Annotated in this window: 51 protein-coding genes, 2 tRNA genes and 1 pseudogene (2 of these 54 cut by a window edge); 33 read left to right on the forward strand and 21 right to left on the reverse strand. The window is 71.1% G+C overall.

Translation table 11 applies throughout. The features are described 5' to 3' along the window. The 6 genes from ACZ6QQ_RS00855 to ACZ6QQ_RS00880 all read left to right on the forward strand — a co-directional run. A protein-coding gene (locus ACZ6QQ_RS00855) for a protein kinase family protein (RefSeq protein ID WP_465873218.1) crosses the window boundary here: on the forward strand, window positions 1-1394 show its 3' portion. It extends 205 nt beyond the left edge of the window; only the last 1394 of its 1599 coding nucleotides appear in the window; the start codon falls outside the window, past its left edge; its stop codon occupies window positions 1392-1394. A 46-nt stretch (window positions 1395-1440) separates the two neighbouring features. Next, window positions 1441-2205, forward strand: coding sequence for an RNA polymerase sigma factor SigM (sigM, locus tag ACZ6QQ_RS00860; RefSeq protein WP_465873219.1), 765 nt, complete (start codon window positions 1441-1443; stop codon window positions 2203-2205). Beyond that, window positions 2202-3161 carry a hypothetical protein gene (locus ACZ6QQ_RS00865; RefSeq protein WP_465873220.1) on the forward strand — a complete coding sequence of 320 codons (960 nt, stop codon included), beginning with the start codon at window positions 2202-2204 and terminating at the stop codon, window positions 3159-3161. The genes sigM and ACZ6QQ_RS00865 overlap by 4 nt, the downstream gene beginning before the upstream one ends. Before the next feature lie 185 nt (window positions 3162-3346). Beyond that, a complete protein-coding gene (trxB, locus tag ACZ6QQ_RS00870) occupies window positions 3347-4300 on the forward strand; it encodes a thioredoxin-disulfide reductase (protein ID WP_465873221.1) in 954 nt (317 codons plus the stop codon). Between the two features lie 37 nt (window positions 4301-4337). Beyond that, window positions 4338-4661, forward strand: coding sequence for a thioredoxin (gene trxA / locus ACZ6QQ_RS00875; protein ID WP_363596012.1), 324 nt, complete (start codon window positions 4338-4340; stop codon window positions 4659-4661). A 306-nt stretch (window positions 4662-4967) separates the two neighbouring features. Further along, a complete protein-coding gene (locus tag ACZ6QQ_RS00880) occupies window positions 4968-6131 on the forward strand; it encodes an N-acetylmuramoyl-L-alanine amidase (RefSeq protein WP_465873223.1) in 1164 nt (387 codons plus the stop codon). Between the two features lie 23 nt (window positions 6132-6154). Here ACZ6QQ_RS00880 and ACZ6QQ_RS00885 read toward each other — a convergent pair whose 3' ends face one another. Continuing rightward, complete coding sequence (locus tag ACZ6QQ_RS00885; protein ID WP_465873224.1) at window positions 6155-6820, reverse strand: GNAT family N-acetyltransferase; 666 nt, start codon at window positions 6818-6820, stop codon at window positions 6155-6157. Window positions 6821-7143: 323 nt separating this feature from the next. Here ACZ6QQ_RS00885 and ACZ6QQ_RS00890 point away from each other — a divergent pair, with 323 nt between their 5' ends. Further along, window positions 7144-8463, forward strand: coding sequence for an aminotransferase-like domain-containing protein (locus tag ACZ6QQ_RS00890; protein WP_465873757.1), 1320 nt, complete (start codon window positions 7144-7146; stop codon window positions 8461-8463). A gap of 8 nt (window positions 8464-8471) precedes the next feature. Then, window positions 8472-9488: a D-alanine--D-alanine ligase family protein gene (locus ACZ6QQ_RS00895; RefSeq protein WP_465873226.1), complete on the forward strand. Its 1017-nt coding sequence runs from the start codon at window positions 8472-8474 to the stop codon at window positions 9486-9488. 373 nt (window positions 9489-9861) lie between these two features. Here the strand turns inward: ACZ6QQ_RS00895 and ACZ6QQ_RS00900 are convergent, their stop codons facing one another. The 9 genes from ACZ6QQ_RS00900 to rpmH form a co-directional block, all read right to left on the reverse strand. After that, the gene (locus ACZ6QQ_RS00900; protein ID WP_465873227.1) at window positions 9862-10680 is read right to left on the reverse strand and encodes a hypothetical protein; all 819 of its coding nucleotides are present in this window, start codon (window positions 10678-10680) and stop codon (window positions 9862-9864) included. Window positions 10681-12065: 1385 nt separating this feature from the next. Continuing rightward, window positions 12066-13109 (reverse strand): ParB/RepB/Spo0J family partition protein, encoded by a 1044-nt coding sequence (locus ACZ6QQ_RS00905; protein ID WP_465873228.1) that lies wholly within the window; start codon window positions 13107-13109, stop codon window positions 12066-12068. Window positions 13110-13136: 27 nt separating this feature from the next. Continuing rightward, window positions 13137-14255, reverse strand: coding sequence for a ParA family protein (locus ACZ6QQ_RS00910; protein ID WP_465873758.1), 1119 nt, complete (start codon window positions 14253-14255; stop codon window positions 13137-13139). Between the two features lie 1094 nt (window positions 14256-15349). Then, window positions 15350-16204 (reverse strand): 16S rRNA (guanine(527)-N(7))-methyltransferase RsmG, encoded by an 855-nt coding sequence (gene rsmG, locus ACZ6QQ_RS00915; RefSeq protein WP_465873759.1) that lies wholly within the window; start codon window positions 16202-16204, stop codon window positions 15350-15352. 7 nt (window positions 16205-16211) lie between these two features. Next, window positions 16212-16775 (reverse strand): Jag family protein, encoded by a 564-nt coding sequence (locus ACZ6QQ_RS00920; RefSeq protein WP_465873761.1) that lies wholly within the window; start codon window positions 16773-16775, stop codon window positions 16212-16214. Window positions 16776-17060: 285 nt separating this feature from the next. After that, the gene (gene yidC, locus ACZ6QQ_RS00925) at window positions 17061-18113 is read right to left on the reverse strand and encodes a membrane protein insertase YidC (protein WP_465873230.1); all 1053 of its coding nucleotides are present in this window, start codon (window positions 18111-18113) and stop codon (window positions 17061-17063) included. Beyond that, window positions 18110-18403, reverse strand: a complete 294-nt coding sequence (yidD, locus tag ACZ6QQ_RS00930) for a membrane protein insertion efficiency factor YidD (RefSeq protein WP_465873232.1) — start codon at window positions 18401-18403, stop codon at window positions 18110-18112. Before yidD ends, yidC begins: the two co-directional genes overlap by 4 nt. Then, the gene (rnpA, locus tag ACZ6QQ_RS00935) at window positions 18400-18816 is read right to left on the reverse strand and encodes a ribonuclease P protein component (protein ID WP_465873233.1); all 417 of its coding nucleotides are present in this window, start codon (window positions 18814-18816) and stop codon (window positions 18400-18402) included. Before rnpA ends, yidD begins: the two co-directional genes overlap by 4 nt. A 35-nt stretch (window positions 18817-18851) precedes the next feature. Beyond that, window positions 18852-18989, reverse strand: coding sequence for a 50S ribosomal protein L34 (gene rpmH, locus ACZ6QQ_RS00940; protein WP_091249168.1), 138 nt, complete (start codon window positions 18987-18989; stop codon window positions 18852-18854). A gap of 554 nt (window positions 18990-19543) precedes the next feature. Between rpmH and dnaA the strand changes: the two genes are divergently transcribed. The 5 genes from dnaA to ACZ6QQ_RS00965 all read left to right on the forward strand — a co-directional run bounded on the left by dnaA (window position 19544) and on the right by ACZ6QQ_RS00965 (window position 26374). Next, window positions 19544-21529: a chromosomal replication initiator protein DnaA gene (gene dnaA, locus ACZ6QQ_RS00945; protein ID WP_465873235.1), complete on the forward strand. Its 1986-nt coding sequence runs from the start codon at window positions 19544-19546 to the stop codon at window positions 21527-21529. Window positions 21530-22492: 963 nt separating this feature from the next. Then, a complete protein-coding gene (gene dnaN / locus ACZ6QQ_RS00950; protein WP_465873236.1) occupies window positions 22493-23626 on the forward strand; it encodes a DNA polymerase III subunit beta in 1134 nt (377 codons plus the stop codon). Between the two features lie 39 nt (window positions 23627-23665). Then, a complete protein-coding gene (gnd, locus tag ACZ6QQ_RS00955; RefSeq protein WP_465873237.1) occupies window positions 23666-24538 on the forward strand; it encodes a phosphogluconate dehydrogenase (NAD(+)-dependent, decarboxylating) in 873 nt (290 codons plus the stop codon). 5 nt (window positions 24539-24543) lie between these two features. Next, window positions 24544-25677, forward strand: a complete 1134-nt coding sequence (recF, locus tag ACZ6QQ_RS00960; RefSeq protein ID WP_465873239.1) for a DNA replication/repair protein RecF — start codon at window positions 24544-24546, stop codon at window positions 25675-25677. Further along, entirely contained in the window at window positions 25652-26374 is a 723-nt protein-coding gene (locus ACZ6QQ_RS00965) for a DciA family protein (protein WP_465873240.1), read from the forward strand. Before recF ends, ACZ6QQ_RS00965 begins: the two co-directional genes overlap by 26 nt. A gap of 142 nt (window positions 26375-26516) precedes the next feature. Here ACZ6QQ_RS00965 and ACZ6QQ_RS00970 read toward each other — a convergent pair. Further along, window positions 26517-27668 (reverse strand): annotated as a pseudogene (locus ACZ6QQ_RS00970) (MFS transporter); the annotation flags it as partial. 205 nt (window positions 27669-27873) lie between these two features. After that, window positions 27874-28428: a hypothetical protein gene (locus tag ACZ6QQ_RS00975; RefSeq protein ID WP_465873241.1), complete on the reverse strand. Its 555-nt coding sequence runs from the start codon at window positions 28426-28428 to the stop codon at window positions 27874-27876. Between the two features lie 496 nt (window positions 28429-28924). Between ACZ6QQ_RS00975 and gyrB the strand changes: the two genes are divergently transcribed. The 6 genes from gyrB (at window position 28925) to ACZ6QQ_RS01005 (ending at window position 35120) form a co-directional block, all read left to right on the forward strand. Continuing rightward, window positions 28925-30868 (forward strand): DNA topoisomerase (ATP-hydrolyzing) subunit B, encoded by a 1944-nt coding sequence (gene gyrB, locus ACZ6QQ_RS00980; protein WP_465873243.1) that lies wholly within the window; start codon window positions 28925-28927, stop codon window positions 30866-30868. Between the two features lie 183 nt (window positions 30869-31051). Next, window positions 31052-33574: a DNA gyrase subunit A gene (gene gyrA / locus ACZ6QQ_RS00985; protein WP_465873245.1), complete on the forward strand. Its 2523-nt coding sequence runs from the start codon at window positions 31052-31054 to the stop codon at window positions 33572-33574. A 3-nt stretch (window positions 33575-33577) separates the two neighbouring features. Then, the gene (locus ACZ6QQ_RS00990) at window positions 33578-34582 is read left to right on the forward strand and encodes a DUF3566 domain-containing protein (RefSeq protein ID WP_465873246.1); all 1005 of its coding nucleotides are present in this window, start codon (window positions 33578-33580) and stop codon (window positions 34580-34582) included. A gap of 174 nt (window positions 34583-34756) precedes the next feature. Beyond that, window positions 34757-34830: transfer RNA gene (locus ACZ6QQ_RS00995), tRNA-Ile, on the forward strand. Between the two features lie 38 nt (window positions 34831-34868). After that, on the forward strand, window positions 34869-34997 hold the full coding sequence (locus ACZ6QQ_RS01000) for a DLW-39 family protein (RefSeq protein ID WP_465873248.1): 129 nt from the start codon (window positions 34869-34871) through the stop codon (window positions 34995-34997). A gap of 47 nt (window positions 34998-35044) precedes the next feature. After that, a tRNA-Ala gene (locus ACZ6QQ_RS01005) sits at window positions 35045-35120 on the forward strand. A 156-nt stretch (window positions 35121-35276) separates the two neighbouring features. On the opposite strand, the gene ACZ6QQ_RS01010 is transcribed toward ACZ6QQ_RS01005, so the two are convergent. After that, the gene (locus tag ACZ6QQ_RS01010; RefSeq protein ID WP_465873249.1) at window positions 35277-35861 is read right to left on the reverse strand and encodes a peroxiredoxin-like family protein; all 585 of its coding nucleotides are present in this window, start codon (window positions 35859-35861) and stop codon (window positions 35277-35279) included. A 69-nt stretch (window positions 35862-35930) separates the two neighbouring features. Between ACZ6QQ_RS01010 and ACZ6QQ_RS01015 the strand changes: the two genes are divergently transcribed. The 7 genes from ACZ6QQ_RS01015 to ACZ6QQ_RS01045 all read left to right on the forward strand — a co-directional run bounded on the left by ACZ6QQ_RS01015 (window position 35931) and on the right by ACZ6QQ_RS01045 (window position 41969). Continuing rightward, window positions 35931-36551 carry a TetR/AcrR family transcriptional regulator gene (locus ACZ6QQ_RS01015; protein WP_465873250.1) on the forward strand — a complete coding sequence of 207 codons (621 nt, stop codon included), beginning with the start codon at window positions 35931-35933 and terminating at the stop codon, window positions 36549-36551. A gap of 206 nt (window positions 36552-36757) precedes the next feature. Beyond that, entirely contained in the window at window positions 36758-37774 is a 1017-nt protein-coding gene (locus tag ACZ6QQ_RS01020) for an ABC transporter ATP-binding protein (protein ID WP_465873252.1), read from the forward strand. Continuing rightward, a complete protein-coding gene (locus ACZ6QQ_RS01025) occupies window positions 37771-38565 on the forward strand; it encodes an ABC transporter permease (protein WP_465873253.1) in 795 nt (264 codons plus the stop codon). The genes ACZ6QQ_RS01020 and ACZ6QQ_RS01025 overlap by 4 nt, the downstream gene beginning before the upstream one ends. 46 nt (window positions 38566-38611) lie before the next feature. Next, window positions 38612-39820, forward strand: coding sequence for a sensor histidine kinase (locus ACZ6QQ_RS01030; RefSeq protein ID WP_465873254.1), 1209 nt, complete (start codon window positions 38612-38614; stop codon window positions 39818-39820). 24 nt (window positions 39821-39844) lie between these two features. Then, window positions 39845-40468: a response regulator gene (locus tag ACZ6QQ_RS01035; protein WP_465873256.1), complete on the forward strand. Its 624-nt coding sequence runs from the start codon at window positions 39845-39847 to the stop codon at window positions 40466-40468. Window positions 40469-40571: 103 nt separating this feature from the next. Then, window positions 40572-41660, forward strand: a complete 1089-nt coding sequence (locus ACZ6QQ_RS01040) for an S-(hydroxymethyl)mycothiol dehydrogenase (protein WP_465873257.1) — start codon at window positions 40572-40574, stop codon at window positions 41658-41660. A 15-nt stretch (window positions 41661-41675) separates the two neighbouring features. Then, window positions 41676-41969, forward strand: a complete 294-nt coding sequence (locus ACZ6QQ_RS01045) for an MBL fold metallo-hydrolase (protein WP_465873259.1) — start codon at window positions 41676-41678, stop codon at window positions 41967-41969. A 37-nt stretch (window positions 41970-42006) separates the two neighbouring features. Here ACZ6QQ_RS01045 and ACZ6QQ_RS01050 read toward each other — a convergent pair whose 3' ends face one another. Next, entirely contained in the window at window positions 42007-42651 is a 645-nt protein-coding gene (locus tag ACZ6QQ_RS01050) for a response regulator (protein ID WP_465873260.1), read from the reverse strand. Next, window positions 42603-43919 (reverse strand): sensor histidine kinase, encoded by a 1317-nt coding sequence (locus ACZ6QQ_RS01055; protein WP_465873262.1) that lies wholly within the window; start codon window positions 43917-43919, stop codon window positions 42603-42605. The genes ACZ6QQ_RS01050 and ACZ6QQ_RS01055 overlap by 49 nt, the downstream gene beginning before the upstream one ends. A 108-nt stretch (window positions 43920-44027) precedes the next feature. On the opposite strand from ACZ6QQ_RS01055, the gene ACZ6QQ_RS01060 reads away from it, so the two are divergent. Next, window positions 44028-45680, forward strand: a complete 1653-nt coding sequence (locus ACZ6QQ_RS01060; RefSeq protein WP_465873264.1) for a carboxylesterase/lipase family protein — start codon at window positions 44028-44030, stop codon at window positions 45678-45680. An 18-nt stretch (window positions 45681-45698) separates the two neighbouring features. Here the strand turns inward: ACZ6QQ_RS01060 and ACZ6QQ_RS01065 are convergent, their stop codons facing one another. After that, entirely contained in the window at window positions 45699-50177 is a 4479-nt protein-coding gene (locus ACZ6QQ_RS01065; RefSeq protein WP_465873265.1) for an HAD-IC family P-type ATPase, read from the reverse strand. A 224-nt stretch (window positions 50178-50401) separates the two neighbouring features. Here ACZ6QQ_RS01065 and ACZ6QQ_RS01070 point away from each other — a divergent pair, with 224 nt between their 5' ends. Then, the gene (locus ACZ6QQ_RS01070) at window positions 50402-50656 is read left to right on the forward strand and encodes a hypothetical protein (protein WP_465873266.1); all 255 of its coding nucleotides are present in this window, start codon (window positions 50402-50404) and stop codon (window positions 50654-50656) included. Window positions 50657-50767: 111 nt separating this feature from the next. Beyond that, window positions 50768-52216: an MFS transporter gene (locus tag ACZ6QQ_RS01075; protein ID WP_465873268.1), complete on the forward strand. Its 1449-nt coding sequence runs from the start codon at window positions 50768-50770 to the stop codon at window positions 52214-52216. 16 nt (window positions 52217-52232) lie between these two features. Here the strand turns inward: ACZ6QQ_RS01075 and ACZ6QQ_RS01080 are convergent, their stop codons facing one another. Both ACZ6QQ_RS01080 and ACZ6QQ_RS01085 read right to left on the reverse strand, forming a co-directional pair. Next, complete coding sequence (locus tag ACZ6QQ_RS01080; protein WP_465873269.1) at window positions 52233-52802, reverse strand: TetR/AcrR family transcriptional regulator; 570 nt, start codon at window positions 52800-52802, stop codon at window positions 52233-52235. Continuing rightward, window positions 52795-53601, reverse strand: a complete 807-nt coding sequence (locus ACZ6QQ_RS01085) for an alpha/beta fold hydrolase (protein ID WP_465873270.1) — start codon at window positions 53599-53601, stop codon at window positions 52795-52797. The genes ACZ6QQ_RS01080 and ACZ6QQ_RS01085 overlap by 8 nt, the downstream gene beginning before the upstream one ends. 101 nt (window positions 53602-53702) lie before the next feature. Here ACZ6QQ_RS01085 and ACZ6QQ_RS01090 point away from each other — a divergent pair, with 101 nt between their 5' ends. The 3 genes from ACZ6QQ_RS01090 to ACZ6QQ_RS01100 all read left to right on the forward strand — a co-directional run bounded on the left by ACZ6QQ_RS01090 (window position 53703) and on the right by ACZ6QQ_RS01100 (window position 55458). Further along, on the forward strand, window positions 53703-54485 hold the full coding sequence (locus ACZ6QQ_RS01090) for an SDR family oxidoreductase (RefSeq protein ID WP_465873272.1): 783 nt from the start codon (window positions 53703-53705) through the stop codon (window positions 54483-54485). A 37-nt stretch (window positions 54486-54522) separates the two neighbouring features. After that, window positions 54523-54720 (forward strand): hypothetical protein, encoded by a 198-nt coding sequence (locus tag ACZ6QQ_RS01095; protein WP_465873273.1) that lies wholly within the window; start codon window positions 54523-54525, stop codon window positions 54718-54720. Between the two features lie 186 nt (window positions 54721-54906). Continuing rightward, complete coding sequence (locus ACZ6QQ_RS01100; protein WP_465873762.1) at window positions 54907-55458, forward strand: YbaK/EbsC family protein; 552 nt, start codon at window positions 54907-54909, stop codon at window positions 55456-55458. Between the two features lie 80 nt (window positions 55459-55538). On the opposite strand, the gene ACZ6QQ_RS01105 is transcribed toward ACZ6QQ_RS01100, so the two are convergent. Genes ACZ6QQ_RS01105 through ACZ6QQ_RS01115 form a run of 3 tightly spaced genes read right to left on the reverse strand, consistent with a single transcriptional unit; the run spans window position 55539 to window position 57091 of the window. After that, complete coding sequence (locus tag ACZ6QQ_RS01105) at window positions 55539-56171, reverse strand: DsbA family oxidoreductase (protein WP_465873275.1); 633 nt, start codon at window positions 56169-56171, stop codon at window positions 55539-55541. Between the two features lie 21 nt (window positions 56172-56192). Continuing rightward, on the reverse strand, window positions 56193-56621 hold the full coding sequence (locus ACZ6QQ_RS01110; protein ID WP_465873763.1) for a SufE family protein: 429 nt from the start codon (window positions 56619-56621) through the stop codon (window positions 56193-56195). Between the two features lie 44 nt (window positions 56622-56665). Further along, complete coding sequence (locus ACZ6QQ_RS01115) at window positions 56666-57091, reverse strand: CBS domain-containing protein (protein WP_465873276.1); 426 nt, start codon at window positions 57089-57091, stop codon at window positions 56666-56668. A 145-nt stretch (window positions 57092-57236) separates the two neighbouring features. On the opposite strand from ACZ6QQ_RS01115, the gene ACZ6QQ_RS01120 reads away from it, so the two are divergent. Beyond that, on the forward strand, window positions 57237-57464 hold the 5' end (the start) of the coding sequence (locus ACZ6QQ_RS01120) for a dTDP-4-dehydrorhamnose 3,5-epimerase family protein (RefSeq protein WP_465873277.1). It continues 384 nt past the right edge of the window; only the first 228 of its 612 coding nucleotides appear in the window; its start codon is at window positions 57237-57239; the stop codon falls past the right edge of the window.

Genomic DNA, 57464 nt, shown 5'->3' on the forward strand with positions numbered 1-57464 from the left:
TCGACGTGGTGCTCCGCCGACCCGTGGCCGTGGTACTCCGTTACCCCGGCGGCGACTCGGCGATGGAGATGCTCCAGGCCGCGGTGACCGCGAGCCGGGTAATCCATCCCAACCTGGTCGGCGTCTACGACGCCATCGACGAAGACGAGCGGGCGTACGTCGTACGTGAGTGGGTGGACGGTCACTCGCTGCGGGAACTGGTCGCCGACGGCCCCCTCGAACCGGCCCGCGCCACCAGCATCGCGCACGCCGTCGCCGGTGCCATCGCCGCCGTGCACGCCACCGGGATGGTGCACGGCAACGTCCACCCCGGCACCGTCATGGTCGGCGACGACGGTCGGGTGGTGCTCGCCGACGCCCGCGCCGACGGCAACGACACGATCGAGACCGACGCCCGCGCGGTCGGCGGCGTGCTCTACTTCGCCCTCACCGGGGCCTGGCCGCACGTCGAGGCGAACCTCTCCGGCGGCCGGGGCCGTTCCGCGCTGCCGGACGGGGTCCGGGACGCCAACGGCGCCCTCGCCGCCCCCCGGCAGGTCCGGGCCGGCGTGCCGGCGTACCTCGACGACCTGACCATGGATCTGCTCGACCCGCAGCTCGCGGTCCCCTCGGTCGACGTGCTCGCCGCCGAACTCGGCCGGCTGAACGCCGCCGCCGAGGAGCAGTACCTCGACAACAGCGGCCCGCTGCGGTTCACCAGCCACGACGAGGAGAACGTCGGCGCACCGGCCGCCCCGGCCGGCACGCGCAAGATCGTCGCCGGGGTGGCCGGGCTGCTGGTGATCGCCCTGATCGGCCTCTACTTCGGCATCAACGCGCTCTCCGACAACGGCAGCTCCGGCACCGCCTCGCCGACCACCCCGCCCGGCGCCACCGCGCCGGTCGGTGGCGCCGACGCACCGACCACCCAGCCGAAGAAGATCCCGATCGACGGCAACAGCGTCCGGATCGTCAGCACCGGCACCGACCGGGGCCAGGAGCTGGACGGCGCGGCGGCGGTGGTGGACGGCGACGTCAACAAGGGCTGGGAGTCCGACTCCTACGACGGCCCGAAGTTCGCCAACCTGAAGTCCGGTATGGGCGTCCTGATCGACCTGAAGGAGCCCCGGGCCATCAAGGATGTGCAGGTGACCCTGGCCAACTCCGGCGCCACCGCCGAGTTGAAGACCGGCACCACCACCCTGCCGTCGAGCAAGGCCTCGGACACCCAGCTCGTCACGACGTACCAGATCATCGGCGAGCCGCTCGAACGAGCCGGAACGGTGATGACCTTCAGCGCGTTCGACGCCGAGAAGAAGTACCAGTACCTGCTCTTCTGGGTCACCGACATCATCAAGAACGACAAGGGTGACTACCGGCTCGGTATCCAGGAAATCACGGTCCGGGAACCGTGATCGGCCGGCCGGCGTGCTGCACCCGTCCACCGGACCGGGCCGGATCATGACCAGCCCCCCGGTGCCGGACGAGACGAGCGGCGCCCCGGCCGACCCCGCCGGGGCCCCGGACCGGCTGGCCGGACTCAGCGACGCGGAACTGCTCCGCGCGCACGTCGACGGCGACCGGGACGCCTTCACCCAGCTCTTCCACCGCCACCGGGACCGACTCTGGGCGGTGGCCCTGCGCACCCTCGCCGACCGGGAGGACGCGGCCGACGCCCTCCAGGACGCGCTGCTCTCCGCCCACCGTGCCGCCGCCCGATTCCGGGGCGACGCCGCGGTCACCACCTGGCTGCACCGCATCGTGGTCAACGCGTGCCTGGACCGGATCCGGCGCCGTCAGGCGCACCCCACGGTTCCGCTGCCCGACGGTTCGCGGACCGACGAGACCGGCCGGTGGTCCGGCGTAGAACCCGCCGCCCCGGCACCCGACCACGACACCGCCCTGGTCGTGCAGCAGGCGCTGACCAGGCTCCCGGCCGAGCAACGCGCGGCGATCATCCTGGTCGACGTGCAGGGCTACCCGATCGCCGAGGTCGCGATCATGCTCGGGGTCGCCGAGGGCACGGTCAAGAGCCGCTGCGCCCGGGGCCGGGCCCGGCTCGCCCTGATCCTCGGCCACCTACGTCCCCGTGGACCGGCCGTACCGGCACCGAACAGGGCCGGCAAGGACGTGCCGTCGGTCACCCGGGGGAACCCGGTGCCCGGCGGCGGCGTCCGATCGGGGTCGAGTCAATCCGGGCGCGACGGCATGCAGGAGGAACAGTGACCGCGGGCCAGTCCAGCGAGGTCGACCTCGACCTGCTGGCCGACTATCTCGAGGGGGTCCTTGCGGACACCCCGGAAGAGGCTGCGGTCGCCCGCCTGATCGAGGTGGACCCCGAGTGGGCGGCGGCGTACGCGGCGCTGGGCCGGGCGTTCGACTCGGTCCGGCAGGACCTGGCCGGCTGGGCGGCGGACACCGAACCGATGCCGGCCGAGATCAGCGACCGGCTCACCGCCGTACTCGCCGACGCGGGGCCACTCGGCCAGCCCACCATCCCGACCCAGTTCACCGAACAAGCCCGGCTCACCGCCGTACCCGGAACGGACAAGCCGGTGCCCGGCGGCCGGGACCGCGCCACCAGGGCGGCCCGGCGACGCTGGTCGCGCCTGGCCGGGGCGGTGGCGGTCGCCGCCGCCGTGGTCACCTTCGCCGGCTTCGGACTCAGCCGCCTCGGTGTTCAGGACGCCGTCACCTCGGGTGGTAGCGCCGACCGGCCGGCCGCCACCTCCGACCTGGCCGCGCCGGCCGCGCTGCCCCCCGCCCGCCTGATCGCCAGCGGTACGGACTACCTGCCCACCACCCTGTCCGGGGCGCTGGCGAGCCGCCTGCCGGGCAGCACCGAGGAGCGCAGCGGCACCGACTCGGCGAGCCCGCCCAGCGCCGGTCCACCGGGCACCCTCAGCGCCCCGCTTGAGTCCGACCGGGGCCCACTCGCCGCCGGCCTGGCCCGGCTGGCCGACCGGAACGCACTCGCCGCCTGCCTCGAAGCGATCGCCCTCGCCCACAGCCGCCGCCCGGTCACGTTCGACCTGGTCGACTACGCCGCCTTCGAGGGAGTTCCCGCACTCGTGATCAGCCTCACCGACGGCACCGGTGGCCGCTGGTTCTGGGTCAGCGGCGCCGACTGCGGACTGGCCGCCTCGGGTGCGGACACCCGCTACCAGGCCCAGGTAGGGTGAATCGACTCCGCACGACTGTTTGGCCGGCGGCGTGACGTGACCCACCGGATGCCCGGTCGGGGAATTTCCCCTTCGTAGGATGACGTTCTGCTCAACAGTTGCCGGTCGTCGAATCGTCGGCCGGCCACTGGTCGGCATCGATGGACCACACCGGTTGGCGACACACAGACTCTCGGGAGACGGCAGTGGACGAGGTCCGCAACCTCATCATCATCGGTTCTGGGCCGGCCGGTTACACGGCCGCCGTGTACGCCGCCCGGGCCAACCTCAAACCGTTGATCATCGAGGGTGTGCAGTCGGGTGGCGCCCTGATGACCACCACCGAGGTGGAGAACTTCCCCGGCTTCCCGGACGGCATCCTCGGCCCCGAACTGATGGACTCGATGCGCAAGCAGGCCGAGCGGTTCGGCGCCGAGTTCCTCACCGACGACGTCAGCCGGGTCGAGCTGACCGACACCGGCGAACCGGGCTCCGCCGCCGTCAGCACCGTGTACGTCGGCGAGACCGCGTACCGGGCCAAGGCGGTCATCCTCACCACCGGCTCCGCCTGGCGGCCGCTCGGCGTCCCCGGCGAACAGGAATACCTCGGCCACGGTGTCTCGTCCTGTGCCACCTGTGACGGCTTCTTCTTCCGGGGCCAGGAGATCGTGGTGGTCGGCGGTGGCGACTCCGCGATGGAGGAGGCCAGCTTCCTCACCAAGTTCGCGTCCAAGGTGACGATCGTGCACCGGCGGGACAGCTTCCGGGCAAGCAAGATCATGGCCGAGCGGGCGCTGGGCAACGAGAAAATCCAGGTGGAGTGGAACAGCGTCGTCGAGGAGGTCCTCGGCGCGGACGGCAAGGTCACCGGGGTACGGCTGCGTAACGTACACACCGGCGAGGCCAAGGTGCTCGACGTCGCCGGCGTCTTCGTGGCGATCGGCCACGACCCGCGCAGCCAGCTCTTCCAGGGCCAGGTGGACATGGACGAGAACGGCTACGTACGGGTGAACGCGCCCGGCACCACGACCAACGTACCGGGCGTCTTCGCGGCCGGGGACCTGGTCGACCACACCTACCGCCAGGCGATCACCGCCGCCGGCACCGGCTGCGCCGCGGCGCTGGACGCCGAGCGCTTCCTGGCCACGTTGGAAGCCTGAGACAACCGAAAGCGCACGCCCGGAGGAGGGTCTTTTCATGGGAACAACCAAGGCGGTCACCGACAAGAATTTCGTCAGTGACGTGCTCCAGTCGGAGAAGCCGGTGCTGGTCGACTTCTGGGCCGAGTGGTGCGGACCGTGCCGAAAGGTCTCCCCGCTGCTGGAGGAGATCGCCCGCGAGATGGGCGACAAGGTCACCATCGTGAAGCTCAACATCGACGAGAACCCGGAGACCGCCATGGCCTACCGGGTGATGTCGGTGCCGACCCTCACCATCTTCAAGGGCGGCCAGCCGGTGCAGTCGGTGGCCGGTGCCCGTCCCAAGAGCGACCTGGTCAAGCTGATCGAGGCCGCGCTCTAGGCAACCTGATCACGGCGGGGTCACCCCCGAATCCGCTCGTCCGCGCCCGTCACCGGTCCACCGGTGACGGGCGCGTTTCCGTACCCGCAGGGGCGACCCCGGCGCCGACGGGCCCCGCCGGCACGGACACCCGTCGACGGGTCCGCATCCGGTCAAGTCAGGGCGGTGACCACCGCGTCACGGTACGCTCCGGAAGCGTTATCAGGAGCAGTCGGTGGCCGGCGAACAGGACACCGCCGGACGATCCGGCCCGACTGTCCCGCCGGCAGGCCGACCGAACACAGCACCCGCAGAGGGAGGTCGTTTGTGCGTCCGGTTCGACGTGGTGACCGTGGCCCTGCGGTCAGCGAGATCAGAGGCGTCCTGCTCGGCCTCGACCTGCTCACCGCCGACCCCTCCGCCGCTACCGACGAATTCGGGCCGGACATCGAACACGCCGTACGCGCCTTCCAGCAGAGCCGTGGGCTGAGCGTCGACGGCCAGGTCGGCGCCGAGACGTGGCGGGCCCTGGACGCCGCCCGTTGGCGACTCGGCGCCCGCACCCTGTACCACGCGATTCCCGAACCGCTCACCGGCGAGGACGTACGCACACTCCAGGAACGGCTGCTCGAAATGGGCTACGACGTCGGCCGGGCGGACAGCATCTACGGCAGCCAGACCGCCCGTGCCGTCGCCCAGTTCCAGCGTGAGGTCGGGCTCTCCCCGGACGGCACCTGCGGGCCACACACCATGCACGCGCTCCGCCGGCTGGGTCGCAAGGTGGTCGGCGGACGGCCGCAGCTGCTGCGCGAGTCCGACGCGATCCAGCAGTCCGGCCCCAACCTGATGGGCAAGGTCATCGTCATCGACCCCGGTCACGGCGGCTCCGATCCGGGCTTCGAGGTGCCCGCCGGTGGGATGCGCTGGACCGAGGCGGAACTCGCCTACGACCTGGCCAACCGGCTGCGCGGACGGCTCGTCGCCGCCGGTATGCGGGTGCACCTCACCCGCGGCCCGGCGCCGGCCGCCGCCCTGCCCGACCTGGCCCGCGCGGAACTCGCCAACGAACTCGGCAGCGACCTGTTCATCTCGCTGCACGTCGACGGCCACGCCAACCCGGAGGCGGACGGGGTCGCCACCTACCACTACGGCACCGACAACGGGGTCACCTCGACCGTCGGGGAGCGGCTGGCCGGCCTGGTCCAGCGGGAGATCGTGGCCCGGACCGGCATGCGCGACTGCCAGGTGCACGCGAAGACCTGGGAACTGCTCCGGCTCACCCGGATGCCGGCCGTACGGGTCGAGGTCGGTTACCTCACCTCACCCACCGACCTGGCCCGACTGACCAACCCCGGGTTCCGGGACCGCGTGGTCGAGGCGATCGTCGCCGCCGTACAGCGGATGTACTTCCCGGTGGAGCGGGACGTGCCGACCGGCTCGATCGACGTCAGCGAACTGCGCGCGGCGGTGGCCGCCGGCGTGGTCAAGTAGGCGCGACGCTGCCGCCGGTGCCCTCAGCCCGCTGTGGTGGTGGTACGCGTCGCCGGGCGGACCGGCCGGAGCAGGCTCTCCGGGCTCATCGAGCCGAGCAGCTTCTCCAGCGCGTACTCGACGTCGGACTTCCAGGAGAGCGCGGTCCGCAACTCCAGCCGCAGCCGGGGGTAGCGGGGGTGCTGACGTACCGTCTTGAAGCCCACGGAGAGGAAGTAGTCCGCCGGGGCGACGCAGCTCCCGGCCTCGTCACCGGCCTCGCCGAACTTCGCGTCCCCGAACGCCTCGATCGCCTTGATGCCGCGCTTGGTGAGGTCACGGGCGACGCCCTGGACGAGCATCCGGCCCAGGCCGCCACCGGCGAACGCGGCCACCACGTGCGCGGTGGTCAGCAACGCGGCGTCAGCCGACACCGGCGAGGTGGGGAACGCCATCGACCGGGGCACGTACGCCGGGGGCGCGTACATGGCGAAGCCGGCCGGCATCCCGTCCACGTAGACGAGCTTGCCGCAGGAACCCCACTCCAGCAGGGTCTGCGAGACCCAGGCTTCCTTCTCCAGGCCCGGATCACCCGCCGCACAGGCCCGGTCGGCGGCCACCGGGTCGAGCTCCCAGTAGACGCACTGCCGGCACGGGCGCGGCAGATCTTCGAGCGTATCGAGGGTCAGACTGACCAGACGTCGCGACATCGCCGTATCCCCAAAAATCCGGTCGGAGGCCCAAAGACCGCGAAATATCGCCACAGCCGCGCCTTGCCCCCAACGAGCGATCGTACGCCGTAACTTCGCGGCACGGGAGAGGTCGGGCTGACCAGTACGACCCGGGTCGCGGGTCGGGCCGTCGCACGCTGTCCGGGATGTGGACCACGGGTCGGCTGTACGGCCGTAACGATCGACCGCGGATTACGATCGAATTAACGGTGCCGTGTAGCTAGGGTTGCCCGGCACCCTGCGATCAGGTGTGTCATGACCGAGGGACGGATGTCATGACCGAGCGCAGCGAGGGAGAGGCCATGACCGGCACGACGCTCGACGACTATACCGACCGCTACGCCCGCCGGGTCCGGGGCATGACGGCATCGGAAATCCGAGCGCTCTTCGCCGTGGCCAGTCGACCCGAGGTGGTGTCACTCGCCGGTGGCGCCCCCTACATCGCCGCCCTGCCGCTCGACGCCGTCGGCGAGATGCTCGGCCGGCTCGGTGCCGAACACGGCACCACCACCCTCCAGTACGGCATCGGCCAGGGCATGCTCGACCTGCGGGAACGCATCTGCGAGGTGATGGCGCTCTCCGGCATCGACGTCGGCTGCGGCGCCTCCCCGGAGGACGTCGTCGTCACCGTCGGCGGCCAGCAGGCCCTCGACCTGATCGCCCGGCTCTTCCTCGACCCCGGCGACGTGGTGCTCGCCGAGGGCCCCACCTACGTCGGCGCGCTCGGTGTCTTCCAGGCCGCCCAGGCCCAGGTCGTGCACGTACCGATGGACGGCGACGGGCTCATCCCGGAGGCGCTGGAGCTGGCCATCGCCGAGGTGGCCCGGAGCGGCCGGCGGGCGAAGTTCCTCTACACCATCCCGACGTTCCAGAACCCGACCGGCGTGACCCTGACCGACGAGCGGCGGGAGCGGGTGCTCGACATCTGCGAACGCGCCGGACTGCTGGTCGTCGAGGACGACCCGTACGGCCAGCTCAGCTTCGACGGGGACGCACCCGCGCCGCTGCGGGCCCGCCGCCGCGACGGTGTCTTCTACCTGAGCACCTTCTCCAAGACCTTCGCGCCGGGCCTGCGGGTGGGCTGGATCCTCGCCCCGCACGCCGTACGCGACAAGCTGGTGATCGCCACGGAGGCGCAGATCCTCTGCCCGAGCGCGTTCGCCCAGTCCGCGGTCACCAGCTACCTGACCACCATGCCGTGGCGGGAACAGCTCAAGACGTACCGCGAGGTCTACCGGGAACGCCGGGACGCGCTGCTCGACGCGCTCGGCGACCTGATGCCGGCCGGCACCACGTGGACCGAGCCGGGCGGCGGGCTCTTCGTCTGGGCGACGCTCCCCGACGGCCTGGACTCCAAGGCGATGATGCCGCGCGCCATCGCCGCCCGGGTCGCGTACGTGCCGGGTACCGGTTTCTACGCGGACGGGACCGGCACCGGTCACATGCGGCTCAACTTCTCCTTCCCGCCGCCGGACCGGATCCGCGAGGGTGTCCGGCGGCTGGCCAGCGTGATGGAACAGGAGATGGCGATGCGCCAGGTGTTCGGCACGGTCAGCCGTCCGGTGGCGGGTCGCCGTCGCGGGCAGGCCGGCGCCGACGCCCCGGGTCCCGACTTGGCATGATCTCCGGCATGAGTACGCCGCCTGCCGATTCCGGTCCGCCCACGAACGAGCCGCTGTACCCCACCGCGCACGCCGTCACCGACCTGCGCGTACTGGTGCTGGCCGGCGGTCTGTCCTACGAACGCGACGTGTCGTTGCGCTCGGGCCGGCGGGTGCTGGACGCACTGCGTACCGTCGGGGTCGAGGTCGAACTCCGCGACGCCGACGTGGCGCTGCTGCCCGCGTTACAGGTCGACCCGCCGGACGCGGTGGTGATCGCGCTGCACGGGGCGACCGGCGAGGACGGCTCCCTGCGCGGTGTGCTCGACCTCTGCGACGTCCCGTACGTCGGCTGCGACGCCCGCTCCTCCCGGCTCGCCTGGGACAAGCCGTCGGCGAAGGCGGTACTGCGCGAGGCGGGCATCCCGACCCCGGACTGGGTGGCGTTGCCGCACGACCGTTTCTCCGAACTCGGTGCGGTCGCGGTGCTGGACCGGATCGCCGACCGGCTGGGGCTGCCGCTGATGGTCAAGCCGGCGCAGGGCGGTTCGGGCCTGGGGGCCGCCGTGGTCCGGGACGCCGGCGCGCTGCCGGCCGCGATGGTCGGTTGTTTCGCGTACGACTCGACGGCGCTGGTCGAACGCTACGTGCCCGGCATGGACGTGGCGGTCTCGATCGTCGACCTGGGCGACGGGCCCCGTGCCCTGCCGGCGGTCGAGATCGTGCCCCGCAACGGCGTGTACGACTACGCGGCCCGCTACACGGCCGGTCTGACCACCTGGCACGCGCCGGCCCGACTGACACCCGTGGTCGCCGCCGAGGTCGCCGACGCCGCTCTCGCCGCCCACACGGCACTCGGTCTGCGTGACCTGTCCCGGGTGGATCTGATCGTCGACGAGGCCGGACGGCCGCACGTCCTGGAAGTCAACGTCTCACCGGGGATGACCGAAACCTCGCTGCTTCCGCTCGCGGTGCAGGCCGCCGGTCTCGACTTCGGCAAGCTGCTCGGCTCGCTCGTCGCCCGCGCGGTGGCCCGGCGACGCTAGAGCGTCCGGTTCCGTCCCGGCGTCGACCAGCGGTGCCCGGTAGCCACCCGGCCCGTCCAGGCCGGTCCCGACCCGTTCGCCGCGTCCGGCGGTCGCTGCCGGTCCCGTCCCGGCCGATCCTGTCCTGCCCCGGACCGATCTGCTCCGCACGGGAACACTCTGACGTTCGTGCGTCCCGGTCAGCTTCGTTCCGGTCAGTGCGTCCCGGCCAGCTTCGTTCCGGTCAGTTCGTTCGTTCCGGTCAGCCGGGTACGGGACCGTGTCCCGTACTGTCCGGTACTGCTCCGAGGGGCCCCGCCCCGTTGCATCGGGGAGCGGGCGGCACCGGCTGCCCGATGCCCCGCCCGTTCCCCATCGCCCTGTCCGCCACGGATCAACCGGTCGGACGATCAGCCGACTGCTCGGTCGGGTCGCTCTGCTCCGGCGGCGCCTCGGCGTACGCGACCAGGGACTCGTCCGTCACCGATCGGCTCGCCGGAGCGTTGTCCGAGATAGCTCCGTCCGGAGCGGTGCCGGTCGGGGCACCGGCCGCGTCACTTGAGCTTGCCGGCTCCAGTTCGAGGTCTTCCAGCCCCAGTCCGGCTGCCGCCTGCTGGGTCAGATTCGACGGCGCCTGCCACTGGATACGCGGCGGCTCCGCCAACGGCCGCCCGCCGAACTCGGCCAGCCAGGCCGCGACGTGTGCGAGATTGTTCCGCCAGGTCGCCTCCGGAATCGCCGGCAGGATGGCATCCCACAGCGACAGGAAGGTGCCCCGCAACTGCAGCCGTCCGTACGGCCGCGCCAGGAACCACATGTGCAGGTGAGCCGAGCCGTCACCCCACCGGTTGACGTGCACCCGGGCGACGCCGTCGAGGGATCGGATGGCTCGCTCCAGCCGTACGGTCATCACACCGAGCTCGGCCGCGAGCAGATTAGGTAGGTCACCCAGGTCGAGGTGCGACCGGGATTCGAGGATGAGCACCATCGGCAGTCCGGTCGGACGGTCCATGGCGCGTACCCGCCAACGCTCACTGACCCAGATGTAGGCGTCATCCGGTGCGTTGCAGGAGAGGCATTCGGCCGAACCTTCGCCCTTGCGAGCCGGCTCGACGTCGACCGGGTCGTCGAGATGCTTGACGCTGAGATCGCCTTCGAAGGGAAACGAAGGCCACTTGGCGAAGTCTGGAACAGAAAGAGGGGTGTGGGGCACGACGCTGACCCTAACCGAGTTGCAGACGACTGTCCCTCCCCATCTTGGCCCGCGCCGGTACGCGTACCCGGCTGATCACGGGCTCGCTCCGGTGCCACCCGGCTCCCCATGAACACCTCGACGGTACGCCCGCCCGAGATGGGCACGAGCCCGGCGGAAGACGCTGATCAGGACCGGCTCACCCCCGGAACCAAGCGCCCGCAGACCCGGTTTTCGGTCCGTCATCCACAGGCCCGCACCCCGGTTTACGCGCGGTTTCACGTGAAACGGGGGCAGGCTGTGGACAAACCCTGTGGATTACTTCGCGGACCCTGTCGATCGGTACCCGCAGGCGCCCCGAACCTCGGTTCCGGCCGCTCTTCGCGGCCGCGTTCGTGCCCTCTGCCGCCCCTCGGAGCCGCAGACCCGCCGCGCCTCTCGCCACCGCCCACAGAACTCCCCACCGCCACGGTTCGCCCGCCGGTTGCTCCTCTGCCGCCAGCTGGTGTCGTCCTGTCCCGCCCCGTCCCGCCCCGATCTGCGGTCCTGTCCTCCGGGCGATGAAGCGGGACGGGACGGAACATGTGTCTGTTCTAGATCCTGCTCAGGATCCGGCGACTGCCTCCCGACACGGCACTGCCCGACGTAGTCGTCGGCGGCACCAACGGCTGCCGGCGCTCGCCTCAGACGACTGGCGTGCGGAGTGCGGCCAACGATCGGCACCGGGGACGAGGCCTCGTCGTCGGCGATCCGCCTGCGGTGTGGTCGACCATCTCGCCGGTCGCGGCTGCCCCGCACATTCCGCCGCCGTTGACACCACCGACGACACCCGGGCGTGTTCCAGCAAACCGGGCCGGATGGGCCCGAGCCCGTCTCGGTTCTCCCGAGCCGGCCGTCGTGAAGCACGCGAAAGCCGGAGTAGAGGCAGGCTCGACATCACGCGAGGGCGAATGCACCGGTACGCGGCCCCGCTCGCGGCCAGGTTGCGCTCCGGTGGCGTGGCCGGGGGGAGGGGCCGGCCGACGATCGCGCTCCGCTCGGACCCGGCGTCACCGACCCGGTGTGACTCACCACCTCGACCTGGCCGCCGACACCGCCCGTGGAACAGACGAATTTCACCGCACTGTTTCACGTGAAACAGGCCGACGATCTCAGGCCGCTCTGCCGGGACCGCACATCATCGAGTCCGGCCGCGCAGTCGGTCGCGACGGTGCTCGGCCGGACCGGTGCTCGGAGTCCGCAACAGCCGACCGCTGGCGAGACGCGCGGGGGGTCTGTGTGCCTGCTGATCGGAAGACGTACCGAGAGCGGGTGCGTACCGGGGGCGGGAGCGTACCCGGAAAACAGCGATGGCCGCGGCCCGTCGGGACGGGCGGGCGCGGCCATCGGCTCAGCTTGCGCAACGGTCAGCCGGGAGCGTCCTGCTCCTCCATGCCGATGATGCCCACGATGCGTTCCAGATCGTCGACCGAGGCGAACTCAATCGTGATCTTGCCCTTGCTCCGCCCGATGTCCACCTTGACCCGGGTGTCGAAGCGATCGGACAGGCGGTCGGCGAGATCCGTCAGTGCCGGTGCGTGCGGCTTGGCCCGCCGGGTCGCGGGCGTGCTCTTGGTCGCCGCTCCCTCGGAGATCGCCAGTTGCACGAGCTCCTCGGTCGTACGCACCGAGAGCCCCTCGGCGACCACCCGGAGCGCGAGCGCCTCCTGCGCCTCGGCCTCGTCCAGTCCCAGCAGAGCACGGGCGTGACCGGCGGAGATGATGCCTGCGGCGACTCGCCGCTGCACCTGCGCCGGGAGGTTCAGCAGCCGGATCGTGTTGGAGATCTGCGGCCGGCTACGGCCGATCCGTCGGGCGAGTTCCTCGTGCGTCGCCCCGAACTCCTCCAGCAACTGCTGGTACGCGGCCGCCTCTTCCAGCGGGTTCAGGTTCGCCCGGTGGATGTTCTCCAGCAGTGCGTCCCGCAGCATCGCATCGTCGCGGGTGTCTCGGACGATCGCCGGGATGACCTCCCGGCCAACCGCCTGCGCCGCCCGCCACCGCCGCTCGCCCATGACGAGCTCGTACTGCTCGCCGTCGAGGCGGCGTACGACGATTGGCTGGAGGAAGCCGACCTCCTGGATCGAGATCTTGAGCTCCTCCAGCGCTTCCTCGTCGAAGACCTGCCGAGGCTGCTTCGGGTTCGGCACGATCGACCCGACGGGGATCTCCGCGAAGTGTGCCCCCGGCACCGGCGCCAACTCGGGCCCGGACTCGACAACCGGCTCCGGCTCGTACGGTTCGGAGGCGGTGGCGGTGGAAAAGGCGCTGTCGTCGGCGATCGGCTCGGTGGCCTCGATCCGGCTCGGGACGTCCTCGGCCGTCGCCACTCCCGACGACGCCGGTACCGGGGCAGTGGGGATCAGTGCCCCAAGACCCCGGCCAAGCCCGCCCCGCGGACGGTTCTTCATGCCACGCCTCCCACCGAATCAACCGACCTAGGCATTCCGGCCGGCGGGGTCCTTGACCCCCCGCTCCGCAATCTCCTGGGCCGCCTCGAAATAACTCGTCGCACCCCGCGAACCGGGATCGTAGGTCATCACCGACTGACCGTAACTAGGAGCCTCCGAAACCCGCACGTTACGCGGGATCACCGCCTGGAGGACCTTGTCGCCGAAGTGGTTGCGGACGTCCTGCTCCACGGCGTCGGCGAGTCGGGTCCGCCGGTCGTACATCGTGAGCAGGATGGTCGAGACGTCGAGGGTGGGGTTCAGGTGCTGCTTCACCAGGTTGATGTTGTTGATCAGCTGGTTGAGCCCTTCCAGCGCGTAGTACTCGCACTGGATCGGAATCAGCACCTCCTGGGCGGCAACCAGGGCGTTGACCGTCAGCAGACCGAGCGACGGCGGGCAGTCGATGAACACGTAGTCGAACTGACCGGGGTAGGCGTTGATGGCTCGCCCCAGACGGGACTCGCGGGCCACCACGGAGACCAGTTCGATCTCGGCGCCGGCAAGGTCGATGGTCGCCGGTACGCACCAGAGGTTCGGAATCCCCTCGACCGCCTGAGCCACCTCCGCCAGGGGCACGTTCTCGATCAGGCAGTCGTAGACATCGGGGATGCCGGCGTGGTGCGGAACGTTGAGGCCGGTCGAGGCATTGCCCTGGGGGTCGAGATCCACCACCAGTACCCGGTTACCGTGCAGCGCCAGCGCGACCGCCAGGTTGACCGTGGTCGTGGTCTTGCCGACACCGCCCTTCTGGTTCGCGACACACATGATCCGGGTCCGGGTGGGGCGGGGCATGCTCACCTCGCCACTCGGGTTCAGGATTTGCACGGCGCGCATAGCCTCCATAGCCAACGGGGGATCATCCTCTTCCCGAGACGAAGTTTCACGTGAAACGTACGCGTCCCTTCCCGGATCTTCCGGGAAGGGTCCGGTGCCGGGCGGGGGCGTGTCCGACGGGGCGACCGGCGGCGGCTCCGGCGCAACGGGCACGCCGACGTCGGGCTGCACCACGGGACCACCCACTCCCGGCGACTGGTACGACGAACCGGCCGAGACCGGTACGGGTTGTTCCGGTAAAACGGGCACCTGCCGTGCTGTCCCACCCACCTCGACCGCCGGCCCGTCGGCCCGGTGCCGCTCCGCCACCAGCCGCCCCTGTGTCGACGTGTCCGCTGCCGCCGTTCCGGTCGCGAAGCGAGCGGTCACCCGATCGACTTCTGGTGAGACGGGGCCGTATTCCTCGGCCGGGCTCGCCGTCGAGTCGGTCCCGTGGGGTAACCGGGCTCGACTTCCGGCCGACCAGCCCTCGTACTCGGTTTCACGTGAAACATCGCGGCCATCGGGGTGATAGAGCCGGGCTTCGGTTATCGCTTGATCGTCGTACCTACCGTTGTCATGCACCGTGTCATCCCTGCCAGCTTCGGATGGGTCGGCACCGCCAGCGCCCAATAACTTCGCGCTTCCGGGTTGTAGCCTACGGCCCGGTAAGAAACGGCAGGGGCCCACAGGTCCGCCGGCCGCCGCCCGGTCCACACTATCGACGCGCGGCCAGCCTACGGCCGATGGGCCAACGAGACCATGGCTGACAACAAGGTCCACCCGCCGAGGCCGCCAGAAACAACCCTCCGAACGAGGCAACCACACTAGGAACGAGCCAACCCGGCAGAAGTGCCGGCCTGGCCGCCCGCCTCGGTCGCGCCCGACAGCTCCTGCCCGCCCGGTTCGGCGTCGTCGCGACCCCACTGCCGCGCATCGCGCTCTATCGGAACCCGGCTTCCGGGTCGCGGAGGTCCGAACGATCCCTCGTCCGGACAACGGCCGCACCCGGGCCGCTACCCGCCTCGCCGAGCCGCTCGGCCAGCCACACGCTAACGGCGCTCGCCGTCACCCGACGGGCTGCCTCCCGACCGGACCCAGCCGGCCGCCATCCGACCGGACCCAGCCGGCCGCCATCCGAGCGGAGCCAGCCGGCCGCCATCCAAGCGGACCCAGCCGGCCGCCATCCGAGCGGAGCCAACAGGCCGCCGCCTCGATGCCGACACCTCCGGCACCGAACCGATCTCCGTACCCGTGGCACCCGGCCGGTCGCTCGTCCACGGAGACCACCGACGGCACCCGCTTCCGGCACGGGTGCCAATCCGGCCCGGCTCCGGTTCATGACGAACCAGAGCCGGGCCGGACGGAGTGCGAGAATACGCGGGTCAGCGGCCTCGGGCCCGACCGCCACCGCGCCGGCCCGACTCGGCTCGGGCCGCCGCGCGACGCTCGGCCAGGGCGGCACGCGCCGCCGGGCCGACCAGGCGCTCGCGCACGATCTCCACCACGGTGGTCGGCGGGTCGATCAGCCCGACCCCGCAGTGCTTCACCTCGGGAGCCGCACCACCGAGCCGCGCGACGGCCTTGCCGTACTCCGTGACCTCCTCGGCAGCCGAGGAGCCCTTCAGTGCGAGCACCCGTCCCTTGAGCGCGGTGAGCGGCAGGCACCAACCCGCCAGCCGATCGAGCGGAGCCACGGCACGAGCGGTGACGATGTCGGCCGGCACACCGTCGGGCCCGCCGCCGGCCAACTCCTCCGCCCGCGCTCGGAGCACCGTCACGGACGAATCCAGGCCGAGAGCGGTCACCGCCTCGGTCAGGAACGCGGTCCGTCGGGCCAACGGCTCGACGAGTACGACCGACAGGTCCGGACGTGCGATGGCGAGCACGATGCCGGGCAGGCCGGCCCCGGAACCGACGTCCAGCACCGAGCAGCCGGTGGGGATGAGTTCGGCGACGGCCGCGCAGTTGAGCAGGTGCCGCGCCCAGATCCGGGGTGCCTCGCGTGGCCCGATCAGGCCCCGGAGCACCCCGTCGGTGGCGAGCAGTTCCGCGTACGCGGTGGCGAGGTCGAGCCGGTCGCCGAAGAGTGTACGAGCGGCGTCGACCAGTTCGTCCGGGAGTGACACGTCGGGGGCGACGGAAGGGTCCACCCCGTCCGGGGCGGCGGCATGCAACGGCCCGGGCGGTGTGTCACCCCCCGGGCCGGCGGCGGCGTGAGCCGCAGAGTCGTACGACATCACCCGGTCAGGCAACCGGGCGGACGATGATGCGACGGTTGGGCTCGACGCCCTCCGACTCGCTCTCGACACCGTTGATCGCGTTGACCACGTCGTGTACGCACTTGCGCTCGAACGCGGACATCGGCTCCAGGCGTACCGGCTCGCCGTGCTCCTTGACCTTCTCCACCGCGTTCTTCGCCACCGCGGCAAGCTCCTTGCGCCGGTTGGCGCGGTAGCCGCCGACGTCGAGCAGCAAACGGCTCGGCGTACCGGTCTGCCGGAAGACGGCGAGCCGGGTCAGCTCCTGGAGCGCCTCCAGCGTGGCCCCGCGCTGGCCCACCAGCGGTTGCAGTCGGCCGCCCACCACCTCGACGACCGGACGGCCGGCCGACACCAGCTCGTCGATGTCACCGTCGTAGTCGAGGATGTCCAGCAGCCCTTCGACGTAGTCCGCGGCGATCTCGCTCTGCCGGAACAGGTCGGCGTCCGTGGTCGCGGCCTTGGTCGCCGTCTCCGCGCGCACCTCGGTGGCGCCCTCGGCGGCCTCGTCGTCGGTGTCGTCGAGGTCGTCGTCGGACTCGACCGTGATCGGATCCGTCTCCTCGTCGAGGGTCTGCTGATCGGCGCGCGGAATGCTGGTGTCGGTCACGGTCTCATCTCCGTACTCGCTCGGCCGGACCTGTACGGTCCGCTGATTCCCGGGCCCGGCGGGAGGTCGCCGAGTGCCACGGGCACGTCTTCTCGGGCGGTTCGCCCGCTACCGCGACGGCGCGCGGTGGAATCCGGTTCCGGCGCCGGGCGCGCTGGCGGCTGCCTGGAACTCCGGATTCCTGCGGGCTGCCGGCGGGATGGGTACCGCCGGCAGCCCGGTAGCTCAGCCCTGGCGCTTGGCCGGGCGCCCCTTCTTCGGGTTGACCGGCTTGGCGCCCGGCTTCGGTGCCAGCGCCTTGGTGTCGATGGCGGGCTTGGGGGCCGGCTGGGCGGCACCGTTGGCCTTGGTACGGCCGAAGAGACCGCTCGGCTTGGCCGCGGGTGTCGCCTTGCCGCCGGTGCCCGGCCGGTTGCCCGTGCCCTGGCGGTTACCGGTGCCGCTGGTCCGCGAACCGGAGCCGGGCAGGCCGGGCAGGCTTGCGGTGGGCGGCGGCGGGTACTTGCGGAGCACCCACTGCTGCTGGCCGAGGGTGAAGAGGTTGTTGGTGACCCAGTAGATGATCACGCCGATCGGGAAGATCGCGCCGGAGATGAGCAGCGAGGCCGGGATGCCGTAGAGCATCAACCGCTGGATCATGCGCTGCTGCGGGTCCTGCGCCCAGCCGGTCTTGAGGATCATCTGACGGCTGGTCAGGTAGGTGGTCGCGATCATGATGAGGACCAGGATGCCCGCCATGATCTTCACCGTGGTCGGGTTGGCGCCCAGGGCGCTCATCTCGGCCGCGGTCGAGCCGAATCGGCCGGAGATCGGGGCGGTGAAGAGTTTCGCGTTGGACGCGCTGGTGAACTGGTCCAGACTCCAGCCGTAGATCGTCGGCTGCGGGTTGTCCGGGTTGAGCCGCCGGAGCACGTGGAAGAGGCCGAGGAAGACCGGGATCTGCAGGAACATCGGAAGGCAACCCATCAGCGGGTTGGCCTTCTCCTTCCGGTACAGCTCCATCGTTTCCTTCTGGAGCGTCTCCCGGTCACCCTTGTGCTTTTCCTGCAACGCCTTGATCTGGGGGGCGAGGGCTTGCATCGCCCGCTGGGACTTGATCTGCTTGACGAAGACCGGGAAGAGGATCACCCGGACGGTGATCACCAGGAAGATGATCGAGAGGATCCAGGCCCAGTTCGTACCGAGGGCCGCTGCCGCCGGGACCCCGATCGCGTCCCACGCGGAGTGCCAGATCAGCAGGATCCACGAGATCGCCCAGTAGATCCAGTCGAGACTCAATTCGGGGCTCCAGTCACATCGGCATGTCGGCGGCCGCCCGGCTCCGGTACCGGGTCATATCCACCTGGGTGGAAAGGGTGGCAGCGCGACAGCCGCCAGACCGCGAGGCCGGTTCCCCGGAGGGCACCGTGCCGCATCACCGCCTCCAGGGCGTATGCGCTGCACGACGGGTAGAACCGACAGCGGGCCGGCAGCGCCGGGCTTATCCAACGACGGTACGCGACGATGGCTCCTGCCAGCACACGGGCACCGAGTGTGGTGGGCCGGGACCTCCCGGTAGTGCCACTCATTCGGCTCGCCGCCCCGAGCGCCGGGGCCGTCGGGCCGCGGCGATGGCCGCGTCCAGGTCGGCTCCGAGCCGGTCGTACGTCAGCTCGCCGGCACCGGGCAGCGCCCGTACGACGAGGGTTGTCCCCTCCGGCAGCGTGGCCAGCCGTTCCCGGACCAGATGCCGCAACCGGCGACGGACGACGTTGCGGACCACCGCGCCGCCAACCGCCTTGGAGACGACAAAGCCGGCGCGTGCCGGCGTGGAGTCGTGCTCCGCGCCGGCCGGACGCACCGGCTCTGGCGTTGCTGTTTCGGGCCCGACGGACGGGAGGTCGAGGTGGACCACGACGGCGCCCCGACCGGCACGCCGTCCGCCACGGATCGCAACGGCGAACTCGCCGCTACGCCGCAGTCGGTGCGCGGCCGCCAGCACGACGTCTACATCCCCGGGGCCGGGCCGATCGGCCCTCAGGCCGACAGGCGGTCACGGCCCTTGGCGCGACGGGTCGAAAGGATGGCGCGGCCGGCGCGGGTACGCATGCGCAGCCGGAAGCCGTGGGTCTTCGCGCGCCGGCGGTTGTTCGGCTGGTAGGTGCGCTTGCTCACGTCAGGCTCTCCGTCTTCGTACGAGCCCCGGTCGGTCGACTACGGGGTCGGATGGTGGTCCGCCCGTCGACCACCGCAACGGGTGGCCCACGGTCGATGCTGCCCGCTGGTGCACGGACCGGCGAGGCGCGGGGTGGCGACCGCGGACAGCAAGCACCCATCACCCTAGCAGAGGGCGAGAGAGCAGCCGCTAAAGCCTACGCACGGGCGCAATGGGCGTCAAACACCGCCGGATCCGTGCCAAAAATTCGGTCAGCAAGGGACGACAAGGCAGGAAGGGGCAGTTTTCGCCGATGTTCGGCCTGCCCGCACCGGTCCGACGGTTGAAGCGTTGTGGAGAACGCTGTTAGCGTGCCCGTTTGCCGGTGAGCGTCAGGGGGCTGTGGCCGCGACCGTGCAAAACTGGACAAGCTAGTCGATCGTTCGACAGGTGAACCCGCGTCAGCGCTGATTCAGCCGGGGGCAGGTAGGACAGGGGTCCGGCGGGAAGCCACAATCAGTCGATACACAGGTTGTGGATAACTTGTGGACGACGGTGCGGTCAACCGCCGGGCATGCCATGTCGTGCCTGTTCGAGAGCGGTAGCAGGCCCGGAACGCGTCGACTGGCAAGACAGCAGCGGCGACCGGGGACGCAGAGGCGATGGGGGTGGCGCGACGGTGGCCGACACGATCGACCTTGCCGCGGTGTGGCTGGCCGCAACCGATGATCTTGCCGACGAAATTATCTCGGCGCAACAGCGCGCGTACCTCCGACTCACCCGCCTGCGCGCCATCGTCGAGGACACGGCACTGCTCTCGGTACCGGACGCGTTCACCCGCGACGTCATCGAGTCCCGGCTCCGCCCGGCCATCACCGACGCGCTCTCCCGCCACCTCGGCCGGGCCATCCAGGTCGCGGTCACGGTCCGACCGCCCGAGGACGGGCAGGGACGGCCGACCGGCACCCTGTACGGCAGCGGCACCCCGAACCCGCCCCCGAGCGGGTACGCCCCGGCGCCCCTCCCGGGTAGCTACGGCCCACCGCCGGAGAGCCCCCGCGACACCGGCCCGATCGACCGGGTGCCCACCGGCTCCGCCCAGTACCCCGCCGCCCCGGTCGAGCCACCCCGGATCGGCCTGATCCCGAGCAGTCGCGACGGCGGTCAGGACACGCTGTTCGGGCCCGGCTACCCGGACCACTCGGGCTACTCCGAGCAGGCGTACCCCGATCCGGCCTACCAGGACGGCTCCTATCCCGATCCGGGCCGGCCCCCGACCCCGCACCAGGAACGGCGCAACCTCGACGACCGGGGTGTCGACCGGAACGCGGGCGGTCCGCACGGCCTCGACCCCCGGCAGCTGGAGCACCGCTACCGGGACGACTCGATCGGTGACTCCGGACCGCGGGTCCTGCCCCGCGACAACGGCACGGACAGCGGACCCGGCCGGGGCAGCGCGCCGATCGACCACCGGCCGGGGGTCCGGGACGACCGCCGACTCGGCGGTGGCATGGACAGCGGAAGCTCCGGTGGCAACCGGCTGAACCCGAAGTACATGTTCGAGACCTTCGTCATCGGTTCGTCGAACCGGTTCGCCCACGCCGCGTCCGTCGCGGTCGCCGAGTCGCCGGCCAAGGCGTACAACCCGCTGTTCATCTACGGCAGCTCGGGGCTGGGCAAGACCCACCTGTTGCACGCCATCGGGCACTACGCCACGACGCTGGGCAACGCCCGCTCGGTGCGGTACGTCTCCACCGAAGAGTTCACCAACGACTTCATCAACTCCCTGCGCGACGACAAGACCAGCGCGTTCCAGCGCCGCTACCGCGACGTCGACATCCTGTTGATCGACGACATCCAGTTCCTGGAGAACCGCGAGCGGACCCAGGAGGAGTTCTTCCACACCTTCAACACGCTGCACAACGCGAACAAGCAGATCGTGATCAGCTCCGACCGCTCGCCCCGGGACCTGGCCACCCTGGAGGACCGGATGCGGACCCGGTTCGAGTGGGGCCTGCTCGCCGACATCCAGCCGCCGGACCTGGAGACGCGGATCGCGATCCTCCAGAAGAAGGCCGCCCAGGAGCGGATGTACGCCCCGCCGGACGTACTGGAGTTCATCGCGTCGCGGGTCTCGAACTCGATCCGGGAGCTTGAGGGCGCCCTGATCCGGGTGACCGCGTTCGCCAGCCTGACCCGGGCCACGGTCGAGCTGTCGCTGGCCGAGGAGGTCCTGCGGGACTTCATCCCGGACGGATCCGGCCCGGAGATCAACGCCGACCAGATCATGGTGTCCACCGCCGACTACTTCGGGGTGAGCCTGGAGGACCTGCGCGGTCAGTCCCGGTCCCGGGTGCTGGTCAACGCCCGCCAGGTGGCCATGTACCTGTGTCGCGAACTGACCGAGCTGTCGCTGCCCCGGATCGGTCAGGCCTTCGGTGGCCGGGACCACACCACGGTGATGCACGCCGACCGCAAGATTCGCCAGCAGATGGCCGAGCGGCGTTCGCTCTACAACCAGATCGCCGAGCTGACGAACCGGATCAAGCAGAGCACCTGAGCGCGTCCGGCGTACCCACGGCAGATGCCTGGACGGGTGTAGCGCGCGTCGCCGGAGGCTGACCGACCCCGTAGGACCGCGTGACCGACCCCACGACAGGTGGGTGGTCCGCCGTGCGCTCGTCCCTCGGGCGGGTACGCCACCGGGTGCGGATCGCCACGCTTATATCGCCACCGAGCCCGCCCGGCCGCGTACGGCTCGGTCTTCCGGGGTGTACGCCGCCGACGAGACGGGCCTGGATCGTGTCGCACGGCGGCCCCGACCGACTCGCCCGACCCCGTACGGCCGGCTCGTCACGCCCGCCGACGACGATCCGGCGGTGGACGGGCGGAAGTTGTCCACACCTTGTTATCCACCGACGGTGGACAACCGGTAGTGCCGGCCCTCCCCGTCGTCCACAACCTGTGGACAACTTCTGGGGAAACCGCTGTGGACAGACACGCTCCGTAGTCGAGTTATCCACGGTTTCCCGAAGCCTGTGGATCGGCTGTTGAAGGTTCTGGGGACGGTGACGATCGATGAGGATTCGGCTGTCCCCAACCCTGGGGAGAAACCCTGGGGAGAACCGGTGGACAACCGGTGGACAACCGTGGACAACTGAGGACGAGCGCCGGGCTGTGGATCGCGGGCCGGGTTTTACCCCAGGTTTTCCCCAGCTAACCCACCGGTGGATAATCCTCTGGCCAGGCCAAACGCCGCCCATCCACAGTTTGCACAACACCGATGAAGACGATGAGTTTTATCTCTAAGACAACAAAAACCAATCATCACCGTTGGGCATTCTGTGGATTCAGCTTCTCGACCGCACCAGAGCCCGGCATCGACCCCGGAACCACCGGGGTCGGACGCACAGCCGATGACATCGCGGCCTAAGGTGCGATGGGGATCCGCACGGTTGGCCGGGCGGGCAGGCAACACCCGGCATGAGACAGTGGTCGCTGACGTCGACGCGGAGGCAATGGCATGAAGTTCCGAGTGGAGCGCGACGCGCTCGCCGACGCCGTGGCCTGGACGGCCAAGAGTCTGCCGAACCGGCCGTCGGTCCCGGTGCTCGCCGGTGTGATGCTGCGGGTTGCCGAGGGCAGCCTGCACGTGTCCGGCTTTGACTACGAGGTGTCCAGCCAGGTGACGGTGGACGTGCAGGCCGACGCCGATGGGGCGGCCCTCGTCTCCGGCCGGCTGCTCGCCGAGATCACCAAGGCGCTGCCGGCCAAGCCGGTGGACATCGCCGCCGTCGGCTCGCACCTGGAACTGGTCTGCGGCAGCGCCCGGTTCACGCTGCCGACGATGCCGGTCGAGGACTACCCCACGCTGCCGGAGATGCCCGCCAGCGCCGGCACCATCGACGCCGCCGCGTTCGCCGCGGCGGTCAGCCAGGTCGCGATCGCCGCCGGCCGGGACGAGACGCTGCCGATGATGACCGGCGTACGGATCGAGCTCAACGGCAGCACGCTGGCGATGCTGGCGACCGACCGTTACCGGCTCGCGCTGCGCGAGATGCAGTGGCAGCCGGACGACCCGGAGATCAGCCTCAACGCGCTGGTGCCGGCCAAGACGCTGCACGACACCGCGAAGACGCTCGGCCCGATCGGCGGCCAGGTGACCATGGCGCTGGCCCAGGGCGCGGCCGGCGAGGGGATGATCGGCTTCGCCGGTGGCACCCGGCGGACCACCAGCCGGCTGCTCGACGGCGCCAACTACCCGCCGGTCCGGTCGCTCTTCCCGAGCAGCCACAACGCCGAGGCGCGGGTCGCGGTGAGCGGGCTGATCGAGGTCGTCAAGCGCGTGTCGCTGGTGGCCGAGCGGACCACGCCGGTGCTGCTGAGCTTCAGCTCGGACGGCCTGGTGGTCGAGGCCGGCGGCACCGAGGACGCGCGGGCGAGCGAGGCGATGGAGGCGACCTTCACCGGTGAGCCACTGACCATCGGCTTCAACCCCGGCTACCTGATCGACGGGCTGCAGAACCTGGGTGCGGCGACGGCGGTGTTCTCCTTCGTCGACGCTTTCAAACCTGCGGTGATCTCTCCTTCGGGAGACGACGGGGAGGTCATCCCCGGCTATCGCTATTTGATCATGCCGATCCGGGTCACTCGCTGACCGGGAACGGTAGAACGTAACTCATAAGGGGACACGGAAATGCAAATCGGCCTGGTAGGGCTCGGTCGGATGGGCGGCAACATGCGCGAACGGTTGCGCGCCGCCGGACACGAGGTGGTCGGTTTCGACCGTGACCCCGGGGTCACCGATGTCGCCGGTCTGGCAGAGCTGGCCGAGAAACTGGCCGCCCCCCGGGTGGTCTGGGTGATGGTCCCGGCTGCGGTGACCGAGGCCACGATCGACGAACTGTCCGGGGTGCTGGCCGCGGGCGACATCGTGGTCGACGGCGGCAACTCGCGGTTCAGCGACGACGCCCCGCGCGCGGAGAAGCTCGACCGGTTCGGTATCGGCTACGTCGACGTCGGCGTCTCCGGCGGCGTCTGGGGCCGGCAGAACGGCTACGGGCTGATGGTCGGCGGCGCGCAGGAACATGTCGACCGGTTGATGCCGATCTTCGAGGCGCTCAAGCCGGCCGGCGAGTTCGGCTTCGTGCACGCCGGCCCGGTCGGCGCCGGTCACTACAGCAAGATGGTGCACAACGGCATCGAGTACGGCCTGATGCACGCGTACGCCGAGGGCTACGAGCTGATGTCCGCCTCCGAACTGGTCACCAACGTGCCGGGCGTGATCAAGTCCTGGCGTGAGGGCACCGTGGTCCGCTCCTGGCTGCTCGACCTGCTCGACCGGGCACTCGACGAGGATCCGGAGCTGGCCCACCTGCGGGGCTACGCCGAGGACACCGGCGAGGGACGGTGGACCGTCGAGGAGGCGATCCGGCTCGGGGTCCCGCTCAACGTGATCACCGCGTCGCTGTTCGCCCGCTTCGTGTCCCGCCAGGACGACTCGCCCGCGATCAAGGCGGTGGCCGCCCTGCGCAACCAGTTCGGCGGCCACGCCATCCACAAGAGCTAGCGTCCGTGTACGTCCGCCGGCTCGAACTGGTCGACTTCCGTTCGTACGAGCGGGTCGAGTTGGATCTGGAGCCGGGCGGGAACGTCTTCGTCGGCCCCAACGGGGTGGGCAAGACGAACCTCATCGAGGCACTGGGCTACGTGGCGACCCTGGCCAGTCACCGGGTCGCCACGGACGCCCCGCTGGTCCGGGTCGGCGCGGGTGCCGCAGTGCTCCGCTGCGCCATCGTGCACGACGGTCGGGAGCTGCTGGTCGAGCTGGAGATCGTTCCGGGCAAGGCCAACCGGGCCCGGTTGGGGCGCTCGCCGGTCCGGCGGGCCCGGGACGTGCTCGGTGCCCTGCGGCTGGTGCTCTTCGCGCCGGAGGATCTGGAACTGGTCCGGGGCGACCCGGCGGAGCGGCGGCGCTACCTGGACGACCTGCTGGTGCTCCGGCAGCCCCGGTACGCCGGGGTCCGGGCCGACTACGAGCGGGTGGTCAAGCAGCGCAACGCGTTGCTGCGGACGTCGTACCTGGCCCGTAAGACCGGCGGGTCGCGGGGCGGGGACCTCTCCACCCTCGACGTCTGGGACGCCCAACTCGCCCGGCACGGCGCGGAACTGCTCGCGGGTCGGCTCGATCTGGTCGCCACCCTGGCGCCGCACGTCACCAAGGCGTACGACGCGGTGGCCGCCGGTCGCGGGGCGGCCGGGATCGCGTACCGGCCCTCGGTCGAGCTGACCGATCCGGTGCCGGACCGGTCGACGCTGGAGGCGGCGTTGGCGGCCGCGCTGGCCGAGTCCCGACCCGGCGAGGTGGAGCGGGGGGTCACCCTGGTCGGCCCGCACCGGGACGAGTTGACTCTCACCCTCGGCCCACTACCGGCCAAGGGGTACGCCAGCCACGGCGAGTCCTGGTCGTACGCGTTGGCGCTGCGGCTGGCCGCGTACGACCTGTTGCGGGCGGACGGCATCGAGCCGGTGCTGGCGCTGGACGACGTGTTCGCCGAGTTGGACGCCGGACGGCGCGAGCGGCTGGCCGAACTCGTCGGCGGGGCCAGTCAGTTGCTGGTCACCTGCGCGGTCGACGACGACGTGCCGAGCCTGCTGCGGGGATCCAGGTACGCGGTGACCGATGGGACGGTCCGACGTGCCGGCTGACCCGAAACCGGACCCTGCTCCGGGGACCGCGCCGAAGGCGAAACCGGCAACGAGGTCGACTCCGGCCAGGACCACTGCCGCCGGGGGCCCCGCGCCCCGTCCCGTTGACGCGCCCCGTCCCGTTGACGCGGCCGGTCCTGCCGAGGTGGCCGGGCAGAGTGGGCCGGAGTTGGCTCGGGCCGTACTCGATGCGGCGCGGGCCCGCCGGGAGACGAACCGGGCTCCGCGTGCGCGCCGGATCGGCGCGGACGCCGACGGGGTGACCGGCGACGACCGGGGCCTGGGCCGCGACGGGCAACCCCGACGGCGGCTGCGGGGTTACTCGGGGCCGGGCCCGGACCCGCGCGACCCGCAACTTCTCGGTACGGTGCTGGCCCGGTTGGTCAAGGCCCGTGGCTGGCAGCAGCCCACGGCGGAGGCGACGGTCTTCGGCGCGTGGGAGAAGGTCGTCGGCCCGGACGTGGCCAAGCACAGCCGTCCGATCAAGCTGGAGAACGGCGAGCTGACGGTGGAGGCGGAGTCGACGGCGTGGGCGACCCAGCTCCGGTTGCTGGCCGGCTCGCTGCTGAAGCGGATCGCCGGCGAGGTCGGCCATAACGTGGTCCGGAAGCTGCATATCCACGGGCCGACGGCACCGTCGTGGTCGCGTGGGCCGCGACGGGTACGGGGGCGTGGCCCACGGGACACATACGGCTGACCGCCGCCGCGCCGCGCCGCCGGGCGGCCGCCCGACCGATGGTCACCGCCGCCGGTGGGCTCGACGCGACCGGTACGGTCCGGTCCCGTTGCCGGGCGAGCGCCAGCCCGGCCGCCACCGAGGCGACCGCCGCGACCGCCCCGGCCAGTACCAGTGTCTGGCGTGGCCCGACGTGTTCGGAGAGCCAGCCGAGCAGCGGTGCCCCGACGGCGGCGGAGATGGCACCGGTGACGCCGACCGCGGCCAGCACCCGGCCCCGCATGATGCCGTCGGTGTCGAGTTGGGCCCGGGTGCCGACGGTGGTGTCGATGATGACGGCGGTCGCCGCGATCGGCAGGATGAACGCGGCGAAGGTCCAGGTGCCGGGTGCCAGGCCGGCGAGGATCTGCAGCAGGCTGGCGAGCACCCCGGCGCCGATCAGGATGCCGTAGCCGAGTTCGCGTCGCTGGGCGGCGACCAGCGCACCGACCACGGTGCCGACGGCGAAGACGGTCGAGAGCATGCCGTAGCCGGAGGCGCCGGCACCGAGTGGACCGTCGCTCATGGCGGCCATGGTCACCTGGTAGTTGCGCCCGAGGCTGCCGAGCACGAAGGCGAGCGCGAGCATGGTCAGCACCAGCGGCTGCCCGCGCAGGTACGCGAAGCCGGCCCGTACGCCCCCGGTGTCGGCCGGTGCCGCGATGTCGGGCGACCGCGGTTCGGGGGTGTGCAGGTCCCGTTGCCGGATGGCGAGCAGGGCGAGCACCACGGCGGCGAAGCTGACGGCGTTGATGGCGAACAGCGGGGCGGGGCCGGCGGCGGCGACCACCACGGCACCGACGCTCATGCCCAGGATCCGGCCGGCCGAGTTGGTCAGCGAGCCGAGCGCGAGGGCGTTGCCGAGGGTGGCGCGGTCGACCAGGGTGGAGCCCCAGCGGCCCATCACCGGCCCCTCGACGGCCGAGACCGCGCCGCTGACCAGCGAGATCGCGTAGATGACCGGTAGTCCGCCGGTGTGCGACCAGGCCACGGTCGCCAGACCCAGGGCGAGCGCGGTGTGCATGATCTGGGTGCCGATCAGCAGCGGCCGGGCCGGCAGCCGGTCGGCGAGCGCCCCGCCCCAGGTGCTGAGCAGCAGGGTCGGTACGGCCTGGAGCAGCACCGCCCAGCCCATCGAGGTCACCGAACCGGTCGCCTGGAGCACGAACCAGTTGATGCCGAGTACCTGCATCCAGGTGCCGATGATCGACACGAAGCCGGCACCGGCCCAGATGCGGTAGTTGCGGTGGCGCAGAGCAGCGAATGTGGCGCGCATGGCCGCGAGCCGACCCCCCTCGAACGGCGGCGACGGACGCGCACCAGATCCGAACTGTCGCCGGCTCTCGGCGACAACGCGCAATCCTGACTCAGGAGGTAGCGGATCGTTTACTTCCAGTGATGGAGTTCATGCCCCGTGGAGGCCCGCGCCGACCTGGGCGAACGCGGACCGGGGCGCGGTGGCTCAGGAGTCGGGGTAGGGCTCAGGAGTCGGCGTACACGGCGAAGCCGCGGTCGGCGCAGCGCCGGTAGAAGCCGGCGAGCACGCTCAGCTCGGACCGGACGAAGCTCCACTGCGGGGCCGCGCCGGACTCGTCGCGCAGGGCGTCGAGCCGGCCGTCCAGCCAGCGCAACTGCTGCTCGGCGAGCCGCCCGTCGGCCAGCGCCGACCGAAGCACCGCACCGACCGTGTCGAAGGTCACCAGATCGCCGTACCGGCGGTGGCCGTCGACGAAGCGTTCGAGGCCGCCGGCGATCCAGGCGCAGCCGTCCGGATCGATCACCGGGTCCTCGTCCTCGGCCGCGGCCTCTGTGGCGTACAGCACACCGTTGAGTCCGAGCAGAAGATCGACAAGCTCGGTGTACGCGGTCGCGCGTACCGTTCCGGTCTTGGCGATGTGCCCGGCCAGGGCGGCGGTCGGGGCGGCCACCTCGGGGGCGTCGGCGAGGTCGCCGAAGTCGACGAAATCGGCCGGGGCCACCGGATCGTAGAAGCGGCCGGTACGCGGCCAATGCACCGCGACGTTGTCCAGCCCCATCGGGCGTCACCTTCCTGAGCACGTACCGAACCGGCCGTCCGAGGCGCGGCGACAGCGACGCAAAGTTACGGCACGGCGAGCCGTTCGCGCGACCCCCGCGCCCAAGATCCGGCTGCGGGTCGAGCGCGGCGGCGCGGAGCGGCCTTGATCCGACCGCTGGCGTGTGGGGGAGGTCGCGGTAGGCGGGGTGCGGCCGGCTACGGAGGTCTGAGGTGGGTCCGCAGGGGTGCCGCGTACTGGTTCTGTCGTCTCGGCACAGTAGGATTGACATCGAGACGAGGACACGGTGTGGAGCGACGACGCGGGCCAGAGCGGCCTGGGCCACCAGTCCGCACCGGGTCTGAGCCGATCGCGATCCGCGGGCATCCGCGGCGACCGGCGCTTTCGGCCGTATCCGCAGATCAATCGTGGTGCCGGCCTGTGCGCTGAGTCGCGTGCCCGCCAAACCCGCGCCCGCCGCGCCCTGGTGCCCGGATGGTGCGAGAAAGTGGCCAAGGTGGCAACGCAGGACAAGCAGGAATACGGTGCCGGGTCGATCCAGGTGCTCGAGGGCCTGGAGGCGGTTCGCAAGCGGCCCGGTATGTACATCGGATCGACCGGCGAGCGCGGTCTGCACCACCTGGTCTGGGAGGTCGTCGACAACGCGGTCGACGAGGCCCTCGCCGGATACTGCGACACCATCGAGGTGACGCTGCTCGCCGACGGCGGCGTGCGGGTGGTCGACAACGGCCGTGGTTTCCCGGTCGACCTCCACCCCACGCTGAAAAAGCCGGGCGTCGAGGTGGCGCTGACCATCCTGCACGCGGGCGGCAAGTTCGACGGCAAGGCGTACGCGGTCTCCGGTGGTCTGCACGGCGTGGGTGTCTCGGTGGTCAACGCGCTCTCCGTCCGGATGGCGCTGGAGATCCACAAGGACGGCTTCGTCTGGCGGCAGCAGTACCACAACTCCAAGCCGACGCCGCTGGAGAAGGGTGAGAGCACCAACCTCACCGGCTCCTCGGTGGCGTTCTGGCCGGACCCGACGATCTTCGAGACGATCGAGTTCACCTTCGAGACCATCTACCGCCGGCTCCAGGAGATGGCGTTCCTCAACCGGGGCCTGACCATCCAGCTGCGCGACGAGCGGGTCCAGGAGGACGACGGCAAGCCGCGTGAGGTGACCTTCTGCTACAAGGGCGGTATCTCCGACTTCGTCCGGCACCTGAACGCCTCGAAGAGCCCGATCCACAAGACGGTGGTCGAGTTCGGGGCCGAGGAAGAGGGCATGTCGGTCGAGATCGCCATGCAGTGGAACGAGTCCTACGGCGAGTCGGTCTACACCTTCGCCAACACGATCAACACCCACGAGGGCGGTACCCACGAGGAGGGCTTCCGGGCCGCGTTGACCGGTGTGGTCAACAAGTACGGCCTGGAGAAGAAGTTCCTCAAGGGTGACGAGAAGCTCTCCGGCGAGGACGTACGCGAGGGGCTGGCCGCGATCATCTCGGTCAAGCTGTCGAACCCGCAGTTCGAGGGGCAGACCAAGACCAAGCTGGGCAACACCCCGGTGAAGAGCTTCGTGCTGCGGGTCTGCAACGAGTGGCTGGTGGACTGGTTCGAGCGCAACCCGGCCGAGGCCAAGCTGATCATCACCAAGGCGACCCAGGCGTCGCGGGCCCGGATCGCCGCGCAGCAGGCGCGCAAGCTGGCCCGGCGCAAGTCGCTGCTGGAGTCCGGCTCGATGCCGGGCAAGCTGGCCGACTGCCAGTCGACCGACCCGCGCGAGTCCGAGGTGTTCATCGTCGAGGGTGACTCCGCCGGTGGTTCGGCCAAGCAGGGGCGCGATCCGCGTACCCAGGCGATCCTGCCGATCCGCGGCAAGATCCTCAACGTGGAGAAGGCCCGGATCGACCGGGTGCTGAAGAACAACGAGGTCCAGGCGCTGATCACGGCGCTGGGCACTGGCATCCACGACGACTTCGACATGGAGAAGCTGCGCTACCACAAGGTCGTGCTGATGGCCGACGCGGACGTGGACGGCCAGCACATCCAGACCCTGCTGCTGACGCTGCTGTTCCGCTTCATGCGGCCGCTGGTCGAGATGGGGCACGTCTACCTGGCCGCCCCGCCGCTCTACAAGATCAAGTGGAACAAGAAGGGCGACGACGCCCAGTACGCCTACTCCGACCGGGAACGGGACGGGCTGATCGCGCTGCGGCAGCAGAAGAAGCCCAACGCGCGGCCGGACGACATCCAGCGGTTCAAGGGTCTGGGCGAGATGAACTACCCGGAACTCTGGGAGACCACGATGAACCCGGCAACGCGTACGCTGCGTCAGGTCACGCTCGACGACGCTGCAACCGCTGACGAGTTGTTCAGCGTCCTGATGGGTGAGGACGTGGAGGCACGACGGTCGTTCATCCAGCGAAATGCGAAGGATGTCCGGTTCCTTGACATTTAGGGTCTGACCCCGTACATCGGGGTCTTCCCGGTTGTGTCCTGGTTTCCGGGTGACCGACGGTGGACATCAGGGTGACCGGTGGGTGTATGGAGACTTGAATCCACATGGTTATCCACAGCTTCGACGGTTTCCACAGCCGTTATCCACAGGTAAAGCGGCTAATTAGTCTGATAAGGGTTGACAGTGACGGATACTCCCGAGTCCTTCGATAGCGAGCCGGTCGATCCGGCTGCCGCCGTCGCGGCGGTGGTCCAGCACGACCGCATCGAGCCGGTGGGGCTCGAGGTGGAGATGCAGCGGTCCTACCTCGACTACGCGATGAGCGTGATCGTCGGTCGCGCGCTGCCGGACGTACGGGACGGACTCAAGCCCGTACACCGCAAGATCCTCTACGCGATGTTCGACTCCGGCTACCGCCCCGACCGCGGGTACGTGAAGTGCTCCCGGGTCGTCGGCGACGTGATGGGTCAGTTCCACCCGCACGGGGACTCCTCCATCTACGACGCGCTGGTCCGGATGGCCCAGCCCTGGTCGCTGCGCTACCCGCTGGTCGACGGCAACGGCAACTTCGGCTCGCCCGGCAACGACCCCGCCGCCGCCATGCGGTACACCGAGTGCAAGCTCGACCCGCTGGCGATGGAGATGCTCCGGGACATCGACGAGGACACCGTCGACCTCCAGGACAACTACGACGGCCGGGCCAAGGAACCGACAATCCTGCCGTCCCGGATCCCGAACCTGCTGCTCAACGGCTCCGAGGGCATCGCGGTCGGGATGGCCACCAAGATCCCGCCGCACAACCTGCGGGAGATCGGCGCCGCGGTGCAGTGGTGCCTGGAGAACCCGGACGTCGACGAGGCGACCACGCTCGACGCGCTGATCGAGATCGTCAAGGGGCCGGACTTCCCCACCCACGGGCTGATCGTCGGGCACCAGCCGATCCAGGACGCGTACCGGACCGGGCGTGGCTCGATCCGGATGCGCGCCGTGGTCGACGTGGAGGAGGACAAGAAGGGGCGGGCCTGCCTGGTCGTCACCGAGCTGCCCTACCAGGTCAACCCGGACAACCTGGCCGAGCGGATCGCCGAGCTGGTCAAGGAGGGCAAGCTCGCCGGCATCGCCGACATCCGGGACGAGTCCTCCGGGCGTACCGGTATGCGGATCGTGCTGGTGCTCAAGCGCGACGCGGTCGCCAAGGTGGTGCTGAACAACCTCTACAAGCACACCCAGCTCCAGGAGACCTTCGGCGCCAACATGCTGGCGCTGGTCGACGGGGTGCCGCGCACGCTGAACCTGGCCCAGTTCATCCGGTACTACGTCGAGCACCAGGTCGAGGTGATCCGCAGGCGGACCGCGTACCGGCTGCGCAAGGCCGAGGAGCGGGCACACATCCTGCGCGGTCTGGTCAAGGCGCTCGACGCGCTCGACGACGTGATCGCGCTGATCCGGCGCTCGCCCACCGTCGAGGAGGCCCGGCAGGGCCTGGTCGCGCTGCTGACGATCGACGAGATCCAGGCGACCGCGATCCTCGACATGCAGCTGCGTCGGCTCGCCGCGCTGGAGCGTCAGAAGATCATCGACGAGTTGGCGAAGATCGAGATCGAGATCGCCGACTACAAGGACATCCTGGCCAAGCCGGAGCGGCAGCGGAAGATCGTTTCCGAGGAGCTCGGCGAGATCGTGGCGAAGTGGGGCGACGAGCGGCGTACCAAGATCCTGCCGTTCGACGGCGAGGTCTCGATGGAGGACCTGATCGCCCGCGAGGACGTCGTGGTCACCATCACCCGTACCGGTTACGCCAAGCGCACCAAGGTCGACCTGTACCGGTCGCAGCGCCGGGGCGGTAAGGGTGTCAGTGGTGCGACCCTGCGCCAGGACGACATCGTCAGCCACTTCTTCGTCTGCTCGACGCACAACTGGATGCTCTTCTTCACCAACAAGGGCCGGGTCTACCGGGCCAAGGCGTACGAGCTGCCGGAGGCGAGCCGTACGGCAAAGGGCCAGCACGTGGCCAACCTGCTCGCCTTCCAGCCGGACGAGCAGATCGCCCAGGTCATCCAGATCCCGGACTACCAGGTCGCGCCCTACCTGGTGCTGGCGACGCAGAAGGGCCTGGTCAAGAAGACCAAGCTGGAGGAGTTCGACTCCAACCGCTCCGGCGGCATCATCGCGATCAACCTGCGCGACGAGGACGAGCTGGTCGGCGCGGCGCTTGCCGGACCCGAGGACGATCTCCTGCTGGTGTCCAAAAAGGCACAGGCGATCCGGTTCAACGCCACCGACGAGGCACTGCGGCCGATGGGCCGGGCCACCTCGGGCGTGATCGGGATGCGCTTCACCGACGACGACGTCCTGTTGGCCATGGAGGTGGTCACCGACGGGATGGACGTCCTGGTGGCAACGAACGGCGGGTACGCAAAACGTACGCCGATCGAGGAATATCCGGTCCAGGGCCGGGGAGGAAAGGGTGTGCTGACCGCGAAGATCACCGAGCGACGTGGTGGACTGGTCGGCGCAGTGGTGATCAGTCCGGACGACGAGTTGTTCGCGATCACCAGTAACGGCGGCGTCATCCGGACTCCGGTGAAGCCTGTACGCCGTACACGCGATCGGAACACAATGGGGGTCAAGCTTATGGACCTCCCGGATGGTGTGACGATCGTGGCCATTGCTCGCAATGCCGACGAGCCTGACGAACAGGACTAGTTGATGACGGAGACACAGGCGAAGTCGGGGAGTGCGGGGACCTCGGCCAACCCGGTCGACGAGGAGGCCGCCGCAGGCGGCGCACCAGCGACCGGCCGCGCGGCCGTCGGCCGGGCGGTAGTCCCCGCCGACGCACCGTCGCCGAAGTTCACCCGGGCCCCCGGCATGCCACCCCCGCCGGACCAGCCCGGCGGGGAATCGGGCAGCCGTCCGGCCGAGGCATCCGGCACCGAGGGCGGCTCGCCCTCGACCCCGGCGTCCGGACCGACAGCCGACGCGACGGCGCCGGCCAGCGGCCCGCCGTCCGTCGATCGATCGAGCCAGAGTCGGCCGAGTGGTCAGAGCCGGCCGGGCGCGCAGACCAGACCGTCGATGCCGGACCGCTCCGGCGGCCCGACATCGGGACAGACCGCCGGGGGGCAGAGTATGCCGGGTATGTCCGTGCTGGGTCAGCCGGCGTCCGGCGTACCCACGGGTGGATCGGGTGGTTCCGACGAGACACGGGCGACCGGAACGGCCCGCCCCAATCCGGGCGGCGGCCCGGCCCGTACGTTCGGTGGCGCCGCCGCCGTCGGTGCGGCCCGGGTCAGCGAGGCCGTACGGTCGGCCCGCAGTGCGGTCGGCTCCGCCGCCTCGCGGGGGCCGCGACGGGCCCGGCTGAACCTCAAGCGGATCGACCCGTGGTCGGTCATGAAGTTCTCGTTCGCGGTGTCGCTGGTGCTCTTCGTCGTCGTGATCGTGGCAACCTCGGTGCTCTACCTCGCGCTGGACGCGATGGGCGTGTTCGAGAGCGTCAACAGCAGCCTGACCGACCTGATCAACGCCGGTGGCGGGCAGAGCGACAACGCCCTGAAGATCACTGCCAAGGGCGTGATCCTCAGCTCGGCGCTGATCGGGCTGGTGAACGTGGTGCTCTTCACCGCGCTCGCCACGCTCGGCGCGTTCGTCTACAACGTCTGCGCCGACCTGGTCGGCGGGATCGAGTTGACCCTCGCCGAGCGCGACTGACAACGTGCTGACGCCGGGGCGCCGCAGGTATTGCGGTGGCCCCGGCGTTTCGTTTTCGGTAGCGTCTGCGACGACCGCAGGGTTGCCGGTAACAGTTGTTACCGCAGGTCAGCATGGGGGTCAGCCCCCGAGTTGGGACATGGCCCGCAGGTACGGTAACCTTGCTCGTCGCAAGGGGCTATAGCTCAGTCGGTTAGAGCGCAGAGCTGATAACTCTGAGGTCGCTGGTTCGATTCCAGCTAGCCCCACTTTCAGATCCGACAGCAGTCGAGCGTGAGGGACTGTCATGTTCAAGAAGCTTCTGATCCTCGCCAGCGTTGTCGGTGTGGCGGCCCTGATCGTCAAGAAGGTCAAGGAATCCAACGACGAGCGGGCCCTGTGGCACGAGGCCACCACCGCGCCCGACCTGCGATAGTCGTTCGATCGGGGTTGCCCGACCCGGCGGCTCACCGCCGCCCCCCAGGGGCCATAGCTCAACTGGCAGAGCACTGCCTTTGCAAGGCAGGGGTTAGGGGTTCGAGTCCCCTTGGCTCCACCAGCACTTCCACGCGTCGACCCTGGGTACGAGTACGACCAGGGCCCGCTTTCCTGACGGCAATACCGATTCCCCGACCACGCCGAATTCGATAGCGGGAACCAGTCGGAGACAGCCGCCTTTCCGGACCTGCCGCTGGTGAAGTGTCTTCGACGCGGGTCAGCCGGACGGGGTGCCGACGCGGGCCAGATCGAGCAGTTCGTCCACCGACCACTGGTCGTAGGCGTGGTCGCCGTACTTGGCGGCGAGCACCCGACCGTCGCCGTCGAGCAGGAAATCGGCCGGCAGACCGATCCGGCCGCCGGTCGGATCGGTCGAGGGCAGCGGCTGCCCGCGCCGGGCGACCCTCACCAGGTCGAGTGCGATCGAGCCGACGATGGGTCCCCAGGCCCTCGGGTCGAGCAGTGCCCGGCGCGCGGCCTCCACCCCGAACATGCGGTACCACCGCCGGTCCGGGTCGGCGATCACCGCGAACGGAAGGTCGACGGTGTGCTGCCGCAGTTCGTCCGTCTCGGAGTGGAAGAAGACCACCTCGCGTACGCCGGCCGCCTCGATCTCCGCGTGCCGGCGGGCCACCGAACGCAGGTGCAGGTTGCAGACCGGGCAACCGGCGAACCGCCGGAACTGGAGGTGGACGAGCCGGTCCGGGGCGGGTACGGCGATCGGCTCACCGTCGACCGTGACCAGTTCGAGTGGTGCGACGAGGTGTCCGGGCGGTAGTCGACGGGCGTTGTCCCTGGACATGGTCGTTCCTCTCGTAGGCGTACGGCGTACTCCTACGAGCGTAAGCGTATGGCGTACGCTGTCAAGGCCATGCCTCGTCCGAAGTCCCTCACCCACGAGCGGATCGCCGCCGCCGCGCTCGCCGTGATCGACCGCGCCGGTCTGGACACCCTGTCGATGCGTACGGTCGCGCTCGAACTCGGCACCGGCACCATGTCGCTCTACCGCTACGTCGAGGACCGCGAGCAACTCGAACAACTCGTCGTCGACCTGGTGCTGCGCGACCTCGACCCGGTTCCGCCGGCCGGTCCGTGGGCCGGGCGGGTCACCGTACTGTTCGAGCGGATCCGGGAGGCGGTCGGCGCACACCCCGCCGTCGTACCGCTGTTCCTCACCCACCGGCACCGCAACCCGCGCGTCATGGCCTGCGGCGAGGCGCTGCTCGGCATCCTGACCGACGCGGGCTTCCACGACCGGCAGCGGGTCATCGCCTTCCGTACGTTGATCGGTTACCTGGTCGGCGCGCTCAGCGCCGCACGGTTCGGCCCGCTCTCCGGGCCGGGCACCGTCGTGCTGGCGGAGTTGCCGCCGACCCCGTTCCCGCTGCTCGCCGAGACCGCCCGCACCGCCCGCGAGATCCCCGTCGCGGAGGAGTTCGGCGGCGGGCTCGCCATCGTGCTGGCCGGACTCGGGGCGCTCACCGCGCCCTGACCGGCTACCCGGTCACTGCGGACTCTCGGCCGGCCACTGCGGCATCCGGTCCTCACCGACGGCGGTGAACAGGGCCCGGACCCCGACCGGGTCGAGTTTGCGCCCACTTCAGGCGTCGAACATCTGATCTCCCGCTGACAAATGTCATGGTCAGGTGATGACGCGCGGCCGATCGGGACCGCCGCCCGACGGCGCAGCCTTGTCGCATGACGCGATCAACCACCGCCGTGCCGACCGCCCGGTCGGCGGCGACCGGTGCCGACAGCCCCGCCGTGGAGCTGACCGGACTGACCAAGACCTTCGGCCCGGTCACCGCCGTCAACGGCCTCAGCCTGCGCATCGAGCCCGGCGAGGTGGTGGCCTTCCTCGGCCCGAACGGCGCCGGCAAGACGACCACCATCGACCTGCTGCTCGGCCTCGCCCGGCCGACCTCGGGCAGCGTACGGGTCTACGGGCAGGCCCCCGCCGACGCGATCGGGCAGGGCCGGATCGCCGCGGTGATGCAGACCGGTGGGCTGCTCAAGGACCTGACCGTGGCCGAGACGGTACGGATGACCGCCACCTTCTTCACCCACGCCCGCCCGGTCTCCGAGGTGCTCGACCGGGCCGGGATCGCCGGCATCGCCGACCGGCGGGTCGGCAAGTGCTCGGGCGGCCAGCAACAGCGGCTCCGGTTCGCCCTGGCGCTGCTCTCCGACCCGGACCTGATGGTGCTGGACGAGCCGACCACCGGGATGGACGTCGAGGGGCGGCGGGACTTCTGGGCCGCCATCCGGCAGGACGCGCGAGCGGGCCGGACGATCCTGTTCGCCACCCACTACCTGGAGGAGGCGGACGCGTACGCCGACCGGATCGTGCTGATCCGGCAGGGGCGGATCGTGGCCGACGGCACCAGTGCCGAGATCAAGAACCTGGCCGCCGGCCGGCTGGTCCGGGCCACGCTGCCCGGTGCCGACCAGGTACGGCTCGCCGCGCTGCCGGGCGTCGACTCGGTGGAGGTACGCGGCGACACCGTACTGCTGCACGCCACCGACTCGGACGCGGTCGCCCGGTACCTGCTCGGCAGCACCGACGCGCGGGACCTGGAGATCACCTCGCGCAACCTGGAGGACGCGTTCATCGCCCTCACCGCCGCCGGGACCGCTCCGGCCCGAGCCGCGAACGCGGTGCCGGAGCCCGGCGCGGCGTCCACCGCCACCACTGAAGCCGGGAGGAACCGATGACCAGCACCGCCACCCCGCCCCTGCGGGCCGTACCCCGGCAGCGTCCGGCACTCGGCGGCTTCACGACGACGTTCCTGCTGCTGGAGATTCGTCGGGTGCTGCGCAACCGCCGTACGATGATCTTCGTCCTGGTGATGCCGGCGGTCTTCTTCCTCCTGCTCGGCCTGCCGCAACGCGGACAGACGCTGGACAGCGGATCCCCGGTCACCGGCTACATCATGATCAGCCTGGCGGTGTACGGCGCCATGGTCGCCACGACCAGCAGCGGCGGCATGGTCGCGGTCGAACGCGCACTGGGCTGGAGCCGGCAACTGCGGCTCACCCCGCTGCGCCCGGCCGCGTACGTGACCACGAAGGTGCTCACCGCGATGGCGCTCGGCCTGGTCGCGGTCGTGGTCGAGTTCGCCGTCGGCAGCCTGTCCGGCGTACGGATGCCGCTGCACGTATGGCTCCTCGCCGGGCTCGCCGCCTGGCTCGGCTCACTGGTCTTCGCCGCCTTCGGACTCTTCGTCGGCTACCTCGCCCCGGCCGAGAACGTGATGCAGTTCCTCGGCCCGATCCTCGCCATCCTCGCCCTGTTCGGCGGCCTCTTCGTGCCGCTGGAGGTGCTGCCGCAGGCCATGCAGGAGATCGCCAAGTTCACCCCCGTGTACGGCGTCGGCGAGATCGCCCGCAGCCCACTGACCGGCTCCGGCTTCACCCTGGCCGCCGTCGGGAACGTCCTGGCCTGGACCGTCGCCTTCGGCTTCGGCGCGGCCCGTCTGTTCCGCCGGGACACCCAGCGGGTATGACCGGCGATCCGGCGGCCCGCGCCACCGCCGTGGCTAGGGTGGGCTGGTGACCTCCCCGCCCCACTCGGCCCGGTGGTGGCCCGGCCGCAAGGCCCGGCGGGACCTCGGCTGGGTGGTCGGCGCGATCTGGCTCGTCTACCTGGGCCAGCCGATCGGTTCCGCCTGGCACCACCCGCCGGGAGTCGCCCGGGACCTGGCGGTCGGCGCGCTCGCCGGGTTCGGCCTCGGCTACGTGCTCATCTTCGTGCTGGTGGTCCAGGCCCGGCACCGCCTCCGGGGCGCCGGCACCCCGGACACCTGGGGACTGCTCTCTCCCCGGCTGAGCTGGGCACTGCTCGCCCTGCTGCTCTGCCTCGGCCTGCTCGCCATCCCCGGTGCCGGAGCGGACTGGCTGGTCACGATCGTCTACCTGGCCACCGCGACGGTGCTGCTGCTGCCCCGGCGTACCGCCCTGCTGGTGGTCGCCGTACTGGCGGCGGTCGCGGCCGCCGCCCCGCTGGCCGTACCGGCCTGGCGCAGCCAGTCCGACCTGGTCTTCGCCGTTCTGCTGGCCGCGTTCGCCACCTTCGGGGTGACCCGGCTGGCCGAGCGGAACACCGACCTGCTCAACGCGCAACGGGAGATCCACCGGCTGGCGGTCGCCGGGGAACGGGCCCGCGCCGCCCGCGACCTGCACGACATCCTCGGCCACTCGCTGACCGTGGTCGCGGTCAAGGCCGAACTCGCCGGCCGACTGCTGGAGGTCGACCCGGCCCGGGCGGCCGTCGAGATCGCCGACGTGGAGCGGCTGGCCCGCGAGGCGCTGGCCGACGTACGCAGCACCGTCGGGGCGTACCGTGAGGTCACCCTGGCCGGCGAACTGGCCGGCGCCCGTGCGGCGCTGGACGCGGCGGACATCCGGGCCGACCTGCCGGTCACGGTTCCCGAACTGCCACCCGGCCGGGCCGAGTTGTTCGGCTGGGCGGTCCGGGAAGGGGTGACCAACGTGGTACGACACAGCGGCGCCCGGCGCTGCACCATCCGGCTCGGCCCGGACCACGTCGAGGTGCTCGACGACGGCCGGGGCCCGGTCACCGGCACCGACCCGGACCGACCGGCCACCGGACCGGACCCCGCGTACGGCGGCCACGGCCTGGTCGGGCTCCGCGAACGCGCCGACCAGGCCGGCGGACGGGTCACCATCGGCCGGGGTACGGGTGGCCGGGGCTTCCGCCTCCGCGTCGACCTCGACGGATCCGGGGTGGGTCGTGACTGAGCCGACAAGGATTCGGGGTGGGTCGTGACCGAGCCGATCCGGTTGCTGCTCGCCGACGATCAGGCGCTGGTCCGGGGCGCCCTGGCCGCGCTGCTCTCCCTCGAACCCGACCTGACCGTGGTCGCCGAGGTCGGGCGCGGTGACGAGGTGCTCGACGCGGCCCGGCGTACCGGCCCCGACGTGGCGCTGCTCGACGTGGAGATGCCCGGACTCGACGGGATCGCCGCCACCGCCGCCCTGCGGACCGGCGTTCCCGGCTGCCGGGTGCTGGTGGTCACCACCTTCGGTCGGCCCGGCTACCTGCGCCGGGCGATGGAGGCCGGGGCGGACGGATTCGTGGTCAAGGACACCCCGGCCCGGCAACTCGCCGACGCCGTCCGCCGGGTGCACGCCGGGCTGCGCGTGGTCGACCCGACGCTGGCCGCGGAAACCCTGGCCAGCGGCGTCAGTCCGCTCACGGAACGGGAGACCGAGGTGTTGCGGGCGGCCAGGGGCGGTGGTGCGGTGGCCGTACTCGCGGCGACGCTGCACCTGTCCGAGGGGACCGTACGCAACCACCTCTCCGCCGCGATCGGCAAGACCGGGGCGCACAACCGGACCGAGGCGGTCCGGATCGCCGAGCAGAACGGCTGGCTGCTCGGCGACTGAGCGCCGTCCACCGGCGTCGCAGCTCTGGCCCTCGATTCATGCACATGGTGTGATACGTCGAGTTCAGGACCGGGATCGAACGCGGCGGAAGCGAGGCGGACCAGTGGGTCAGGAAGTACGCGGGGTCATCTCCAGGGCCAAGGGCATGCCGGTGGAGGTCGCCACGATCGTGGTGCCCGACCCCGGACCGGGTGAGGCGGTGGTCCGGGTACAGAGCTGCGGGGTCTGCCACACCGATCTGCACTACCGCGAGGGCGCCATCAACGACGACTACCCGTTCCTGCTCGGCCACGAGGCGGCCGGGATCGTGGAGCAGGTCGGCGCGGGGGTCACCGACGTGGCGCCGGGCGACTTCGTCGTGCTGAACTGGCGGGCGGTCTGCGGCGACTGCCGGGCCTGCAACAAGGGCAAGCCCTGGTACTGCTTCAACACCCACAACGCCAAGCAGAAGATGACCCTCACCGACGGCACCGAACTGTCGCCGGCCCTGGGCATCGGCGCGTTCGTGGAGAAGACCCTGGTCCACGCCGGACAGTGCACGAAGGTCAACCCGGCGGCCCGACCGGCCGCCGTCGGCCTGCTCGGCTGCGGGGTGATGGCCGGTCTCGGCGCGGCGATGAACACCGGCGGGGTGACCCGCGGCGACTCCGTCGCGGTGATCGGCTGCGGTGGCGTCGGCGACGGTGCGGTGGCCGGTGCGGTACTGGCCGGCGCGACCACGATCATCGCGGTCGACACCGACCCCCGGAAGCTGGAATGGGCGCGCGGATTCGGCGCCACCCACACCGTCAACGCGCGCGAGACCGACCCGGTCGAGGCGATCAAGGCTCTGACCGGCGGGTTCGGTGCCGACGTGGTGGTCGACGCGGTCGGCCGCCCGGAAACCTGGCAACAGGCGTTCTACGCCCGCGACCTGGCCGGCACGGTGGTCCTGGTCGGGGTGCCGACACCGGAGATGAAGGTGCCCGAGCTGCCGCTGCTGGACGTCTTCGGGCGCGGTGGCGCGCTGAAGTCGAGCTGGTACGGCGACTGCCTGCCCAGCCGCGACTTCCCCCTGCTCACCGAGCTGTACCTACAGGGCCGGCTCGACCTGGACAGCTTCGTCACCGAGGAGATCGCGCTCGACCGGGTCGAGGAGGCGTTCACCCGGATGCACCGGGGCGACGTACTCCGTTCGGTGGTGGTCTTCTGAGACGAGCACGAGTGCGTGATCATCGACGCCCCGCACGACGTGGCGGCGATCGTACGCGCGGTCGGCGACCGCCGGGTACGGGCGATCCTCGCCAGCCATGCCCACGGCGACCACGTACGGGTGGCGCCGGACCTGGCCGAGGCGACCGGTGCACCGGTGCTGCTGCACCCCGCCGACCGGGTGCTCTGGGTCGCCCCGATCCGGGACCGGCTGCTCGGGCTGCCATCGGAGACGGTGGTGCACACCGGCCACGGCGACTCCACGACGATCGGCGCCGAGGCGCCGCACCTGGAGGAGTGGCTGGCCTGAGGGCACTGACCCGCGTGCTGTCGCCGACCGGTGCCGCTCAGGCGTTGAGGTAGGTGAGCACGGCCAGCACCCGCCGGTTGTCGTCGTCGGAGGGCGGCAGGCCGAGCTTGCCGAAGATGCTGTTGATGTGTTTGCTGATCGCCTTCTCGGTGACGAAGAGTCGGCTGGCGACGGCGGCGTTCGAGCGTCCCTCGGCCATCAGGCCGAGGACCTCGCGCTCGCGCGGGGTCAGCTCGGCGAGCGGTTCGTCACCGGTGTGCCGGGCCATCAACTGGGCGACCACCTCGGGGTCCATGACGGTGCCGCCGGCCGCGACCCGACGTACCGCGTCGACGAACTGCCCCACATTGGACACCCGGTCCTTCAGCAGGTAACCCACCCCGCCGCCACGGTCGGAGAGCAGTTCGCGGGCGTAGAGCTGCTCGACGTGCTGGGACAGGACCAGCACCGGCAGTCCGGGCAGCTGCGCACGGGCCTGGATCGCGGCCTGCAACCCCTCGTCGGTGAAGGTCGGCGGCAGCCGTACGTCGATCACCGCCACGTCGGGCCGGTGGGTGGTCAGCGCCGGCAGCAGGGCCGGACCGTTGTCGACCGCCGCGACCACCTCGAACTCGAACGCGGTGAGCAGCCGGGTCAGGCCGTCCCGGAGAAGGGCAAGGTCTTCGGCGATGACAACTCGCACGTGAGCTCCATGGTGACGACGGTGGGTCCACCGGGCGGGCTGGTGACGCTCATCGTGCCATCGAACGCCGCCAGCCGACGCCCGATACCGCTCAGGCCGGTGCCCCGAACGGGGTCGGCGCCACCGGCCCCGTCGTCGCCCACCACGACGACGAGCCGGCCGTCGCTGTAGGTCAGCTCGATCCACGCCGTCCGGGCCCGGCTGTGCTTGGTCACGTTGGCGAGCGCCTCGGCGACGGCGAAGTACATCGCCGACTCGACCGGTGCCGCCGTTCGTCCGGGCAGGTCGGCCCGGACCCGTACGGGCATCGGCACGGCAAGGGCGAGTGCCTGTACGGCACCGCTCAGGCCGCGCTCGGCGAGCACCGGCGGGTGGATGCCGCGTACCAGGTCGCGAAGCTCCACCAGGGCCCGGCCGCTGGCCTCCCGGGCCTCTCCCAGCAGCCGTTGGGCGGCCTGCGGGTCCCTCCCGACCAGCTCCTCAGCCAACCCGATCGTCATGCCGACCGCCACCATCCGGGCCTGGGCGCCGTCGTGCAGGTCCCGTTCGATCCGGCGCAGCTCGGCGGCCTGCGCGTCGACCGTGTCCGCGCGGCTGTCGGTCAGGTCCCGTACCCGTCGGGTCAGCGCGGCGGCCCGGGTCGGAGCGAGCAGCCAGCGGGCGAACAGGGCGTGTGCGCGCAGCGCCAGCGGTGCCACCGCCAACCCGGTGGCCAGGATGAGCACCCCCTGCGGGAAGACGAGCAGCCTCGTGGCCGGGTCGTCGACGGGCCAGGTGGCGCCGTAGCCGAACGGGCCGAGCACCACCCCGAGCAGGACCGGTTCGAGTACGACGCCGAGCAGGCCGTACAGGACGAGGAGGGTGGGAACGAGCCCGAGCACCACGCCCACCGGGATCTCCAGCAGCAGCCAGAGCAGGTCACGCCAGGTCGCCGGGTCGGTGACCGTGAACCGGTAACGCTGCCGGATGTTCTGTCGCCCGGTCGGCACCGGCCGGTAGGGGACCGGGATCGGGACCTGCGCCCAGGTGCCGGCGCGGTGACGTCGCAGGTTGGCGACCCGGCGTACGGCGGCCGTGACCACCGGTACGGCGACCAACCCGACGCCGAGCACCGTGGTGACGATCGACAGCACCGAGAGCACGAACAGGAGGATGTTCGCGGTGACGGCGAGGACGGCGTGGGGTAGCCCGCGCAGGGCGGCGAGGAGTCCGTGTCGCCCCCACGGCCGCAGCGACCGGATCCACGAATGCAGAGTCTGAGTGGCCATGTGGCCAGTGTGGACGGTACCGGTCGGGAGATCAGTGGTGTTAGCACCACCGGGCTTCGGGAGGTGTCACCCCTGTGTCCGCCGGCCGGATCGGATTGGCTCGAAGCCATGAACGTAACGAGTGTTCTCCGCCGGGCCGTACGCGGCCTGGCCGCCATCTCCATCGTCCTCACCAGCACGGCCATCGGCGTCGGTACCGCCTCGGCGGGATCAGCGGACGCCGGGCGGGACCCGGCCGTGGTCCGTACCGACAGCGGTCCGGTGCGCGGGGTGGTCAGCGCGGACCACCGCTCCTTCCTGGGCATCCCGTACGCGGCACCGCCGGTGGGCGAGCTGCGTTGGTCCTCGCCGCGACCACCGGCGACCTGGTCCGGGGTACGAGACGCGACCGTTGCCGGTGCCGCCTGCGCCCAACCCGCCGGGGTCCCGATGGGCCGCCCGAGCACCGCCGAGGACTGCCTCTTCGTCAACGTGACCACACCCGCCCGGACCACGGGCAAGCGGCTGCCGGTGATGGTCTGGCTGCACGGCGGCAGCCTGAAGTACGGTGCCGGCGACGTCTACGGCGCCCGGTCCCTGGCGGTACGGGGCGACGTGATCGTCGTATCGGTCAACTACCGGCTGGGCATGCTGGGGTTCCTGGCCCATCCGGCCCTCGACGCCGGTACGGCCGCTTCCGGCAACTTCGGCCTGGAGGACCAGCAGGCGGCGCTGCGTTGGGTACGCCGCAACGCAGCCGCATTCGGGGGCGACCCGCGCAACGTCACCCTGTTCGGCGAGTCGGCCGGCAGCTTCAGCATCTGCGCCCACCTGGCCTCCCCCGCCTCGGCCGGGCTGATGCACCGGGTGATCATGCAGAGCGGTCCGTGCACCACGGGCTGGTCGCCGTCGACGCCGTCGTCGCCCCGGCCACGGCAGACCGCCGAGCGGGAAGGGCTCTCGGTGGCGCAGGACCTCGGCTGCTCCGATCCGGCCACCGCCGCGGCCTGTCTGCGCCGTACGGATGTGACCGAGGTGCTGGAGAAGGGCGACCGGATCGAGTTCGGTCCGGTGCTCGGCGGTCCGGTGCTGCCCGTCGACCCGGCCCGCGCGCTGGAGAGTGGGCACTTCAACCGGGTGCCGGTGATGCACGGAAGCAACCGGGACGAGGAGCGCCTGCGGGTGTGGGGCATGGAGGTGTCCGGCGACAACTGCGCACGAGGGGTGCCGTCGATTCCCGGTCGGCCCGAAGAGTGCCCGCTGACGGTGGACCAGTACCACGCCCAGTTGGACGAGCTGTTCGCCGACGACGCGCAGCGGGTGCGGGACCGCTACCCGAGCGGGTCGTACGCCTCACCGAGCCTCGCGCTGGGTGCCGTGTTGACCGACTCGATCTGGTCCCGGCCGGCTCTCGACACGGCGAAGACCCTGGCCCGGCACACCCCCACGTACGCCTACGAGTTCGCCGACGACCGGGCACCCTTCTTCGTCGGTGCGAACCCGCCCAGCTTCCCCCTCGGCGCGTTCCACACCGCCGAACTGCCCTACCTGTTCGACGTCGACTACGCGGAGCCGCTCGGCGACGTACAGGCCCGGTTGGGTGAGCAGATGATCGGCTACTGGACGCGGTTCGCGCGTACCGGTAACCCGAACGGCGGGGGTGCACCGCACTGGTCGGAGTTCTCCGGTCGGTGGGTGCAGTCCCTGGCGCCGGACGTCATCCGGCCGGTCGACTTCGGCCAGGCGCACCGGTACGACTTCTGGCGCTCGCTCGACGACTGAGTCGTCCCGTCTCCGGCGCTACGCCTCCCGGTGGTCGTCATCGGGAGGCGTAGCGCCGTCGGCGGGTGACTCGTGGTCGTCGGCGGCGCGGGTCAGGAGGCGGCCGAGGGTGGTGCTGGCGAAGGTGGCGCCGAGCGCGCTGCCGGCGGCGATACCCCAGCCGAGCGGGCCGAGCGGGGTGCAGCCGAAGAACTGGCTCACGCCGGGGGTCTGGATCACGCCGGCCAGCACCGCCAGCGAGCCCGCCGTCGAGGCGAGTACGGCCGGGCTGGCGCCACCGTCCACCACGGTCTGCCCGAGTTGGGTGCCGACCAGCGAGGCGAGGGCGATTGTGCCCGCCCGCCGCTGCCGACCGGTGTACCGGGCCATGGTCCAGCCGGCGGTGGCACCGAGGGTCGTGGTCGCGGCCCGTACCGCGATCTCCCGGTTCAGGCTTCCGCCGAGGGAGCTGTCCGGTCCTTCGAGCAGCAGGCCGTCGGTGGCGTCCGGGTTGGGTGCCCGGATCGCGATCGCCATCGCCGGGGCCAGGTCGGTGAGGAGGTTGACCAGGAGCAGCTGGCGACCGTTGAGGGCGGAGCGGCCGGTGGCGGCGGCGGTCAGCACGCTGAACGCGATCTCGCCGAGGTTGCCGCCGACGAGGATGCTCAGCGCGTGGCGTACCGAGGACCACATGGCCCGGCCCTCGACCAGGGTCGCGATGATCGTTTCGAGCCGGTCGTCGGTCACCACCAGGTCGGCGGCGGCCCGGGCGGCGGGGGTGCCGCGCTGCCCGAGCGCGATGCCGACGTCGGCGAGCCGGATCGCGGGGGCGTCGTTGGCGCCGTCCCCGGTCATCGCGACCACCCGCCCGGCCTGTTGCAGCGCCTGGATGATCCGTACCTTGTGGGCCGGCGTGCACCGGGCGACGACGTCGGTACGGGCCAGCCGCTCGGCGAGCGCCGCGTCGTCGAGCCGGTCGAGTTCGGTACCGGTGGCGACGCGCTGCTCGGCGTCGTCGGTGCTGATGATCGAGGCGATCGCGGCGGCGGTACCCGGATGGTCACCGGTGATCATGATGGTGTGCACCCCGGCCTGCCGGATCCGGGCGACCGCCGGCGCGGCGCTGGCCCGCACCCCGTCGGCCAGGGTCAGGCAGCCGACGAAGGTCAGGTCGGTGACGTCGGCGTCGGCGACCCGGTCGGCGTCGACCACCCGTTCGGCGACCGCCAGCACCCGCTGTCCGGCCCCCGCGTGCTGGTTCATCATCTGCTGGAGCGCCTCCCGGCCGGCGTCGTCCAGCGGCTGCTCCCCGTCGCGGGTCCGCTTCCGCGCGCACCGGGGAAGGATCGTCTCCGGCGCGCCCTTCACGCTGAGCAGGTACGTTTCGTGCCGGCTGCCGACGGTGGCGTGGTAACCCCGGGACGGCTCGAACGGCAGCGCGGACGCGAAGCGCCAACTGCGGCAGCCGGTGGTCGGCTCGACCTCGGCCGTCTGCGCGCCGATCAGCACCGACCGGTCGGTCTGCCCGCTGAGCTGCTCCGGCTGCTCCGCCTGCGGGGTGGCCCGCAGGGCTGCCGCGAGGACCCGGCGCAGCGTACGGTCGAGCGCGTCGACCTCGGCGTACCGCTCGCTGTCGCCGACCCCGGCGAGCCGCAGGTGGCCCTCGGTCAGGGTGCCGGTCTTGTCGAAGCAGAGCACGTCCACCCGGCCGAGCGCCTCGATCGTGCGCGGGTTGCGGACCAGGGCGCCGTGCTCGGCGAGCCGCCGGGCGGCGGCCAACTGGGCCGCGCTCACCAGGAACGGCAGCCCCTCCGGCACCGACGCCACGGCGAGGTTCGCCGCCGTCGCCGCCGTCTCGGCCAGCGGTACGCCACGGAACAGTCCCGCCCCGGCGACCGCCATCGCGGCACCGGTGGCGACCGGGATGGTGGCCTTGGTCAGCTTGGTCAGCCGCGCCTCGACGCCGCTGCTCGGCGGTGCCTGGCGGGCCAGCGCCATCCCGCGTCCCACCTCGGTGTCGGCGCCGGTGGCGACCACCACCGCGACGCCCCGGCCGGCGGCGACCGTGGTTCCCTCGTAGAGCATCGAGTGCCGGTCGGCGACGGCGGCGGCGACCACCGGCGGGCTGTTCTTCGTCACCGGCAGCGACTCGCCGGTCAGCGACGACTCGTCCGCCTCCAGCCCAGCGGCCTCCAGCACCCGGCAGTCGGCCGGGATGGCGTCGCCCGGCCCGACCAGGACGACGTCACCGGGGACCAGGTCGGTGGCGGCGACGACCCGTTCCTCGCCGTCGCGCCGCACCCGGGCGGTGACCGCCGACCGGGACAACAACTCGGCCAGCGACTTCTCGGTGTTGATCTGGTGGATGGCGCCGATCAGCGCGGAGAGCCCGACCACGCCGCCGACCAGTGCGGCGTCGACCACCGAGCCGACCGCCGCGGAGAGGCTGGCCCCGGCGGCCAGGACCGGGGTGAGCGGGTTGGCGAGTTCGTCGACGAAGGCCCGGCCGAGGTTCATACCGGGCTGGTCGTCCGCGCCGGTGTCGTGCCCACGCCGCTGCGCCTCCTCGCCGCTCAACCCGTCCGAGCTGGTGTTCAGGCGGGCGAGCACGGTCGGCACCGGCATCAGGTGCCACGGTGTGGCGACCCCGGTCGGCGGGACGGTGGTGTGCGTCGGCAGGCGCTTGGCCCGCCAGACGCCGTTGGCCAGCGCCATCGCCCCGGTCACGTTGACCGCGTTCATCGTCCGGCGGGGCAGCATGGTGACCGGTGCGGTGAAGGCGGTGAGGGCGCCGAGGCCGGTGCCGGCCGCCGCGAGGGCGATGTTCTGCCGGGTCAGCGTCTTGGCCACGCCGACCGCCTCGACGATCAGCGCGGGCACCTCCAGGTTCGGGCCGACCAGCAGGTGCGCACCCCACGGCGGCGCCTCACCCGGGTGCCAGATGCCCAGTCCGCAGTCGCTGGCGCCGAGTGCCCGCCGGTCACCGGAGACGAGCATGACCATCGCCCCTTCGGCCTGGAGCTTCCGGATCGACGCGGTCAGTTCGGGGCCGCCCGGCACCAGGGCGTCGGCGAAGTCGTACCGGTCGGCGTCGGTGCTCGCCACGATCAGTCGTACGCCGACCCGGCGGGTGGTCGACGGCAGCGCGTCCACGCCCGGCGCCGGCTCCGGTTCGTACTTGACGACGGCGGCGAGTTCGTCGCCCCGGGCCAGCCCGAGCACGCTGCCACCGGAGCCGAAGAGCCGGCTGGCCTCCGGGTGCCCGGTCGGCGCGGGCAGGCCCAGGTCGGCGAAGGGGCCGAGGCGCCAGCCGTCCGCCTGGCGCAGTTGCGCCGGGCAGGTCGGGTCGAACAGGGCGAAGGCCTGGCCGGCGACCTCCTCCTGGTCGTCGGTGAGCGGCACCAGGTCGGTCAGTGTGCCCCGGTTCGAGTGCAGCACCGACTCGTCCAGCACCAGCGTGTCGACCCGGTCCAGTTCGCGCAGGACCGACCGGTCCATGGCGATCACCCCCCGGGCGGCCAGCGATCGGCCGAGTTGGGCGGCGTAGCCCTCGCGCCCGTCGAACGGCGCCATGGAGAGGCTGGACATCGCCAGGGCGGCGGCCCGCTTGGGGCCGGCGAACGGCAGCGCGGTCGCCCCGGCGAGGGCTCCGGCGGTGAGCGTACGGCCGACGTAGCGCTCCAGCGGGCCGTCCGGCTTCGGTCGGGGACGGCCGTCGAGCAGTGGGGCCGCCGAGGCCAGTTCGGGCGTACCGGCGAGTTTCGGTTCCACGTCCTGCCAGGCGGCGAGCTGGGCGCGGGCCTCCTGCCACTGGAGCACCCGCTGCGCGCCGTCGAGCAGGATGCCCGCCCAGCCGCCGGTCAGGCCGAGGGCCACCGCCTCGGCGAGCGGCAGGAACGAGTCCGCGCGGTGGTCGCCGCGCAGGCCCTGGCCGACCAGCGCGTGCAGCCGGGGTTGCATGTCGATCGCCTTGAGCAGGCCGGCGAACTCACCCGGCAACGGGGCGAAGGGCAGGATCCGGGTGGCCACGGTCAGCCCCAGGCCGAAGGCGTCCGCGGCCAGGGTGGAAACGGCGCGCCGGGTCCGTGGGCCTTCCTCGGGCGGGTGCGGCGGCCGGTCGTCGGGGTGGTGCTCACAGCCGTCGGTACGTTCCACCGCGGCGATCGTGGCGATCAGGTCCCGCAGCCGGGGCGCGGGTTCGCCGACCGCCACCACCACCCGACCGGTGGGCGCGTTGACGCGCGCCCAGCGCACGCCGGGGATCCGTTCGAGGGCTTCCTCGACCCGCCGGGCGAGCGGTTCGCTGCCGGGCTGGGCCACGCCGCGTACCTCGATGTGGTGCCGGCCGGGTCGGGACCGCACCCCGCGCTGGGTCAGCCCGGCGGCGCGCGCACCCCGGTCGGCCAGGGTGCCGGCCCGGTTGACGAGTTCGTGGGCGCCTCGGGAGACCCCACCGAGCAGGGTCGAGATGGTTGGCGCCGGCAGGGCTCCGGTGAGGTTGAGGCCGAAGGGCGTCATCGAGCCGCGCGGATGACGGCTTCGTGCCGTGGTGACTGCTGTCGACTCGTCATGCTCGTGTACGCCATTTCGCCCCCCGATCCACGGTCGGCCCTGCCTTCCCAGAGGTGGATGGGTTATGCGTGCCGGGGTGGCGAGCTTTCCGGGTTTTCGGCTCGGCCGCAGGCATGGACGACGCCGACCGTGGAACGCCAACGGCACACGTCGACCCTGGGAGGAAACGCATGAACGCCAGCGTGCTGCACGATCCGCGCAAGGTGGTCGAGTCGTACGCCGGGAGGGTACGGATCCCCGGACTGGGTGAGTTCGCGGTCCCGCCACCGGACAAGATCGCCTATTACGCCGGTCTCGGGGTGCTCGCCGCCCTCCAGATCATCGAGTGGCCGCTGGCGCTGGTGATCACCGCCGGCCATCTCATCGCCGACCAGCGTTTTTCCGGGTTGGCACGAGGGTTGGGTGAGGCGTTGCAGCAGGCGTAACGATCATTCGGGTTGACCTGAACCTCGGTTCATGTCTGATGCTGGTGCCTCGGGGCCGGTCCACCGCCGGCCGTACGGAAAGGGGCGCCGAGCCATGATCGAGTTGTCCCGGTGACCGCCGCGCTGGTGGCACCGACTCCGTCGGTCGGCGGGCTGTTCGACCGGCGGTACCGAGCGCTGACCGTGGGCATGGTGGCGCTCATCTCGCTGCTCGCGTTCGAGGCGTTGGCGGTCGCCACCGCGATGCCGACGATCGCGGACGCGCTGGACGGGTTGCGCCTGTACGCGCTCGCGTTCGGCGGGCCGGCCGCCGCCGGTGTGGTGACCATGGTCCTCGCCGGCATGTGGAGCGACGCCCGAGGCCCGGCCGCGCCGGTGTGGCACGGCGTCGGCTGGTTCGTCGTCGGCCTGGTGGTCGCCGGTACCGCCCCGAACATGGTGCAGTTCGTGATCGGGCGGGTGCTCCAGGGACTCGGCTCGGGCCTGCTCATCGTGGCGCTCTACGTGGTGGTCGCGCGCGCGTACCCGGAGGTGCTGCACCGGCGGGTCTTCGCCGCGTTCGCCGCTGCCTGGGTGGTGCCGTCGCTGGTCGGACCGGCGATCGCCGGACTGATCGTGCAGTACGTCGGCTGGCGCTGGGTCTTCCTCGCGGTACCGGCCCTGGCCGTCCCGGCGGTGCTGCTGATCCGCCCCGCCCTGCGCCGGGTCGGCGACCAACCCGCTGCCGAGGGCGACGACCAACCTGCCGAAGAGGGCGACGACCAACCCGCCGACGAGAGCGGTGAGCGGGCGGTGCGGCGTGGGCTCGCGCCCGGCTCGGTCGCCCGGATCGGCTGGGCGGGCGGGGCCGCGGTGAGTGCCGGACTGCTGCACATCGGGGGTCAGCAGTCCGGCACCACGGCGGTCGTACCGGTGGTGCTGGCGCTCGGTGGGCTGGCGCTGTGCGTACCCCGGTTGTTGCCGGCCGGGGTGCTCCGGGCCGCGCGCGGCCTGCCGACGGTGATCGCCTTGCGCGGGCTGGCCGCGGCGGCGTTCCTCGGGGCGGAGGTGTTCATCCCGTTGCTGCTCACCCGGGAACGGGACCTCGCCCCGGCGCTGGCCGGTGCCGCGCTCGCGGCCGGCGCGGTCTCCTGGTCGCTCGGCTCCTGGGTGCAGGGCCGGGTCCGGCAGCCGAAGTCGCGGGCCACCCTGCCCCGGGTCGGGCTGCTGCTGCTGGCCCTCGGTATCGGTGCCGCCGCGCCGCTGATGCTGGCCACGGCGGTGCCGGTGGTGGTCGGCATGGTTGCCTGGGCGGTGGCGGGCGTCGGCATCGGGCTGGCCTACCCGTCGATCTCGGTGCTGACCCTGGAGCTGTCCGCGCCGGGGGAACAGGGGCGCAGCAGTTCGGCGCTCCAGCTCAGCGACTCGCTGTCCGGGGCGACCGTACTGGCGTTCACCGGGGCGTTGCTCGCCGCGACCGCCGCACCGGGGCCGGGCACCTACCTGACCGGGTTCGGGGTCGCCACCGGCCTGGCGGTGCTCGGCGGGCTGGTCGCCGGCCGGGTCAATCCCCGTACGTGAACCGGACCCGGCCCGCTCAGTCCTCGGGCCAGGTGCGCAACGCCCGGTCGAGCGCCTCGACCAGCAGGTCGTAGGAGCGGTCCAGGTCGCGGGGCAATCCGAAGCCGTGGGCCGCCTCCAGGGTGACGAATCCGTGCAGGGCGCTGCGCAGCGTCCGGGTCGCGTCGATCGCCCGGTCACCGTCCAGGCCGTACGCGGCCAGCACCGCGTAGACCACGCGTACGCTCCGTTCGGCGGCGGCCACGTGTGCCGGGTCGCCGGGCTCCGGTGCCCGGAGCGTGGCCGCGTAGCTGCCCGGATGGGTACGGGCGTAGTCCCGGTACGCCGAGGCCATCGCCCGTACGGCGGCGGTGCCGGAGAGCCCGATCGTGGCCTCGGTGAGCCGTTCGGTCAGTTCGCCCAGCGCCCGGATGGCGAGCTGCTGGGCGAGCCCGTCCAGACCCCGTACGTGCTTGTAGAGGCTGGGCAGGGTGACGCCGAGTTGCTGCGCGACGGCGGCCAGGGTGAGCCGGTCGAGTCCCTGTTCGTCGGCGACCCGGGCCGCTTCGGCGACGACGATCGCCGGGGTGAGGCCGGCTCTAGGCATTGCCGTGGACCCGGTCGGCGAAGGCGATCAGTGCGGGGTTGACCAGTTCGGGGTACTCGGTCATCGGGTAGTGGCCGCTCTTCGGCACCAGCAGCAGTTCGCCGGAGAGTCGCTGTGCCGTGTACCGGGCCTCGGCCGCCGGGTCGGAGAAGTCCGGGTCCTTCTCGCCCATCACCACGAGGGTGGGGGCCCGGACCGCGTCGAGCCGCCCCTCGACCACGGCGTGCGAGAGCTTGGTGGTCTTGACGAACGAGCGCCAGTGGTCGCCCCGGCGCATGTTCGCCGCGATCTCGGCCAGGTGTTCGGCCTGGTCCGCCGGGGGTCGGCCGGGGTAGAGCGTCTTGAGGTACATCCGCCAGGCGGCCGGGCCCCAGGGCTTGGCCAGCAGCAGCCGCATCGCGAGACCCATGACCGGGTTCAGCTTGGGGTCCCGGACGAACGCACCGATCAGCACGGTTGCGGTGACCTTGGACGGTTGCGCCGCCGCGGCGAGGACCGCCGCGCTGCCACCCATGGAGTTGCCGACCAGGAACGCCGGGCCGCCGAGGTGGTCGATCAGGGCCAGAGCGTCGCCGGCCAGCGCCTCGTCGTCGTGGTCGCGGAAGCCGTCGTCGCTGTCCCCGTGCCCGCGCAGGTCGAGCACGGCGACCCGGTAACCGGCGTCGAGCAGGGCGGGAACGGTGAACCGGTATACCGAGCGCAGCTCGCCCATGCCGGGTAGGCAGATGACCAGGGGGCCTTCCCCCTGGACCGTGTACGCGATCCGGCCTTCGCCGCGATCAAGGAAGTTAATCGTCATAGCCGTAAAGCTAACATCATTAGCCAGCGAGTCGAGCGTGACCTGTGCCACCGTTACCCGTGCAGCGGTTACCCGTCCGATGAACCGGAAGGAACTACACGATGAGGGTTCTGGTCACCGGTGCCAGTGGCACGCTCGGTCGGGTGCTCGTACCGCGCCTGCTCGCGGCCGGGCACGACGTACGGGCGATGAGCCGACGGCCGCGACCGACCGCCGACGGGGTCGACTGGGTGGTCGCCGACCTGGCCGCCGGCACCGGCGTGGACCTGGCGGTCAGCGGCGTCGACGCCGTGGTCCACCTGGCCTCCGCGACCCGGTCGACCAGCGCGCGGGTCGACGTGGCCGGCACCCGCCGGCTGGTCACCGACGCCACCGAGGCCGGGATCCAACATTTGCTGTACGTCTCGATCGTCGGCATCGACCGGGTGCCGATGCGGTACTTCCGACTCAAATTCGCCGCGGAGCAGGTGGTGGCGGCGGGCGGGGTGCCCTGGAGCATCCTGCGGGCCACCCAGTTCCCCCAGTTCCTGGACGACATGCTGGCCAGCGCCAGCCGCCTCGGGCCGGTGCTCGGCGACCGCGCCATGCTGGCCCAACCGGTCGACCCGGGCGACGTGGCCGGGCGGCTCGCGGACCGGCTGGCCGCCGGCCCGAGCCGGGCCATCGAGGAGTACGGCGGCCCGCAGGTGCTCCGGTACGACGAGGCGGCCGCCGCCTGGCTGACCGCACGACGCCGACGCCGACCGATCCTGCCGATCCGGTTACCGGGCAAGTTCGGCCGGACCGTACGCGAGGGCGGGTTGACCACCACCGCGACCCCGACCGGCACCCGTACCTGGGCGGACTACCTTGCCGACACGTACGGGGGACCGGGCAATAAATGAGGGCTTCTCGGACAATCCGTCGCCCTAACGTGAATCCATGCTTGAAGTCGCTGCCGCAGTGCTGCTGTACGTCGCCGGATTCCCCTGCCTCTACGGCGTGATGCGCCTTGCCGTGCGCCACGGTCTACAGGACGTGGCCCAGTCCCGGCAGGAGAACGCCGAGCAGGCCCGTGAGCGGGCCCGGCTGGAGGAGCGCACCTTCGCCCGCGAGAACGCCTTCCTCACCGGAAGCTGACCGTCGGTCCGTGCCCCTCGTCGCCACGAGCCCTTCTACGCGCCGATCTAGGGCAAATGGTGGTGGCTGGAGATCAACAAGCACGTATTTGCCCTAGATCGCTGAGGCGGGGGTGGGCGGGGCGGGGGCGGGTGGGGTGGGGTGGGGTGGGCGGTCGGGCGTCGGCGGTGCGAGGATCGGGCCGTGATGGGGACCTTGCAGATGGGACCGGCCCGTAGTCGCCTCGACCTGCTCGCCCCGCCGGTGGTTACGGCGGTGCAGGGCTGGCCGGTCGAGTCCCCGGTGCCGGTGGACGACATCCTGGTGGCACCGATCGACGCCACACTCGCCGACACCGCCGCCTTCTGCGCGGCCTACGAGGTGGGGCTGGACGTGTCGGCGAACTGTGTGGTGGTGGCCGGTAAGCGGGAGGGGCTGACCCGCTACGCCGCCTGCATCATCCTTGCCACCACCAGGGCAGACGTGAACGGTGTGGTACGCCGCCAACTCGACGTACGCAAGGCGAGCTTCGCCCCGATGGACGAGGCGGTCAGCCTCACCGGGATGGAGTACGGCGGAATCACGCCGATCGGGTTGCCGACGGAGTGGCCGATCCTGGTCGACGAACGCGTGATCGACACCAAGTACGTCATCATCGGCTCCGGCGTACGGCACAGCAAGATCGCGGTGCCGGGCCGGGCCCTGGCCACCCTGCCCAACGCGCACGTGGTCACCGACCTGGCCCGGCCAGCCGCCTGACTTCCGTCACCAGCGTCCGGGCCGTACAACTATTCGAAGCAGATCAATACTGTTTCACGTGCAACAGTCGAATGTGCTGCTCAGGCGGTTGCTTCGCGTCGGTCAACCTCATGCAGGGCCGCGAGCAGGGTCTCCGGCTCCTGGGCGCCGGCCACCGCGTACTTGCCGGCGAGGATGTAGGTCGGCACGCTGCTGATGCCCAACTGGCGAGCCTTGGTCAGCTCGTCCCGTACCTCTGCGGTGCCGGCGGTGGAGTCGAGGAACTCGCGTACCTCGGTCTCGTCCAGGCCGACCCCGGCGGCGACGCGGGCGAGCGCGGCCGGTGACCCGACGTCGACCCCGTCCACGAAGTGGGCCCGGTAGAGCGCGTCGACCATCGTGCTGTCCAGCCCGCGCTGCCCGGCGAACCAGACCAGCCGGTGCGCGTCGAAGGTGTTCGCGGCCACCGCGTGGTCGTAGTGCAGGGTCAGCCCGGCGCCGGCGGCGACACCCACGACATGGGCGATCATCTGCTCCGCCCGCTGCGTGCCACCGAACTTGGCGCCCAGCGCCTCCAGCACCGGCAGCGGCTCGGGCACCGGCGACGGGTCGAGCTGGAACGGCCGCAGCCGCACCGTCACCTCGCCGTCGTAGCCCTTGAGCGCCTCTTCGAGCCGGGTCTTACCGATGTAGCACCAGGGGCAGACGACGTCCGCGTAGAGATCGATTTCCACGCACAGGTGCAACGCGCCGGGTCAGCCGATCTGTTCCCGTACCTGCCGCTTGAGTCGGGCCAGGATCGCGGTGCCGCCGCGTACGCGCAACGGGCTGATCGCCTGGGCCAGACCCATCCGCTGGTAGAGGTCGTCCGGTACGGCGAGCACCTCCTCGGGGCTCGCCCCGGCCAGCCCCTCGGCGAGGATGCCGGCGAACGCGCGGGTGGTCGGCGCCTCCGGGGGGCAGTCGAACCAGGTGTCGACCGTACGAGCCGGGGTCACCTCGGCGCGGAGGAAGAACGAGGTCTGGCACTCCGGGACCTGTTCCATGCCGGCGTGGTCGGCCAGTTCGGCCGGCAACGGCGGGACCGCGTCGGAGTATTCGAGCAACATCTCCAGCACCAGGTCACGCGGGGCGGAGGCGAACTCCTCGACGATCTCGGCGAGCTTCGGTGGCATGCGGTCCAGGCTACTGCGCCCTTTCTCGATCACTCAGCCCTCCCTCGACGGACTCAACTGCTCGCACTCGCCTCGCTGATCTCGCTCAACGCGGACGACGGGTCGAGCTGCTGGGCCAGGTCACCGAGGGAGATGATGCCGACCAGTTGGCGATCGACGTCACAGACCAGCACCCGGCGTACGGCCCGTTCCCGCATCATCCGGGCGGCCTCGGCCCCGGTCGAACTCTGCTCGATCATCACGATCTCGCGGGTGGCGATCGAGCCGAGTGTCGTCTTCGCCGGGTCCTTGTGTTCGGCCACCGCCCGGACCACGATGTCCCGGTCGGTCACCATCCCGAAGAGGTTCTGCCCGTCGGTCACCACGATGTCGCCGATGTCCGCGTCGGCCATCGCCCTGGCCGCCTCGTCGAGGGTGGTCTGCGCTGACAGATAGACGACCTGTCGGGTCATCAGGTCGGCGACCCGATAGCTGGTCATGGAAGCCTCCGTGAATTGTGTATGTCGATGTCAGTCCGGTACCCCGTGGCCGGATCGTCACACCCGGTTGAGATCCCCGCCTCACCTGGTTGTCCTGGCTCGGCCGGTATCGTGTGCTGTTGCATATCGCGTGAAAGGTGAAAAGGTGAAAGCCACCGAGTTGTCGATCTCCGGTGCCTGGCAGTTCGTGCCCCAACAATTCCCCGACAGCCGTGGCAACTTTCTCGTCTGGTACGACGCCGCCGCGTTCGCCGAGGCGTTGGGTTTCCAGTTGTCCGCCGTACAGATGAACCACAGTGTGTCCAGCCGTGGCGTGGTCCGGGGCATCCACTGGGCCGACGTACCGCCCGGCCAGGGCAAGTATGTCTACTGC

Source organism: Micromonospora sp. NPDC049529 (assembly GCF_055586685.1).

Coding starts and splice junctions, on each gene's coding strand:
- rsmG (WP_465873759.1), bottom strand. CDS start 16,204: ATGTCGTACGACTCTGCGGCTCACGCCGCCGCCGGCCCGGGGGGTGAC.
- ACZ6QQ_RS01100 (WP_465873762.1), top strand. CDS start 54,907: ATGGGGACCTTGCAGATGGGACCGGCCCGTAGTCGCCTCGACCTGCTC.
- ACZ6QQ_RS01025 (WP_465873253.1), top strand. CDS start 37,771: ATGACCAGCACCGCCACCCCGCCCCTGCGGGCCGTACCCCGGCAGCGT.
- ACZ6QQ_RS01020 (WP_465873252.1), top strand. CDS start 36,758: ATGACGCGATCAACCACCGCCGTGCCGACCGCCCGGTCGGCGGCGACC.
- ACZ6QQ_RS01085 (WP_465873270.1), bottom strand. CDS start 53,601: ATGACGATTAACTTCCTTGATCGCGGCGAAGGCCGGATCGCGTACACG.
- ACZ6QQ_RS01095 (WP_465873273.1), top strand. CDS start 54,523: ATGCTTGAAGTCGCTGCCGCAGTGCTGCTGTACGTCGCCGGATTCCCC.
- ACZ6QQ_RS01065 (WP_465873265.1), bottom strand. CDS start 50,177: ATGACGCCCTTCGGCCTCAACCTCACCGGAGCCCTGCCGGCGCCAACC.
- ACZ6QQ_RS01010 (WP_465873249.1), bottom strand. CDS start 35,861: ATGTCCAGGGACAACGCCCGTCGACTACCGCCCGGACACCTCGTCGCA.
- yidD (WP_465873232.1), bottom strand. CDS start 18,403: ATGAGTGGCACTACCGGGAGGTCCCGGCCCACCACACTCGGTGCCCGT.
- trxA (WP_363596012.1), top strand. CDS start 4,338: ATGGGAACAACCAAGGCGGTCACCGACAAGAATTTCGTCAGTGACGTG.
- sigM (WP_465873219.1), top strand. CDS start 1,441: ATGACCAGCCCCCCGGTGCCGGACGAGACGAGCGGCGCCCCGGCCGAC.
- ACZ6QQ_RS01090 (WP_465873272.1), top strand. CDS start 53,703: ATGAGGGTTCTGGTCACCGGTGCCAGTGGCACGCTCGGTCGGGTGCTC.
- ACZ6QQ_RS00975 (WP_465873241.1), bottom strand. CDS start 28,428: ATGGGGCTGGACAACGTCGCGGTGCATTGGCCGCGTACCGGCCGCTTC.
- dnaN (WP_465873236.1), top strand. CDS start 22,493: ATGAAGTTCCGAGTGGAGCGCGACGCGCTCGCCGACGCCGTGGCCTGG.
- ACZ6QQ_RS01060 (WP_465873264.1), top strand. CDS start 44,028: ATGAACGTAACGAGTGTTCTCCGCCGGGCCGTACGCGGCCTGGCCGCC.
- ACZ6QQ_RS00895 (WP_465873226.1), top strand. CDS start 8,472: ATGAGTACGCCGCCTGCCGATTCCGGTCCGCCCACGAACGAGCCGCTG.
- ACZ6QQ_RS00885 (WP_465873224.1), bottom strand. CDS start 6,820: ATGTCGCGACGTCTGGTCAGTCTGACCCTCGATACGCTCGAAGATCTG.
- gnd (WP_465873237.1), top strand. CDS start 23,666: ATGCAAATCGGCCTGGTAGGGCTCGGTCGGATGGGCGGCAACATGCGC.
- ACZ6QQ_RS00965 (WP_465873240.1), top strand. CDS start 25,652: ATGGGACGGTCCGACGTGCCGGCTGACCCGAAACCGGACCCTGCTCCG.
- ACZ6QQ_RS01055 (WP_465873262.1), bottom strand. CDS start 43,919: ATGGCCACTCAGACTCTGCATTCGTGGATCCGGTCGCTGCGGCCGTGG.
- ACZ6QQ_RS01115 (WP_465873276.1), bottom strand. CDS start 57,091: ATGACCAGCTATCGGGTCGCCGACCTGATGACCCGACAGGTCGTCTAT.
- ACZ6QQ_RS00990 (WP_465873246.1), top strand. CDS start 33,578: ATGACGGAGACACAGGCGAAGTCGGGGAGTGCGGGGACCTCGGCCAAC.
- ACZ6QQ_RS01080 (WP_465873269.1), bottom strand. CDS start 52,802: ATGCCTAGAGCCGGCCTCACCCCGGCGATCGTCGTCGCCGAAGCGGCC.
- ACZ6QQ_RS01070 (WP_465873266.1), top strand. CDS start 50,402: ATGAACGCCAGCGTGCTGCACGATCCGCGCAAGGTGGTCGAGTCGTAC.
- ACZ6QQ_RS01015 (WP_465873250.1), top strand. CDS start 35,931: ATGCCTCGTCCGAAGTCCCTCACCCACGAGCGGATCGCCGCCGCCGCG.
- dnaA (WP_465873235.1), top strand. CDS start 19,544: ATGCCATGTCGTGCCTGTTCGAGAGCGGTAGCAGGCCCGGAACGCGTC.
- ACZ6QQ_RS00905 (WP_465873228.1), bottom strand. CDS start 13,109: ATGAAGAACCGTCCGCGGGGCGGGCTTGGCCGGGGTCTTGGGGCACTG.
- ACZ6QQ_RS01000 (WP_465873248.1), top strand. CDS start 34,869: ATGTTCAAGAAGCTTCTGATCCTCGCCAGCGTTGTCGGTGTGGCGGCC.
- ACZ6QQ_RS00890 (WP_465873757.1), top strand. CDS start 7,144: ATGACCGGCACGACGCTCGACGACTATACCGACCGCTACGCCCGCCGG.